This window comes from Streptomyces sp. MBT53 (assembly GCF_016654115.1).
Classification (GTDB): Bacteria; Actinomycetota; Actinomycetes; order Streptomycetales; family Streptomycetaceae; genus Streptomyces.
Genome location: NZ_JAEQAZ010000098.1, coordinates 1 through 45,613 on the forward strand (window position 1 = coordinate 1; position 45,613 = coordinate 45,613).

Annotated in this window: 43 protein-coding genes; 28 read left to right on the forward strand and 15 right to left on the reverse strand. The window is 70.9% G+C overall.

The window, feature by feature from the left end:
• From JHN45_RS30330 to JHN45_RS30350, 5 genes are all read right to left on the reverse strand, one after another.
• A partial coding sequence (locus JHN45_RS30330; RefSeq protein ID WP_201051749.1) for a hypothetical protein occupies positions 1–420 on the reverse strand: 420 nt, incomplete at its 3' end.
• A complete protein-coding gene (locus tag JHN45_RS53260; RefSeq protein ID WP_201051751.1) occupies positions 417–866 on the reverse strand; it encodes a GNAT family N-acetyltransferase in 450 nt (149 codons plus the stop codon). The genes JHN45_RS30330 and JHN45_RS53260, both read right to left, overlap by 4 nt.
• 219 nt (positions 867–1,085) lie before the next feature.
• Entirely contained in the window at positions 1,086–2,351 is a 1,266-nt protein-coding gene (locus JHN45_RS54455) for an acyl-CoA dehydrogenase family protein (protein ID WP_200715572.1), read from the reverse strand.
• Positions 2,348–2,614 (reverse strand): phosphopantetheine-binding protein, encoded by a 267-nt coding sequence (locus tag JHN45_RS30345; RefSeq protein WP_201051752.1) that lies wholly within the window; start codon positions 2,612–2,614, stop codon positions 2,348–2,350. The genes JHN45_RS54455 and JHN45_RS30345 overlap by 4 nt, the downstream gene beginning before the upstream one ends.
• A gap of 5 nt (positions 2,615–2,619) precedes the next feature.
• On the reverse strand, positions 2,620–4,677 hold the full coding sequence (locus JHN45_RS30350; RefSeq protein WP_201051754.1) for an alpha-ketoacid dehydrogenase subunit alpha/beta: 2,058 nt from the start codon (positions 4,675–4,677) through the stop codon (positions 2,620–2,622).
• A gap of 548 nt (positions 4,678–5,225) precedes the next feature.
• Here JHN45_RS30350 and JHN45_RS30355 point away from each other — a divergent pair.
• The 7 genes from JHN45_RS30355 to JHN45_RS30385 are packed head-to-tail and all read left to right on the forward strand — an operon-like array spanning position 5,226 to position 12,367.
• Positions 5,226–6,461: an FAD-binding oxidoreductase gene (locus JHN45_RS30355; RefSeq protein ID WP_201051756.1), complete on the forward strand. Its 1,236-nt coding sequence runs from the start codon at positions 5,226–5,228 to the stop codon at positions 6,459–6,461.
• Positions 6,462–6,480: 19 nt separating this feature from the next.
• Complete coding sequence (locus JHN45_RS30360; protein WP_201051758.1) at positions 6,481–7,446, forward strand: BtrH N-terminal domain-containing protein; 966 nt, start codon at positions 6,481–6,483, stop codon at positions 7,444–7,446.
• Positions 7,447–7,448: 2 nt separating this feature from the next.
• Complete coding sequence (locus tag JHN45_RS30365) at positions 7,449–8,972, forward strand: amino acid adenylation domain-containing protein (protein ID WP_200715567.1); 1,524 nt, start codon at positions 7,449–7,451, stop codon at positions 8,970–8,972.
• Positions 8,969–9,265 carry a phosphopantetheine-binding protein gene (locus tag JHN45_RS30370; protein WP_201051759.1) on the forward strand — a complete coding sequence of 99 codons (297 nt, stop codon included), beginning with the start codon at positions 8,969–8,971 and terminating at the stop codon, positions 9,263–9,265. The genes JHN45_RS30365 and JHN45_RS30370 overlap by 4 nt, the downstream gene beginning before the upstream one ends.
• Positions 9,262–9,633, forward strand: coding sequence for a cupin domain-containing protein (locus JHN45_RS30375; protein WP_200715565.1), 372 nt, complete (start codon positions 9,262–9,264; stop codon positions 9,631–9,633). The genes JHN45_RS30370 and JHN45_RS30375 overlap by 4 nt, the downstream gene beginning before the upstream one ends.
• The gene (locus JHN45_RS30380; protein WP_201051761.1) at positions 9,630–11,123 is read left to right on the forward strand and encodes a class I adenylate-forming enzyme family protein; all 1,494 of its coding nucleotides are present in this window, start codon (positions 9,630–9,632) and stop codon (positions 11,121–11,123) included. Before JHN45_RS30375 ends, JHN45_RS30380 begins: the two co-directional genes overlap by 4 nt.
• Positions 11,120–12,367, forward strand: coding sequence for a type III PLP-dependent enzyme (locus JHN45_RS30385; protein ID WP_201051763.1), 1,248 nt, complete (start codon positions 11,120–11,122; stop codon positions 12,365–12,367). The genes JHN45_RS30380 and JHN45_RS30385 overlap by 4 nt, the downstream gene beginning before the upstream one ends.
• Here the strand turns inward: JHN45_RS30385 and JHN45_RS30390 are convergent.
• The 3 genes from JHN45_RS30390 to JHN45_RS30400 are packed head-to-tail and all read right to left on the reverse strand — an operon-like array spanning position 12,334 to position 14,442.
• Entirely contained in the window at positions 12,334–13,365 is a 1,032-nt protein-coding gene (locus tag JHN45_RS30390) for a diiron oxygenase (protein ID WP_200715562.1), read from the reverse strand. The genes JHN45_RS30385 and JHN45_RS30390 overlap by 34 nt on opposite strands.
• Complete coding sequence (locus JHN45_RS30395; protein ID WP_200715561.1) at positions 13,362–13,655, reverse strand: PqqD family protein; 294 nt, start codon at positions 13,653–13,655, stop codon at positions 13,362–13,364. The genes JHN45_RS30390 and JHN45_RS30395 overlap by 4 nt, the downstream gene beginning before the upstream one ends.
• A 1-nt stretch (position 13,656) precedes the next feature.
• Positions 13,657–14,442, reverse strand: coding sequence for a hypothetical protein (locus tag JHN45_RS30400; protein ID WP_200715560.1), 786 nt, complete (start codon positions 14,440–14,442; stop codon positions 13,657–13,659).
• 199 nt (positions 14,443–14,641) lie between these two features.
• Between JHN45_RS30400 and JHN45_RS30405 the strand changes: the two genes are divergently transcribed.
• The 10 genes from JHN45_RS30405 (at position 14,642) to JHN45_RS30450 (ending at position 25,130) form a co-directional block, all read left to right on the forward strand.
• Positions 14,642–15,658, forward strand: coding sequence for an ABC transporter ATP-binding protein (locus JHN45_RS30405; RefSeq protein WP_201051765.1), 1,017 nt, complete (start codon positions 14,642–14,644; stop codon positions 15,656–15,658).
• Complete coding sequence (locus JHN45_RS30410) at positions 15,658–16,428, forward strand: ABC transporter permease (RefSeq protein ID WP_201051767.1); 771 nt, start codon at positions 15,658–15,660, stop codon at positions 16,426–16,428. Before JHN45_RS30405 ends, JHN45_RS30410 begins: the two co-directional genes overlap by 1 nt.
• 9 nt (positions 16,429–16,437) lie before the next feature.
• Entirely contained in the window at positions 16,438–17,229 is a 792-nt protein-coding gene (locus JHN45_RS30415; RefSeq protein WP_200715557.1) for an ABC transporter permease, read from the forward strand.
• Positions 17,230–17,458: 229 nt separating this feature from the next.
• A complete protein-coding gene (asnB, locus tag JHN45_RS30420) occupies positions 17,459–19,657 on the forward strand; it encodes an asparagine synthase (glutamine-hydrolyzing) (RefSeq protein ID WP_201051773.1) in 2,199 nt (732 codons plus the stop codon).
• Positions 19,654–20,343 (forward strand): AAA family ATPase, encoded by a 690-nt coding sequence (locus JHN45_RS30425; protein WP_200714367.1) that lies wholly within the window; start codon positions 19,654–19,656, stop codon positions 20,341–20,343. Before asnB ends, JHN45_RS30425 begins: the two co-directional genes overlap by 4 nt.
• On the forward strand, positions 20,340–21,443 hold the full coding sequence (thrC, locus tag JHN45_RS30430; protein WP_201051775.1) for a threonine synthase: 1,104 nt from the start codon (positions 20,340–20,342) through the stop codon (positions 21,441–21,443). The genes JHN45_RS30425 and thrC overlap by 4 nt, the downstream gene beginning before the upstream one ends.
• Positions 21,436–22,320 carry a pyrroline-5-carboxylate reductase gene (locus tag JHN45_RS30435; RefSeq protein ID WP_201051778.1) on the forward strand — a complete coding sequence of 295 codons (885 nt, stop codon included), beginning with the start codon at positions 21,436–21,438 and terminating at the stop codon, positions 22,318–22,320. Before thrC ends, JHN45_RS30435 begins: the two co-directional genes overlap by 8 nt.
• A 127-nt stretch (positions 22,321–22,447) precedes the next feature.
• Positions 22,448–23,542, forward strand: coding sequence for a helix-turn-helix transcriptional regulator (locus JHN45_RS30440; RefSeq protein WP_201051779.1), 1,095 nt, complete (start codon positions 22,448–22,450; stop codon positions 23,540–23,542).
• A gap of 302 nt (positions 23,543–23,844) precedes the next feature.
• Entirely contained in the window at positions 23,845–24,618 is a 774-nt protein-coding gene (locus tag JHN45_RS30445) for a class I SAM-dependent methyltransferase (RefSeq protein WP_200714363.1), read from the forward strand.
• Positions 24,619–24,632: 14 nt separating this feature from the next.
• Positions 24,633–25,130: a YbaK/EbsC family protein gene (locus JHN45_RS30450; RefSeq protein ID WP_200714362.1), complete on the forward strand. Its 498-nt coding sequence runs from the start codon at positions 24,633–24,635 to the stop codon at positions 25,128–25,130.
• Here the strand turns inward: JHN45_RS30450 and JHN45_RS30455 are convergent.
• Together JHN45_RS30455 and JHN45_RS30460 are read right to left on the reverse strand one after the other, a co-directional pair.
• The gene (locus JHN45_RS30455; protein ID WP_200714361.1) at positions 25,119–25,736 is read right to left on the reverse strand and encodes a LysE family translocator; all 618 of its coding nucleotides are present in this window, start codon (positions 25,734–25,736) and stop codon (positions 25,119–25,121) included. The genes JHN45_RS30450 and JHN45_RS30455 overlap by 12 nt on opposite strands.
• Positions 25,737–25,815: 79 nt before the next feature.
• The gene (locus tag JHN45_RS30460) at positions 25,816–26,556 is read right to left on the reverse strand and encodes a 2OG-Fe dioxygenase family protein (RefSeq protein ID WP_200714360.1); all 741 of its coding nucleotides are present in this window, start codon (positions 26,554–26,556) and stop codon (positions 25,816–25,818) included.
• Positions 26,557–26,994: 438 nt separating this feature from the next.
• Here JHN45_RS30460 and JHN45_RS30465 point away from each other — a divergent pair, with 438 nt between their 5' ends.
• On the forward strand, positions 26,995–28,254 hold the full coding sequence (locus JHN45_RS30465) for an MFS transporter (RefSeq protein WP_201051781.1): 1,260 nt from the start codon (positions 26,995–26,997) through the stop codon (positions 28,252–28,254).
• Positions 28,255–28,279: 25 nt separating this feature from the next.
• Here JHN45_RS30465 and JHN45_RS30470 read toward each other — a convergent pair whose 3' ends face one another.
• Positions 28,280–29,950: an IclR family transcriptional regulator C-terminal domain-containing protein gene (locus JHN45_RS30470; RefSeq protein ID WP_201051783.1), complete on the reverse strand. Its 1,671-nt coding sequence runs from the start codon at positions 29,948–29,950 to the stop codon at positions 28,280–28,282.
• A 121-nt stretch (positions 29,951–30,071) separates the two neighbouring features.
• The gene (locus tag JHN45_RS30475) at positions 30,072–31,355 is read right to left on the reverse strand and encodes a M6 family metalloprotease domain-containing protein (RefSeq protein ID WP_200714357.1); all 1,284 of its coding nucleotides are present in this window, start codon (positions 31,353–31,355) and stop codon (positions 30,072–30,074) included.
• A gap of 293 nt (positions 31,356–31,648) precedes the next feature.
• Here JHN45_RS30475 and JHN45_RS30480 point away from each other — a divergent pair, with 293 nt between their 5' ends.
• A complete protein-coding gene (locus JHN45_RS30480; RefSeq protein ID WP_200714356.1) occupies positions 31,649–32,293 on the forward strand; it encodes a TetR/AcrR family transcriptional regulator in 645 nt (214 codons plus the stop codon).
• Between the two features lie 133 nt (positions 32,294–32,426).
• The gene (locus JHN45_RS30485; protein WP_200714355.1) at positions 32,427–33,989 is read left to right on the forward strand and encodes an MFS transporter; all 1,563 of its coding nucleotides are present in this window, start codon (positions 32,427–32,429) and stop codon (positions 33,987–33,989) included.
• 112 nt (positions 33,990–34,101) lie between these two features.
• Here JHN45_RS30485 and JHN45_RS30490 read toward each other — a convergent pair whose 3' ends face one another.
• On the reverse strand, positions 34,102–34,629 hold the full coding sequence (locus JHN45_RS30490) for a MarR family winged helix-turn-helix transcriptional regulator (protein ID WP_200714354.1): 528 nt from the start codon (positions 34,627–34,629) through the stop codon (positions 34,102–34,104).
• A gap of 98 nt (positions 34,630–34,727) precedes the next feature.
• Here JHN45_RS30490 and JHN45_RS30495 point away from each other — a divergent pair, with 98 nt between their 5' ends.
• Complete coding sequence (locus tag JHN45_RS30495) at positions 34,728–35,519, forward strand: dioxygenase (protein WP_201051789.1); 792 nt, start codon at positions 34,728–34,730, stop codon at positions 35,517–35,519.
• Positions 35,520–35,532: 13 nt separating this feature from the next.
• On the opposite strand, the gene JHN45_RS30500 is transcribed toward JHN45_RS30495, so the two are convergent.
• The gene (locus JHN45_RS30500; RefSeq protein ID WP_201051800.1) at positions 35,533–36,063 is read right to left on the reverse strand and encodes a GNAT family N-acetyltransferase; all 531 of its coding nucleotides are present in this window, start codon (positions 36,061–36,063) and stop codon (positions 35,533–35,535) included.
• A 185-nt stretch (positions 36,064–36,248) separates the two neighbouring features.
• Between JHN45_RS30500 and JHN45_RS30505 the strand changes: the two genes are divergently transcribed.
• Entirely contained in the window at positions 36,249–37,247 is a 999-nt protein-coding gene (locus JHN45_RS30505; protein ID WP_200714352.1) for an RNA polymerase sigma factor RpoD/SigA, read from the forward strand.
• A 539-nt stretch (positions 37,248–37,786) separates the two neighbouring features.
• Positions 37,787–38,428: a TetR/AcrR family transcriptional regulator gene (locus tag JHN45_RS30510; RefSeq protein WP_236584290.1), complete on the forward strand. Its 642-nt coding sequence runs from the start codon at positions 37,787–37,789 to the stop codon at positions 38,426–38,428.
• A gap of 47 nt (positions 38,429–38,475) precedes the next feature.
• On the opposite strand, the gene JHN45_RS30515 is transcribed toward JHN45_RS30510, so the two are convergent.
• Complete coding sequence (locus tag JHN45_RS30515; RefSeq protein ID WP_201051792.1) at positions 38,476–39,468, reverse strand: YafY family protein; 993 nt, start codon at positions 39,466–39,468, stop codon at positions 38,476–38,478.
• A gap of 62 nt (positions 39,469–39,530) precedes the next feature.
• Here JHN45_RS30515 and JHN45_RS30520 point away from each other — a divergent pair, with 62 nt between their 5' ends.
• The 5 genes from JHN45_RS30520 (at position 39,531) to pfkB (ending at position 45,490) form a co-directional block, all read left to right on the forward strand.
• Positions 39,531–41,045 carry an MFS transporter gene (locus JHN45_RS30520; RefSeq protein WP_201051795.1) on the forward strand — a complete coding sequence of 505 codons (1,515 nt, stop codon included), beginning with the start codon at positions 39,531–39,533 and terminating at the stop codon, positions 41,043–41,045.
• Positions 41,046–42,385: 1,340 nt separating this feature from the next.
• On the forward strand, positions 42,386–43,126 hold the full coding sequence (locus JHN45_RS30525; RefSeq protein WP_307783228.1) for a Crp/Fnr family transcriptional regulator: 741 nt from the start codon (positions 42,386–42,388) through the stop codon (positions 43,124–43,126).
• A gap of 12 nt (positions 43,127–43,138) precedes the next feature.
• Entirely contained in the window at positions 43,139–43,627 is a 489-nt protein-coding gene (locus tag JHN45_RS30530; protein WP_201051798.1) for a hypothetical protein, read from the forward strand.
• A 157-nt stretch (positions 43,628–43,784) separates the two neighbouring features.
• A complete protein-coding gene (locus tag JHN45_RS30535) occupies positions 43,785–44,546 on the forward strand; it encodes a DeoR/GlpR family DNA-binding transcription regulator (protein WP_093628483.1) in 762 nt (253 codons plus the stop codon).
• Positions 44,543–45,490 (forward strand): 1-phosphofructokinase, encoded by a 948-nt coding sequence (pfkB, locus tag JHN45_RS30540; RefSeq protein WP_200717345.1) that lies wholly within the window; start codon positions 44,543–44,545, stop codon positions 45,488–45,490. The genes JHN45_RS30535 and pfkB overlap by 4 nt, the downstream gene beginning before the upstream one ends.
• The last annotated feature ends 123 nt before the right edge of the window (positions 45,491–45,613 follow it).

The window sequence follows — 45,613 nt, forward strand, 5'->3', positions numbered from 1 at the left end:
GGGCAGCGGGCGTACGAGATGGTGGCCGTTGAACTCCCCGAGGTGGGCGGCGGCTTCACGGTAGTCGTCCGCCGTCCACTCGCCCTCGGACTCGTCGATCCGTTCCAGGCGCAGCGCCACGCGGCCGTCGGGCCGGCGTTCGACGGCCAGGGGCCGTGGTGGGCGCAGCGGCAGTCCCACGGCAGGCGGCCACTCGCCCGAGGCGACGGCCTCGTAGAACCGCTGTTCGCGGGCCCAGTAGTGGCAGTCGCCCTCGTCCCGCCCGGTCCCCGGTCCCATGCCGTGCACATTGCCCGCGTCCGGGGAGAGCACCTTCAGCACGTGCGCGGGCAGGCCGTCGCCGGCCGGTATCCGCGTCACCCCCTCGGTGGAGGAGCCGAAGTGCCGCAGTGCCACGGAGGCGTCCGCGGGGCCGCTCAACGCGTCCGCACCAGGCTCGTGAGCCGCTCGCGCAGCTGCGGCCACTCCTGGGCGAGCACGCTGTAGACGGCGTTGTCCCGGACGGCTCCGTCGTACCCGGCCTGGGCCTGGCGCAGCACTCCGTCCAGGTGGGCGCCGAGCCTCTCCAGTGCCCTTCGGGAGCGTTCGTTGCGCGCGTCGGTGCGGAAGGTGACGCGATGCAGCCGCCAGCGGTCGAAGGCGACGTCGAGCAGTAGCAGTTTCGCCTCGCGGTTGACGCCGGTGCGCTGGGCGTCGTGGGCGAGCCAGGTGTATCCGATCCGTCCGTTCGTCCGGCTGCCAGGCGGGGCGGGTGCGGTGTTCCTGGCGCCAGCGCCAGTGCTCGAAGTAGCAGAAGCGGGTGGTGCCCACGACGCGGTCGTCCGCCCGGGAGAGGACGGCGAACGGCACCGCCTCCCGGGCGGCACGCGCCGCCCGGGCCCGCTCGACGTAGGCGTGCATGCCGACCGGGTCCGCGGGCACGTCCGTGAACCGGAACAGTCCCCGGTGCCCCTGCGCGGCCGAGACCAACGACGGGACGTGTCCGGCGGTCAGCGGCAGGAGCCGGACCAGCTTTCCCTCCAGCGCGGGGACGTCGAAGAAGTCCGCCTGCCCGCAGGGCACGTCCCGTTGCACAGGCGTGGATCTCACCGGGTGCCGCCCGTGTGCAGGAAAGGCGAACCGCCCGACGGAGCGGTACCGGTCCCGGCCAGCCGGACCTCGCGGTCCAGCAGGGCGAGCCGTCCGTTGGCGAGCAGCAGCCGGTCGTTGGAGTACATCATGGAGGCCGAACGCAGGTCCCGGAACGCCCGCTCCAGAGGGGTGTGCGGAGAGCGGGTGTACCCATGGTGCAGTCCCGCGATGGAGACCAGGTCGTTCACCGCCTCGAAGGCGGTCTCGGAGACCAGTACCTTGAGCCCGTTGATGTGGAGTTGGAAGGCGGGGTCGGAGAAGCGTCCGGGCCCGTCCTCCTCGCGGGCTCGCAGTTCCTCGTACTCCACCAGGCACGTCCGGAGGAAGGCCGCCGCCCCGTCCAGCCGCAGCCGTGCCCGGGCCAGGTCGTGCACGGTGAGGTCGGACAGCCCCCGTCGGGCCCGCACGCCGGGATCGCGCAGCAGCGCGACCACACGGGCCAGCGAGCCCTGGGCGATGCCCAGCCAGACGCTGGACCAGGCGAGGTGGCCCACGGGCACGAGCGTGGCCACGGCCACCGGAGGAAAGCCGCCCGGGCCACCGATCAGCTGGTGCTCGGCCAGCCTGGCCCGCAGCCGCAGGCCCACGCTGGCCGTGCCGCGCATCCCGAGGGTCTCCCAGCCGGAGCGAAACTCGACCTGGGCGTCCCGGCGGGGTACGAACGCCAGGGACACGTCGTTGTCCTGGCTGTCGGCGCCGGTGCGCATGGTGACGAGGTAGGCGTCGGCCTCCATCCCGGCCGTCACCACCGGGGCGTCCCGCTCCAGCAGCAGCCCGTCGTCGTCCGCGCCGAGCGGGGCGCGTGCGGACAGCAGGTGTCCGCCCTTGCCCGCCTCCGTGGTGATCGACGCCAGCAGGCAGTCGCCGGCGGCCACGGCGGGCAGCACCTGCTCGCGCAGGGTCTCCCCGCCGTGCGCCACGAGGGTCGCCACCTGCTGGCAGTGCATGGCCCAGATCATCGCCGTGGACGCGCAGCCGTGCCCCAGCAGTCGGCCGACGGCCGACATGTCGGCGAGGCCGAGGTCCGGCCCGCCGTAGCGGCGGGGCACCAGGAGACCCAGCAGGCCGGTCTCACGCAGGCGCTGCACATGGACCGCGGGGAAGGACGCGGACTCGTCGGTCTTGGGCGCCGTACGGCCGAACTCCTCGGCGAGGTCGCGGGCCAGGACGCGCGCCTCCTCCGCGGTGGCGACCGGTGGCGCGCCGGACGGCGAGCTCACCGCGTCTGCCTCAGTTCGAGCACTGTGGCCCACAGCGAACCCGTCGTGCTGAACCGCTCCGCGGTCAGCAACTCCTCCGGGAAGGTGAGCTCCAGGGCTTCCTCCAGGGCCAGCATCAGGGAGATGGAACCGAGCGAGTCCAGGCCGTAGGAGCTGAGGGGGACGTCCGGCTCGGGGTGCTGTCCCGGTTCCAGACCCGGCAGGTACTCCCGTACGACGGCGAGGAACTCGGCGGTGGGAGTCTGTGTGGTGGCGTTCGCCATGTCCGTCACTGTTCTTCTTCTCCCGTGGTCTCGGGGGTGGAGTCGTGGCCGATGAGCCGCAGTGCGGCGCGGACGACGTCCGCCGCGCCGAGTACCGCCTGGCTCTCCAGCTCGCGGGCGACGGGCTGCACATCGGCGCAGGCCAGCGTCGTCAGCCGGGCGCCGGGGGCGCGTTCATGGAGTTCTGCGGCCAGACGCGGTCCGAGGGCCTGGCTGCGGGCGGCGGGGTCCACGAAGACGGCGCGGCGGGTGCGCCGCACCGACTCCTCCAGCGTCGTCCAGTCCATGGCCGGCAGGTCCAGGGCGCGCAGATCCACCACGTCGGCCCGCACGCCCCCGGCCGAGAGCCGTTCGGCGGCCTCGGCGGCCCAGGAGACGCCCAGTCCGTAGGTGAACAGGCTCACGTCGTCGCCGGTGCGCAACACTCTCGCGCCCTCCAGGGGAAGACGTGCCTCGAAGTCCTCCTCGGACAGCTCGTGCACCTGGTCGTACAGGGGCGAGAACTCCACGATGAGGACCGGATCCTCGTCCTCCAGCGCGGAGTTGAGGACACCGACGTACTCCCGGGCGTCGGCCGGTGCGTGCACCCGCCAGCCCGGGAAGGAGGCGAACAGGCCGACGGGGTTCAGCCCGTGCTGCGGGCCGTAGCCGAGCCCGGTCGGCACCTTGGTCCGTACGACGACGGGTGCCTTGGCGGTGTTGCCGTACAACGCCCGCATGATGCCTATGTGGTTGAACAGCTGGTCGGCCGCGACCAGCGCGAAACTGCCGTACATCAGCTCGACCAACGGGCGGACCCCGGCCATCGCGGCACCGCCGGCCAGTCCGGTGAACGCGGCCTCCGAGATGGGCATGTCGAGAATCCGGGTGCCCACGAGCGCCGGGTCGAGCCGCCCGGTCCGGGCGAGTACGCCGCCCGGTTTGGCGACCTCCTCGCCCAGGAACACCATGTTCCCGGTGCGGCGCAGGGCGCGAGCGATGCCTTCGCCGACGGCCTCCTGGAAGGTCATGCTGCGCAGCGTCCCGGTGCCCCCGCCGCGTCGGGCGGCGGGACGGCCGACGGATCCCGGTGCGCGCAGGAGTCTTACGGGGTCCAGGGGTTCCGGGTGTTCGGTCCGGGTGCTGTCCACCACCGCGAAGACGGCGGTCACGGCGTCGTACGCCCGAGCCGCGACTGCCTGGTTCTCGGCGTCGCACAGCACGTCCCGCGCCAGCAGGACGCGCGGCAGCGAGGCCAGCGGGTCGCGCCGCAGCCAGGTCTCCTCCTCGGCGGCGTTGCGGTAGCCGGCCGTGCTGCCGGTCAGTCCGCCGGTGTGGTCCAGGTGGCGGTACGTCTCGACCTCCAGCAGGGCCGGTCCCTCGCCTGCGCGCACGGAATCCACCAGGGTGCGAGCGGCGGTCAGCAGAGCGGCGACCTCGTCGCCCGGAACGTGCGCCGAGCGCAGGCCGTGCGCGCTCCCCTGGGTGGCGAGCGGCAGGACGGCCGACACCTCGGCGGGTCGGGTGGCCTCCGCGTAGCCGTTGTTCTCCACGACGATCAGCAGCGGCAGGTTCAGGATCTTGGCCAGGTTGGCCGTCTCGTGGAACGTGCCTTGATTGACGGCCCCGTCACCGATGAAGCACACGGCGCAGCCGCCGGTGTTCTGCAGGGACTGCGCGAAGGCGAGCCCCGCGGCCAGCGGGACCCCGCCGCCGACGATGGCGGTGGAGCCCGTGAAGCCGACCTCCGCATCCCGCAGGTGCATGGACCCGCCGGCCCCGCGGCCCACGCCCGTGGTCAGCCCCATGATCTCCGCGAACGACCCGGCCAGGTGCTTGGCCACGGTCTCGGGCAGCGGATCGGTGAGCGGGTCCCAACTGGCGGGGAGCGTGCCCGTCAGCGTACGGACCAGAAAGTGGTGGTGGGAGCGATGGCTGCCCAGCACATGGTCGTCGGGTCCGAGACAGCGCGCCACGGTGGCGGCCACCGCCTCCTGCCCCACGGCCGTGTGCACCGGGCCGGAGACCTCGCCGCGCTCCGCCCGCTGCAGCAAAGCGGTCTCGAAGCATCGCACGAAATGCATGTCGAACAGCAGCCGAAGTAATTCTGGCCGGTCAATACCGGCATACATGCCCAGGTTCTCTCGAAAGTGGGTCACCGGGCCTAAAGACGCATAGGTGTTTCCTAGCAAGTCGCTTGTCCTGTCCCCTGTGGAAAGGCTGTGAATCCCAGCCCCGCCCCGTTCAATGCCGACCTTGCTGTGAGCGATGGCGGGCACTTTAACCATGTGCTCCGGCGAGCCGCCATAACGTGTCCACAATGTGAACAGCCAAGCAAAGCAATGGCGTTGATCGCCGAATGTGGACAGTGGGACCCTCGACCGTAATGCGGTCGTGATGGTAAGTTCCCCCTCGCTCGAACCAGTTCCATGCTTTGAGACCGCCCTGTCCTCCCCGATTTGCGGGGTAATCCTGAGCGCATCACGGACAGCTGTGCGGAAGCGGAATACGTAATTCCTGGTTCCAGTCTTTCCCGAGCCCATCCGCACGCCGGAGGCGCGGGAAGTGCTGCGCATAACTGAGCCGAACACCATGGGGGAATGATGAGCTGCGGCACGAGGCGTGCGGCCTCATGAGCGAGTGCGCGGACGCCGTCGTCGTCGGCGGCGGGGTCAACGGTGCCTGCGTCGCCTACCACCTGGCGGAGCTGGGTGCGCGCCGGGTCGTGGTGCTGGACGCCGGTAACCCGGACGCGGCCACCGCCCGCTCGGGGGCCATGCTGACGCTCCATCACCACGACCTGGCCGACTCGCTGTTGGCACACGCCGGGTTACGGAGTCTGCGGGAGTTCACCGAACGGACCGGCTTGCCCACCGGGTTCACCCGCTGCGGCATCGTCCAGCTGTTTCCGCTCCGGTTCACCGACGCGGTCCGCCGCAACGTGCGGCGGCAGCAGGAGGCCGGTATCCCGATCGGGGTGCTTTCGCCCGCCGAACTCGGCGAACTGCTGCCCGCGGGCACGTTCGACGACGTCGGCTGTGCCGTCGTGGAACCGGAGAGCGGGTACGCCGCACCGTCGACGACGACCCGCTCCTATCTCCGGGCCGCCCTCCGGGCGGGAGCCGTCCTGCACCGGACGGCCGCCCACGGGCTCGTCGTGAACCGCGGCCGCGTCACAGGCGTACGTACCGGCCGGGGAAGGATCCGGGCCCCGGTCGTGGTGGTCGCGGCGGGCGCCTGGTCGCCGGAACTGCTCGCCGGGGCAGGAGTGGAACTGGCCCTGAACACACGCCGGGTGCGGATAGCCCGGTTCCGGGTCGCACCCGGTGCGTGGCGGGGACGACCGGTCCTGCTGGACCAGGTCCGCAGCAGCTGGATCCGCCCGGACACCGAGGAGACCGTCCTCGCCGGACTGGAGCTGGGCCTGCCCGCTCCGTACCCCTCGCCCGGGGAGAAGGGCATCGAGCCCTGGTACAGCAACCTCTGCCGCGGCCGGCTCACCGAGCGCTTCCCCGTCCTCGGCGGGGCCCGCGAGGACGGTGGGTGGTCCGGTCTGATCAGCATGAGCCCGGACGGCAGACCGGTGGCCGATCGTCTCGCGGAGGTCGACGGCCTCTACTGCGTGGCCGGTGACAGCGGCACCTCGTTCAAGCTGGCGCCCGTCATGGGCAAACGCCTGGCCGAGTGGATCGTCGAGGGCGCGCCCCGCGGCCCGGACCTCGCCCCGCTGACCCGGTCCCGCCTGCCCACCGCCCGGCCGTCCGACGGCTACGGACGTTTCAGCAGCGCCGCGAAGCTCGCCCGTGAGATCCGCCGGTCGCGGCAGCCCATCACGAACAGCCAAGAGGTCGATCGACGTGACAGTTGACGAGACAAGAATCATCCCCGTGGCGGCGAACGTACCGGACGCCCCCTGGCTCAACTGCGACAACGCCCATCTGGCGGCCCTCCAGCAGTTCTACGGCGTCCCCGCACCGTCCGCCGCCGTGGGCATGCAGTGGTCCTTCGCCCTTCCCTCCACCGACGCGGTCCCGGTCACACTGCGCGTCCCCGTGCTGGAGGCCGTCGCCCTGGAGACCGGGCTCGTCCTGGAGCGGCAGCGACTGGACGACGGCCCCGGCTACTACGACGCCGTGCGCGCACTGCTCGCCGAGGGCACCCCGCTCATCATCTACGGCGACGCCTTCCACATGCCCTGGCTGCCGTACTTCGGCCACGACAGCTCCGCACATCCGACAGTCCTCGTCGGCGCCACCGACGAGGAGTTCCACCTCGTGGAGGCGTACACCAACAGCACACCGTGGGGGAAGGTCGTCCCCGGCCCGGCCCGGGTCTCGCGCGCGGAGTTCGAAAAGCTCGTGGAGGCCCTCCCACCCGGACAGCGCGGCGAGATCATCGCCCTGACGGGACGGTGTACGGCGCGCCCCGCGAACCCGGCCGGGACGCTGCGCGCCAACGCCCGCTCGATCCTGGACCGCGTGGGAGAACACGGTGACCTGACCGCGTACGCCGAGTGGGCCCGCGAACACGCCGCCGACGCCCGGGCCATGGCTCTGTACGACCTCGGCTGTTGGGAGGTGACCCGGGCCCGGAGCTGTCACGCCGTCTGGCTGGGGAGGCTCTCCGACACCTGCCCGGAACTGCTCCCGCCCGGCCTCGTGCGCCGCTTCCACGAGGAGATCGACCTGGTGTGGCGCAGGGCCTCGCAGTTCGCCTTCGTCAATGCGCAGCGGGTCGCCAAGGGTGCCAAGCCCTCCTTCGTCAGCCCCGATCTGCTCTCGGGCAGGTTGGCCGAGGCCGAGCTGTCCTTCGCCCGGGACCTGCTGGCCCGGCTCGACGCGTGTGGGGTGTGAGCATGGAACGCGTCGCCGACGCCTTCCTCGCCGTCGCCGATCGGCAGCCCGACGAGACGGCGCTCGTCCATCGCGGCCGGCGCATCGGCTACGGGCACCTGAAGCAGCGGGTCCTCGAACTGGCCGCCGCCCTCGACGCCTTGGAGCCCCGGGCGCCCGTCGCACTGCACGCGACCAAGACGCCCGGGACCGTCACCGCCATGCTCGCCGCACTCGTGGCCGGCATCCCCTACGTGCCGGTGGACCCGGCCATCCCGGCCGCCAGGCGGTCGCACCAACTGCGCGACAGTGGTGCCCGGGTGCTGCTGGTGGACGACGAGGACGGCCCCCCGGCCCGCCCGCCGGCCGTCGACCCGGACTGCCCGGTCACGGTGACCCCGCTGTCCGAACTGACCGTGCCCGCCGGCGGATCCACTGGCGGCGATTTCTCGAACATCGCCAACATCCTGTACACCTCCGGGTCCACGGGCCTGCCCAAGGGCGTGCTCACCACACACGAGAACGCGACCACGTTCCTGCGCTGGGCCCAGGAACTGATCGACGTGGGGCCGCGGGAAACCGTGGCCTGTTACGCGCCGCTGCACTTCGACATGCATGTCTTCGACGTCTTCGGCACGCTCTCCCAGGGCGCCACCGTGCTGCTGTTGGACGACCGGACCATCTTGTTCCCCGAGGCGGTGTGCCGCACCCTGCGCGAGGAGCGGGCCACGCTGATGTACGCCGTGCCGTCGGCCTGGATCGGCCTGCTGCGCAGTGCCGGACTCACCGACGGAGGACTGCCCGAGCTGCGCACACTCATGTACTCGGGCGAGGAGTTCCCGGTGCCCCGGCTGCGGGAACTGGCCGCACTCCTGCCCCGGCCGCGGATCGTCAACATCTACGGCCCGGTCGAGACGAACGCGGTCACGGCCCTGGAGGTCACCTCCGAGCATCTCGCCCTCGACCGCATCCCCATCGGCCTGCCCTTCGGAGCGTCGAAGGTGTTCCTGGTCGACGCCGAAGGCCGCCCGGTCGTCCGCCCCGGCGCCGAGGGGGAGATCGTGGTCCACACCGCCACTCTGTGCGAGGGCTACCTGGGCGATCCCGAGCGGACCGCGGCGACGCGACTCGCCGTGCAGACCGACGAGGGAACGTACGAGACCTACCGCACGGGCGACTTCGGCTGCTGGGGCGAGGACGGCCTGCTGCACTTCCGCGGCCGACGGGACGGCCGGATCAAGACCCGAGGCTTCCGGGTGGAGATCGGAGAGGTGGAAGCCCGGATCCGGGCGCATCCCGATGTCGAGGACGTCGTGGTCGCCACTCGGCCGCACCCCGAACGCACCCACGAGCTGGTCGCCTTCGTCACGCTCAGCCCCGGCTGCGGGCGCACGGGTGCCGAAGTGACTGCCTGGTGCCGGGAGTTCCTGGCGCCCTACATGGTCCCCCGAGAGCTGCGACTGCTCGCGGACATGCCACGCACGGGTACGGGCAAGGCCGACCGAGTGGCACTGGCGCGGGCCGCCCGCACGGAGGAGAACAGATGACCCCGCCGTCCCTGCTGGAGAGTGTTCTGGTCGCCCTGCAAGAGGTGATCCCGGGCACCCCCGACCTCACCGCCCGTACCGAACTGCTCGACTCGGGCCTGCTGGACTCACTGGGGATCGTCTCGGTCGTGGCCGTGCTGGAGGAGCGGCACGGAGCGCAGTTCCCCCCGGAGCTGCTGGTGCCGGAGTCGTTCGCCGACGCCGCCGCCCTGACCGCCGCTCTGGCCGCGGTGCTCGCCGACAGCTCCGCGACCCTCCCCGATCCGGCCACAGGAAGGACCACGACGCGATGACCCACCACCAGGAGCCCGCTCCGGTCACCCGGCAACCCCGTGGCCCGGTGCGCAAGTTCGGCCGCGCCCTTGCGCCAGGGGTGACACTGCACGACCTGGTGCTCCCCCCGGATGTCGAGGCGGACAAGCCCTTCGTGCTCAACACCGCCGTGCTGGAGGAGGGCGCCGAACTTCCGTTGCACGCACACCCCGAGCACGAGATCTGGGTGGTGTCCTCGGGGCACGGGCGACTCGACCGGGGCGCCGAGACCCTCGACCTCACCGAGGGCGACGTCGTGCTGTTCCACTCCGGCGTGGAACACCATCTGGCGAATACCGGAGACGGGGAGCTGCGTCTGGTCTCCGTGTACTGGGGAGGCGCCGCATGACGGGAAAGGGACGCGTCCACGACCTGCTCGACCTGGCCGCAGCCCGGGATCCGGACCGTACGGCGCTGGTGACCGCCGAGCACGTGCGGACCTACGCCGGGCTGCGCGACGATTCCCTGCGCCTGGCCGGGAAGCTCGACGAACGGGGGGTACGGCCGGGTGACCGGGTCGTCCTGCTCGGCCACAACGGCGCCGCAACCGTGGCCGCGGTGCATGCCCTGTCCCGGCTGGGCGCCGCGTTCGTCGTGGTCGCGCCGTCGGTCCGGCCCTTCCACCTGCGGCACATCCTGGCCGACTGCGAGCCCGTCCTGGTCCTCGCCGACGACGACCACCGGCATCTGATCACCGAGACCGGCGCCACCGTGCCGGTCCACCCGTTGGCCCTGCCCGGGCCGGGCCCCGTGCCGGTGGTGGCCGACCGGACCGAGGCGCACGACATGGCGGCGCTCATCTACACCTCCGGGAGCACCGCACTGCCCAAGGCGGTGATCAGCACCCACGCGCAGATCCGGTTCGCCGCCGGTGCCGTACAGGAGCGGCTGGGACTGCTGGCCGAGGACGTGATCGGCTGCTTCCTCCCGCTCGCCTTCGACTACGGGCTGTACCAGGCGTTCCTGGCCTGCGCCGGCGGGACGACCCTCGCACTCGGCCGCCCCTCGGACGTGGGCCCCGGGCTGCTGGCACGGTTGCGCAACTGGAACGTCACGGTGCTGCCCGCCGTACCGTCCCTGGTCGCGGCACTGCTGAGCCTGGGCGCCCGCCGCGCCGGCCCACTGCCGGCCCTGCGGATGCTCACCAACACCGGCGCCCATCTGCCGCAGACACATGTGACGCGACTGCGCGAGCTGTTCCCCGGCCTACGCGTTCACTTGATGTACGGCCTCACCGAGTGCAAGCGGGTCTCGGTGCTGCTGCCCGAGGAACTCGACGATCGGCCCGGCTCGGTGGGCCGTCCGCTGGAGGGCACCCGGTGCCTGGTGCTGGACGCCGCGAGTCGCCCGGTCCCCCCGGGCACGAAGGGCGAACTCGTGGTCCAGGGGCGCCATGTGATGTCGGGCTACTGGCGCGCGCCCGAGCTGACGGCACACCGCTTCCGGCGGTACGAGGGCGAACGGGCGCTCTTCACCGGTGACCTGTGCTCGATGGACGAGGACGGCTACCTCTACTTCCACGGGCGGGAGGACGACATCTACAAGAGCCGCGGTTTCCGGGTCAGCGCCCTGGAAGTGGAGGCCGCCGCACTGGACGTGCCCGGAGTGGAAGGCGCGGCCCTGGTGGTGCCCGGGGCCGACCGGCCGGTGCTGTACACCGTGGGCGCGCCGGACCCGTCCGAGGTCATGGCGGGCCTGCGGGAACGCCTCGACGACCACAAGCTCCCCGTCCGGGTGCAGACCGTTCCCCGGCTGCCGCTCACGAGCAACGGGAAGGTCGACAAGAAGACGCTGCGGGAGAGCCTCGTACCCGGTGAGCCCGTGGAGGCCGCCCGGTGAACGATGTCCTCCCGCCGCCCTGGGGACCCCTGGTCGAGACGTACGGCAGCCCTCTGTACGTCTACCGGCTGGACGAGGTGCGCAGTGCCCACGCAGATCTCGCGGCGGCGCTGCCCGCCGACGCCCGGGTGCTGTACTCGCTCAAGGCCAACCCGCATCCGGCCGTCGTGGCGGAACTGGCCCGGCGGGGCTGCGGGGCCGAGGTGTCCTCCCGTTCGGAGCTGCTGACCGCGCTCGACGCGGGCATGGATCCCGGCGCGGTGCTCTACACGGGGCCGGGCAGGTCGGCGGCGGAGGCCGAGACGGCGATGCGGGCCGGGGCCCGGCTGTTCTCGGTGGACTCCGCCGCTCAATACGGCGTGCTGCGCCGGGCGGCCGCGCGGACCGGTACCGAGGCCGAGGTGCTGTTGCGGGTCAACCCGATGCGGGCCACATGGGGTTCGGGGCTGACCATGACCGGTGTCCCCTCGCAGTTCGGCATCGACGAGGAGGAACTGCTGGCCCGGCCCGAGCCGTACGCGCAGGCGGAGGGCTGCCCGGTCGTGGGCCTGCACTTCTACCTCGGCAGCAACATCACCTCCGCCGACGCGCTCGCCCGCCAGTTCGGCGACTCGCTGGAGGCGGCCACCCGGGTCTGCGGGCGACTCGGTATCCAGCCCCGGCTGCTCGATCTCGGGGGCGGCTTCCCGCGGGCCTATGCGCGTTCGGACGAAGTCCTCGACCTCGGTTCCATCGGCCCGGCCGTGCAGAAACGGCTCGCCGAGTGCTTCCCGGACCCGGCGCACCGGCCGCGCCTGCTCTTCGAGTCGGGCCGCCACCTCGTCGGCGCGGCCGGCTCGCTGATCGCCCGGGTACTGGACGTCAAGGAGTCCAAGGGCCGCACGTTCGCCGTCCTCGACTCCGGGATCAACCACCTCGGGGGCATGTCCGGGCTCGGCCGACTGCCGCGCATCGAGACCGAGTTCGTCTGCGACCCGCCACGGCAGGAGGGCGAGGAGGAGGTCCCCGTCGATGTGGTCGGCCCGCTGTGCACCCCGCTGGACTTCTGGGCGCGCGGACGGTCCGCGCGGCTGCGCGCCGGGGACCTCGTGGTGGTGCCGAACGTGGGCGCCTACGGGCTGACCGCCAGCCTGCTCGCGTTCCTGGGCCGGGACTGCCCCGTGGAGGTCGTCCTGGACGGGGACACGGTCGCCGGTGCTTCCCGCCTCGTCTACGAACGGCGCCCGCTGTCGTCGGCGCCGTGAGGCCCCAGCAGGCCGGAGGCGAGGAAAGCGTCCGCGGTGGCGGGGTCGTCCAGGGCACCGACCTCGGTCAGATACCGCACGGCCGCGCCGGCCGCAGCGGCGGCGTCGGCGATCACGCGGTCCTGGGGCAGCGACTCGGCCAGCACGCGCGTGATCTCCTCGGCCGACAGGCCGACGTCCCGCAGGGCCAGCCCGAGCGCGTCGTAGTCCGGCTCCAGGAACGCGAGGACGACATCGGGCAGCAGCAGGCCCAGCGCCCGGCGCTCCGGCCCGCTCAGGGCCGGCCAGAACACCTGCAGGACATGGCGGAAGTAGGCGTGGTGGCGTCCCTCGTCCTCCGCGTGGTCGCGCACCAGGTCGCGCACCGCGGACGCCAGCCGTACATCGTGCGGGAGTCCGCTCAGGATGGCGGAGATGAGCGTCTCGCTCACCACGCTGAACATCAGCGCCTCGACCCCCCGCAGCTCCGGGGCGAGGCGGGCGCGCACCGAGTCCAGGCGGGCCACGAAGCCCGGCAGCTCCGGCAGCCGCGGAGCGATCCCGGAAGCCACCGTCAGCTGCTCGACCAGGTCGTGGGAGAACTGGGCGTGCCAGGCCTCATCGGTGAGGATCTTGAAGGCATCGGCTCGCATCCGAGGGGGCAGGAACAGCCCGGAGCGGTCGCGGCTGATGCCCGCCACCACCGGGATGACCGCGAGTTCCTCGAGTTCGGTGGTGAAGTGCAGGTACTGATACAGGCACTGGGTGAGCACCCGCCGGACGGCCGCCGGCCCGCGCCCGGCGACGAGCGGATGGGTCGCGACCGGGGCCAGCTCCGGCGGGAACGGCAGCAGCGCGCCCGCCTCGTCCCCGTCGAGCACCCGGCGGGGCTTTCGGCGCACGCTTGCCCGGGCCTCCCAGTTCCCGAACCGGCTGTCGTATGCGGCGACGGCCCCCTGCGCGGCCCTCACGCGGACGATCTCGGCCCGCGCGAGATCCCGGTAGTGCCCCGGGCTCATGAATCCAGCTCCACCATGCCGTAGGGGTGCAACGCCTCCACGACGGCGGTCACGTCCTCCAGGGCCTCGTCGGAGGAGATTCCGTACTCCTCGGCGAGCAGCGCGGAGACCTGCGCCAGCGAGCGGTGTCCGGCGATGGCGCGCAGGATGAAGCCGGCCGACTCGGACAGTTCGACCAGCCGCTCCCCGTGCATCACCAACAGGCCCTCCTGGAGGCGGCGGATGCGCAGGTCCAGCGGCAGTCGGGGGACCGTGTCCCCGCTGAGGGAAGGGCCGTTGAGGGCATCCATGTCAGAGCACCACCTCGAAGGAGATCTTCCGGCACAGCCGTACGACGTGCTCCACCCACCGCGCCGGGTTGTCCGGGTCGTAGTCGCGCATGGTTTCCACGGACCAGTACTCGTCGAAGCCGAGGACGCTCTGCCCGACCTCGCGGAACTTGCGTGCCCGCCACTTCCAGCTGCGGTCCACCTCGCCGTGGGAGGCGAGCAGTGCGTCGACCGCGTGCCCGAAGGCCATCTTGGCGGAAAGCACCGAACTCTCCAGATCGCTCGCCCGCAGCTGGCCCACGGCGTCCTCGATGTAGGCGTCGGCCAGGTTGAGCTGCGCGGACGCCGCGACGGAACGCAGTGCCGACGACTTCACCTGCGATCGGCGTTCTTCCAGCCATGCGGCAGGCGTGAGCGGGATCGCGTACGGCAGCCGCTCCAGGAACTTCAGCTCGTGCTGGAGCGGCGAGGTCATCAGCGCCGTGGCGTTGGGATCGCCGTCGAACGTTGCCCAGGACGCCTTGTCCATCAACTGGTCGACCTGGCTGTCGAGCCAGTACTCGATGTCCCAGCGCACCTTGTCGACGTGGGTGACCTCGACGGCCACCATGTTGGGCACGAGCGCCACGGGGGCACCGATGTCGCTGCCTTCCCAGGGCCGCTCCGTGATGACGTAGATGTCGAGGTCGCTCGTGTCGTTGCCCCAGCCGCGGACGACGGACCCCGAGACGTAGACCGCCAGATGAGGCTCGGGAAGCAGACCGCGTCGGCGCAGTTCGGGCAGGCAGTCGTCGAAATGGGCAACCACAGATCAACACCTCAGCTCGGGAACCCGGTCGGGGCCGGAAGTCCGCGAGAGACTAGTCAGGCCCGCGACGCGTTTGCCATGAATTCGGCGAGAGCCGAATGGCCCCGGGATCGGAGCCCGGACACACCGAATCCGGGGTGTTTCGGAAGCCGCCGAAACGCTTGTCGGGGCCCTGCCACCGCCGTCTAGGGTCGCCGACATGACCGATCTGGCGATCAAGGCCGACGGGTTGTGCCGCACCTACCGCTCGCGTCGCGGTTGGCTCAGGCCCTCCTGGAACACGGTGGAGGCGGTGCGTGGCATCACCCTGGAGGTGAGGCGGGGCGAACTGTTCGGTCTCCTCGGCCCCAACGGCGCGGGCAAGACGACGACCATCAAGATGCTGAGCACTCTACTGCTGCCCACCGAGGGCAGCGCGAGCATCGCCGGGTTCGACGTGGTGCGCGACACCCGTGAGGTGCGTCGCCGGATCGGGTACGTCTTCGGCGGCGACCGGGGACTGTACGACCGGCTCAGCGGGTTGGACAACCTGCGCTACTTCGCCGAGCTGTACGGCGTTCCGGCGCGTGAACAGCGGTCCCGCATCGCGGAGTTGCTGGAGGTCGTCGGGCTCGCCGGCCGGGAGCGGGAGAAGGTCGAGGGGTACTCGCGCGGTATGCGCCAGCGGCTGCACCTGGCCCGTGGGCTGCTGCACCGCCCCGAGGTGCTGTTCCTGGACGAGCCCTCCATCGGAGTCGACCCGGTCGGTGCGCGCGAACTGCGGCAGACCGTCGCGGAGCTGGCGCGCAACGGCACCACCGTCCTGCTCACCACCCACTACATGGCCGAGGCGGAGGAGCTGTGCGGGCGCATCGCCGTGATCGTCGGCGGGACCATCCGCGAGCTCGGCACCGCGCAGGAGCTGAAGCGGCGGGCGGACGGACGGCGGGTGCTCAGCGCCGAGGTGTTCGGGGCCACCGACGACCACCTGGACCGCATCCGCGCGCTGCCCCCGGTCCGCGGCGTCAGTGTGGACGCTCAGGGCCTCGGCCAGCTCGTCACCGTCCAGTCGGACGCCGGGGCGGACGTCGAGCCGCAGGTGCGCGAGATCCTGCACGGCATCCGCGTCGGCCGGCTCGACACCCGCGAACCTTCCCTGGAGGACGCGTACGTCGCCATCGTCACGGCCGCCGACGAGCACCGGGCGCATCACGAGTCCGCCGCGGTGAGCGGCTGATGGGCCGGCTCCGCTGGGTGTGGGTGGCGGTCCTCCTGCACGCCAAGCAGCTGAGCCGGTCTCCACTGGAGATCGTGATCTCCCTGGTGGACCCCCTGGTGTACGCGACGCTCGCGGTGTACCTGTTCCGTGTCGGCGGCGAGCGCCACAGTGTCATCGAGGCCGCCGTGGGCGCGGGCATGATGGCGGTCTGGGCCTCGGTGCTGTTCGGCTCCGGCGGGGCCGTACAGCGGCAGCGCTGGCAGGGCACGCTGGAGCTGTTGATGCTCGCCCCGCGGCGTCCCGCCCTGTGCTTCCTCCCGATCACGCTCGCCACGGCCGTGATCGGTGTCTACGGACTGCTGGCGACGCTGCTGTGGGGCGTGGTGGTCTTCGGCATGCCGCTGCAGATCGCGAACCTGTCGGCATTCGTGGTCGCGGTGCTCGGCGTGGTGGCGAGCCTGGGCATGATGGGGCTGCTGCTCGCCTCGCTGTTCGTGCTGCTGCCCAACGCCAACGCCCTGGCCAACACGCTGAGTTACCCGGTGTGGATGCTCTCCGGGATGCTCGTGTCCCTGTCCGTGCTGCCCGGCTGGACGACACCGCTGTCCGATGTCCTGCCCACTACCTGGGGGGCGCGGGCCGTTCGGCAGGCCGCCGAGGGCGGCCCCGTGTGGCCGTCCCTCGGTGTCGGGGTGGGGCTCGGCCTGGTGTGCCTGGTCGCCGGGACGGTGTCCATGACCCGGATGGAACGACGGGCACGCGCCGCCGCGACCCTCGGCCTCGCCTAGGAGGCAGGAATGGAAACTGACATGCGGGCGCATCTGAGGCTGGTGGGCACGGGCGGGATTCTCGCCTACCGGGCCCTGTTCAACTGGGCGACCCCGCCCCTGTTCATCGGCACGCTCCTGGCCGAGCCCGTCACCCAACTGGTCTTCTTCGTCTACCTCGGTCGCCAGCTCGGTGTCGCCGACGACCGGTTCTTCATCATCGGCAACGCCGTGCTCGCCGCGTCCAAGGCAGGCGTGTACGGCGGGACGATGGCGGTGGGCAACGAGCGTCGCTTCGGCACCCTCGGCAACATCCTGCTGTCACCGCGCAGCCGGACCGTGCTCTTCCTCGGACGAGCACTGCCGTACGCGGCCAACGGGGTGTTCGTCGCCCTGTTCACGCTGGCGGCCGGCACGGCCCTGTTCGGCCTGGACGTGTCCCTGTCGGCCCTGCCCGGAATCCTCGCGGCCGTGCTGCTCGCGGCCCTGTCCTGCGCCTTCCTCGGACTGACGCTGGGCGCCCTCGGACTGCGGTTGGTGGACATCTGGATGGTGTCCAACATCGCGTACGCCCTGCTGTTGATCCTCACCGGGGTCAACGTGCCGAGCACGGCGCTGCCCTTCTGGCTGCGCACGCTCGGCCGGTTCGTCCCGGTGACCCACGCGGCCGAAGCCGCGCGAGCGGCGACCTCCGGCGGCGCCGTCGTCGGCCCGCTCGCCGCGGAGGCCGCCCTCTGTCTCGGGTTCGCCGCGCTGGCCGCCCTCCTGCTCCGTGTGTTCGAGCGGGCGGGCCGCGCCAGCGGCGCGCTGGAGACGATCTGAGACCGACCGGCCCCTGGTCCGGTCAAAGCAACGGCTCCCACCGGGAGCCGCACGGAAGGAGGTGATCGATATGCGTAAGTACAACAAGCCGGCCGTGAAGCCGGTCGACGCCAGCAACATCCTGCGTACCAACGCCTGATCCGGGCGAAGGGAATCAAGGGGGGTGCCCGGTACCGGAGCTTCCGGGCACCCCCGCCCGCCACCCTATGGAAGCGAAGAGAGGTAGTCCATGTGCGGCCTGGCCGGACTGGCACGCATCGACGGTTCGCAGTTGACGCCCGACGCGGACGCCCTGCTGGCGCGCATGGCCGACGTCATCTCGCATCGCGGTCCGGACGACCGTGACATCCTGCGCCAGGGCCCGGTGGGCCTCGCCTTCACCCGGCTGTCCCTGGTCGGACCGGACAATGGGAACCAGCCGCTGACCAGCGCGGACGGCTCGCTCGTACTCATCGCGAACGGCGAGGTGTACAACCACCGCGAACTGACCGCCCGGCTGCCCGCGGGCAGCGTGCGCACCGCTTCCGACTGCGAGGTGCTGCTGCCCCTGTACCAGCGGCACGGCAAGGACTTCCTGGACTCCGTGCGCGGCATGTACGCCGTGGTGCTCTGGGACCGCAGGGCCGATCAACTGGTGCTGGCCCGCGACCGGTTCGGCGTGAAGCCGCTCTACTACCACCGCACGGCCGAACGCATCGTCTTCGGTTCCGAGATCAAGACCCTGTTCGCCGACGCGGACACGCCCCGCAGCCTCGACTGGGCGACGGCGCTCGCCCATCCGGCGATGACCGCGGCACCGCACCTGGCCGCGCCGCAGCCGGTGAGCTGGTTCCAGGACATCCATCTGGTGCCCGCCGGCTGCGTCGTCCGTATCGACCTGTCCAACGGCACCACCACCACGCACCGCTACTGGGACTTCCCCGGCGAGACACCCGAGCTGTCCGCCTCCGACGACGAACTGGTCGAGGAGTACGGCCGGCTGCTCGCCGAGTCGGTCGCCGAGTGCGCCACCGCCGACACCGAGCTGGGCCTGTTCCTGTCCGGCGGCGTCGACTCCGCCTCCGTGGCCGCCCTGGCCGCCCGGCACACCGGACAGCTGCACACCTTCACCGTGCTCAGCGGTGCCACCTACAGCAACGGTGACGCCGAACACGCCGCCCAGGTCGCCCGGTTCCTCGGCCTGCCCAACCATCAGGTGCTGTTCGACGCCGACCGGATCCCGGACCCGGCCGAATGGCGGCGACTGGTCTGGCTCACCGAGACCCCCGAGTGCGGGCCCGAGCAGTTCTACAAGCACGAGCTGCACCGCTACGCCAAGCTGGCCCGCCCGGACCTGCGGGGCATGCTGCTGGGCTCCGCCAGCGACGAGTTCAACGGCGGGTACTCCCCGGACCTGGCCGGCGGGGGCACCTGGCAGGACTTCCAGGCACACCTCGGCGACATGGCGCTGCGCGGAGCCCTCCTGGACCGGCCCGACCTCGCCCCCTGGTGGGAGCGCGCCGGACGGCCCCTGCTGCGGGCGGGCGCGGTGGGGGAGGCCCTTCCCGACGGCTGGGGGACGGGCGAGCACGACCACTACGCCGACTACCTGGTGCGGGAGTACCGCAAGATCCAGCAGTACAACTGCTGGCACGAGGACCGTACGGCCGCGGGCAGCGGCATCGAGGCCCGGGTGCCGTTCCTGGACCATCGGCTCGTGGAGCTGTCGGGCTCCATCCCCGCCGGGCGCCGCGAGCGGCTGCTGTGGAACAAGCAGATCCTGCGGGAGAGCGTCGGAGACCTGCTGCCGTCGAACATCGTCCAGCGGGAGAAGGTCCCCTTCTTCTACGGCTCCGGCGACATGCACACCTTCCGCGTCTTCAGCCTGATGCTCGCCCAGGACAAGGGGGCGCTCCTCGACGAGGCCCTCGCCACCGAGGAGGCACGTCGCCACCTCGACGCGGACGGGCTGCGGGCCGCCGTGGCCGACCTGTCCGAACGGCCGACCATCGACGTGCAGTTCGTGCTGCGTCTGGTCAACCTCGGGCTGATGGCGAGCCTGGCCGCCGATGTGCCGCCCCCGCTGGTGTCCGTGCCCGCGGGCCCGGCCCCGACGGCCCTGCCAGTGGACGACTGGGAGGGCGGCCGGACCCGGCTGGAGGAACGCCTGGGCATCGCACCGGAGTTCACGGACGGCTTCGTGCCCGTACTCGCGCCGGGCGTGCTGCTGCTGTCCGGCGCCGAGCCCGAGGGACCGTGGTACGTCGCCGTCGACGGTGCCGTCGAGTACGTCGTGGACGAGGAGCCGTGGCTGACGTTCCTTCGGGCCGTGAACGGCGAGAGGCCGCTGGGCGAGCTGCTGCGCCTGGCCGGGGTTGAGCTGAACGAGGTGCGCGGGGAACTCGTCGGCTGTCTGGAGACGGGCCTGCTGCGCGAGGTGCCGGCGTGACGCGGGCGACGGAGGCGGCCGTGCCGCTGATCGACAAGCGGGCCACGGTGATCGTGGTCGAGGGCGTCGACGGCTCGGGCAAGAGCACCCTTGGCCGGCGCATCGCCGACACCCTGCGGCTCGGGGGCCGTTCGGCGGCCTGGTACCCCAACAAGAACCTGGCGCCGGTGCGCGACACCCTGGACGCCATCGCCCGTGAGCAGGGCCTGGCCGACCGGTTCGAACTCCTCGGCCGGGACGAGGCCCAGTTCCTCGCGTCCGTCCTGAAGTGGCGGGACATGCTCGACCTCGGCGAGGACATGGAACGCCCGGACCACATCCTCGTCCTGGACCGCTACTTCTACACCCACCTGGCGCTGGCCGCCGTCTCCGGCACCCGCAACCTCGACCGGCTGCGTCGGCTGTACGGCCTGCTGCCGCGCCCCGACCTGGTGCTGCTGCTGCACCTGCCGCCCGAGGAGGCGCTGCGCCGGGTACGGGAGCGCGGCACCGACGACAACTCCCTGGGATTCCTGCGGCGATTCGCCGCCGCCTACCGGGATCTGGAGGAGTACCGCAACGGCGAGTTCACCGTGCTGGACGCCGCGGAGGACGCGGACAGCGTCTTCGCCGCGGCCTGGCACCACGTGGTACAGGGCCCGTTCGCGGCCACACGTGCCCCCGGCATCGAGGAGAGCGTGGGATGACGAATCAGGTACCGGGTGCGACCGGGGCGGCCGTGCCGGGCACGCAGGGACTCATCGACCGCTACCGCGCCTGGCTTCCGGTGACCCCGGACACCCCGGTGGTCACCCTGCACGAGGGTGGCACACCGCTGCTGCGGGCCGATCACCTGTCCGGTCTCACCGGGTGCGAGATCTGGCTGAAGGTGGAGGGCGCCAACCCCACCGGATCGTTCAAGGACCGCGGCATGACCGTAGCGGTCAGCAAGGCGGCCGAGTCGGGGGCGCGGGTCGTGGTGTGCGCCTCGACGGGCAACACCAGCGCTTCGGCCGCGGCGTACGCGGCGCGGGCCGGGCTGAGCGCCGCGGTGCTGATCCCCAGGGGCCGTGTCGCCCTGGGCAAGCTGGCCCAAGCCGTACGGTACGGCGCCGAGATCGTGGAGGTCGACGGCTCCTTCGACGACTGCCTGCGCATCGCCAGGGACCTCGCCGACCATCACCCGGTCACCCTGGTCAACTCGGTCAACGACCACCGTCTGGCCGGGCAGCAGACCGTGGCGTTCGAGATCGTGGACGCCCTCGGCGATGCCCCCGACATCCACTGCCTGCCCGTCGGCAATGCCGGCAACATCACGGCGACCTGGCGCGGTTACGGGACATACGCCCAGGCCGGTCTCGCCACCCGGCGGCCCAGGCTCTGGGGCTTCCAGGCCAAGGGGGCGGCCCCGCTGGTCACCGGCGCCGTGGTGGCGAACCCCGAGACGGTCGCCAGCGCGATCCGGATCGGCAACCCGGCCTCCTGGCGGGGCGCCCTCGCGGCCCGCGACGAGTCCGCGGGGCTGATCGCCGCCGTCGACGACCAGCAGATCCTCGACGCCTACCGGCTGCTGGCCCGCCGGGAGGGCGTGTTCGTGGAGCCCGCCTCGGCGGCCGGCGTGGCGGGCCTGTTGGCCGAGAGCACGGCGGGCCGCCTGGAGCGAGGGACCCGAGTGGTGGTGACCGTCACGGGGCACGGTCTCAAGGACCCGGACGCGTCCATGGCCGACGGCTACACCGCGCGGGCGTGCCCCGCCGAGACCGTCGACGTCGTGCGGGCGCTGCGGCTGACGGGCGGTCGTGACTGAGCCGGAGCGGGCCGACGGGCGGGCGGAGCCGGGCGGCCCCGCACCACTGGTCGTCGTGGTCGGAGCCGGTCATTTGGGGCGGGCTGTGCTCATGAGGCTGCTCACCGCGGGACACCCCGCCGGCCGGCTGTGTGCCGTCACGCGCACAGCCGAACAGGCGCGGCTGCTCGCGGACCGTTGTTCCTGCCAGGTGACGGCCGACAGCGGGACGGCGGCGGACGGGGCCGATGTCCTTGTGCTCACCGTGCGCCCCGAGCAGGCCCGCGCAGTGCTCGCCCGGACGGCTCCCCGGCTGGCTGAGGGCGCGGCCGTCGTGTCCTTCGTGGCGGGCCTGTCCCTGGCGGGCCTGCGCGAGGTCGTCGGCACACGGGTGCACTGCCTCCGCGCGGCGACGAACGCGGTGTCGGTCGGGCGCGGCGGGACAGTGGCCCTGACGCCCGACGCGGAGCTGTCCGCAACGGACGGCGAAAGGCTCGCCTCGCTGCTGTCGGCCCTGGGCACGGTGGTGCGCGTCCCGGAGGCCCAGCAGGACATGGCCGCGTCGACCCTGGGCAGTGGCGCCGCGTTTCTCGCGGCAGCGGCAGCCGGGGTGGTCGCCGCAGCCGATGCGGTCGGCGTCGAGGGGCATACGGCGAGGCTGTTCGCGGCGGACGCGCTGGAGAGCGCGGCCGTGCTGATCCGCCGTGCCGAGCACACCGGGCAGCCCGTCTGGCACGAGCTGGCCACTCCGGGCGGCATCACCCGCGCCGGCTTGGACGTGCTCCGCGCGCACGGCATCGACAGTGCGCTGGCCGAGGCGGTGGCGGCGGCAGTGGCCCGAGCGGCGGAACTCTCCGCCGCCGCCGAACGGAACTACAGACTCCGCACAGGAAATTGATACGTCTTTTGTGAAGCGGCTTTTTCCGTCTCAATACTCGAACAGCCTCTTGTGAAACGGGTGTTGGAACGGTCAATCTGTATCTGATGCGGGTTCGCCGTCGGTGGACCAAGCCACGGGGGTATACGTGATTGAGATTCCGTTGCGGAAATCTGAGCACGGGGCTGTACGGATCGCCAGCAGTTCGCTGTGGGAGAGCTTAGGCAGTATCGGACTGCTTGCCTCTCATCGAGGTCTCGGCCCCTGGCCCTATGTCAACTGGGCCAAAAATGCCCGACGTTCACTGAACCGGTCGAATATGGTCGTCCCGGGCTGGCTCCTTTATTTGTGCTCCGCATGCGGTGGGACACTTCCCTCGTTCCTTTCTGCGGTCCCCTTTTCGACGAAGGGTGACCTGGAAGAGGAAATCGAGTTGTTGCGCGCAGTGTCACCGACCCGGGTCAGGGCAGAACTGGAGCAGTGGTTTCCGCAAGGCATACCGGTCGAAGTCGCCCCGCTCCATTCCGATCCCGGGGCAGCCGTCGCCGAGCTCTGTGCATTCCTTCCACAATATTGGCGGGCGGCGCTGGCCCCGTTCGCCGCGCCCCTGCGGGCGGCCACCGAGGAGGAGATCCTCCTGCGCGCCCGTGTCCTGGCCACCCAGGGCCAGGAGAAGCTGTTCGACAGCCTGCACGGCCGTCTGACGTGGCGCGACGATCTGCTGAGGTTGGACGTCGGCACCCTTCGTGTCACGGTGCCCGACGTTTCCCGACTGGTCATCGTTCCGCTGCTGTTCGGCCGCGGAGCCTCCTTCTTCACCGCGGCACCCGACGGTACGGCGGCCCTGTCCTACCAGGCGAAGGGGGCCGCGGTGCTCGTCGGAGAGGCTCCGCCCGACCGGCGGTCCGACGTGCCTTCCCGCGGGGACCGGCTGGAGATCCTGCTCGGCCGCAGCCGGGCCGGCGTGGTCCGCGGCCTCGTCGCGCCCACCACGACCTCGGCGCTGGCCGCGACCCTGGGCCTCGCCCCGAGTACGGTCTCCGAGCACCTCACCTCGCTGGTGGCGGCCGGACTGGTGCAACGTCGCCGGGCGGGAATGCGAGTTCTGTACGAACTGGACGGCTCCGGGGCCGCGTTGCTCGAGTACCTCGACAACCGCCACAGTGTGCTGGCGGACCGCCGGCAGGGCCTGTCCGGCGGATCGGGTCGCAGCACGGTGACGGTTCCTGATCGGCACCGGTGAGCGGGGTCCGGTGGGTGCGGCCGCAAGGCGGAGAAGACGTTGACATCAGCGGCTTCGCCGCGGGCGACGCGGAGCGATGGGACCCTCGTGATCGGGCGAAGCCGAGACCGGGGGAGAGTGACGATAACGCCGCTGGGGGTCCCCACGCCTCTGAGGCAGTGGGGGAGGGCGTGCCGGACCCCGCGTCTGCGGCATGATCCGCCGGACAGGCCCTGGTGGGCACGATGACCGAGGCTCCGGCCGGCCCACGGGCCTGGACGGTAGTGGGACCGGACGCAACCTTTGAACGAGACGGACATTCGGTGATCGACTACGACGGTGAGGCGCGCGACTACGACGCCTCGCGCGGCGGTGAGCCCCGCGCGCGGGCGGCGGCCGACGCACTCGAACGACTGCTGCCACAAGGACGATGCTCGGTCCTCGACATCGCCTGCGGCACGGGCATCGTGACCAGGAGACTGCTACGCCCCGGGCGTACGGTCCTGGGAGCGGACCGTTCACCGGCCATGTTGGCGTTGGCGGACAGGCGGGTACCGGGCGGTGTCGTACGCGCGGACGCGACCCGGCTCCCCTTCGCATCCGCCAGTGTGGACGTCGTCGTCATCGTCTGGCTGCTGCATCTGCTGGAGGAATCGGTCCCCGTGCTGACCGAGGCGGCCAGGGTGCTGCGCCCCGGCGGCACGCTGATCACCACTGTCGACAAGGACGAGGCGTACTTCGTCCCGGACAGCGATGTCGCCCGCGCGACGGCCGAACCGCGCCTGCGGTACGCGCCCCAGGTGCCCGATCACTCCTCCCGGGTGACCGGCTGGGCGGCCGGCGAAGGACTGACCGTCGCGGGCGAGACGGTGTTCCGGGGCACCGGCCAGGGGCGCAGCCCGCGCACCTGGCAAGAAGTGATCCGGGCGGGACGCATCCCATGGGCACCCGCGGGCGAGGCCGCCGGCGTGTGCGAACGGCTGGCCGCCCTGCCGGACCAGGACACCGCGCGCCCCGATCCGCTCTACCGGTTGATCGCGTTCCGGCGCCACGGCCCCGGCACTAAGGTCGACTCGGCCCACACGCACACGATGTGAAACAGGAGAGTCTGATGGCTGCGGACGACGCCGACGGCACCTACGGCAAACTGCTCGCTCTGCTCGACGAGCACGGGGCCGCGTACCGAGTGATCGAGCACGCCCCGGAGGGTGGAACCGAAGCGGTCAGCCGCCTCCGGGGCCACGCCCTCGACCAGGCCGCCAAGTGCATCATCGTGATGGTGAAGATCGGCAAGAAGGAGAAGCGCCACGCCCTGGTGGTCGTACCGGGCGACAAGCGGATCGACCTGCCGGCGGTGAAGGCCCTCTACGGCGGCAGCTACGCGTCCTTCGCCTCGCCCGACGTCGCCGAGGAACTCGCCAAGTCGCCGAGCGGCACCATCCTTCCCTTCTCCTTCGACGACCGGTTGGAACTGATCGTCGACCCCGGGCTGTTGAACCACCCCGAGTTCTACTTCAACGCCGCCCGGCTCGACCGGTCGCTCGCGCTGTCCACGGACGCCTACCGGTCCATCGCCGAGCCCCGGGTGGAGCCGGTCTCACTGGACTGACGGGGTGAGCGCCAGGGCCATGCCCAGACAGACGAGCACGCTGCCGATCACCTTGTTCAGCACGGCCTGCCGCAGCAGCAGCCGGGCGCGCAGACTCTGGTTGGAGAAGAGGGTCGCGGCCAGGGCGAACCAGACCAGATGGGCGAAGGACATGAACAGGCCGTATCCGATCTGCTGGGCGATCGGGGTGTCGGCGCTGACCACCTGGGTGTAGGTGCTGAGCACGAAGAGCATGGTCTTGGGGTTCAGCGCGTTGGTCAGGAACCCGGTCCGCAGGGCCCCGGCCTTCGACAGACCGCCCCTGTCGGAGAGGTCGATGTCCACCTTGGCCTTTGTGACGAACGTCTTGTACCCGATGAACACCAGGTACGCGGCACCGATCAGTTTCATGGCGGTGAAAAGGGCGGGAGTGCGTGTCACCAGCAGCCCCACCCCGAGCATGGTGTAGCTGACGTGGACGAGCACCCCGAGAGAGATACCCACCGCCGCCAGAACTCCCGCGGTCCGTCCATACAGATAGCTGTTTCGGACGGTCATCGCGAAGTCCGCTCCCGGACTGATGACAGCCAGGATGGTGATGACCGCTACGGCGATGATCTGACCCATTTCCCCGTTTCCTGTTTTCTCGCTCGATTGGCGCGAATTGTGCGGGGGCGCCGTTTGGCGCCCCCGCACACCCTCGACGTCAGGGCTTATGACGATAGGTGATCACCAATACGTCACGTGAGGCGGGGGTCTCGGGATCCAACTGCTCGACGGGCGAGACGCCGTGGAAAACCCGTTCGTCGTTGACGAGTGCGATATCAAGGGTTTCGGCCAGGGTGAATTTCTCCACCGGGGACTTCTCCAGATTGAAAATGGTACTTTCGCCGCCGATGGCGTTGTTGCGGCCGATCATGGCCATCAGGACGAAAGTGACACCGTCCCGGTGCACCCCCTCGGGGGTCGGTCTGCCGACCTCCTGGCCGTTCACCTCGATGCGGAACTGGTGCGCCTCGATGTGCCAGCCCGAGTAGGGGGCGAGGCCGCCGAAGACGCCGGCACCCAGCCTGACCAGGCTGTCCATGGTGTTGCCACGCAGGATCTCGGCCTCGAACGGCTTGTAGTGCCTGGCTATTCCGCCGTTGAGGTTGTTGTAGTCCAGCGTCTGGTAGTGCGGCTGATGGTCCTCGACCCGGTAGTCGTCGCCCGCCCTGGGTGCGCTCAGCGTGGCGTGGCGACGGCGCCGGTAGCGGCCACCGTCGGCCATGTAGCCGTCGAGCGGCATTCGGCTCCAGCTCTCGCGGAACGCGCCCAGGTCGGCCAGCGCGTTTTCGGACCGCTCCAGGAGAAGTTCCTTCACCCGGTCACCGGGAATCAGTTCGTAACTCTTCCCGGAGAGAGCCGTGCGGATTTCTTCGATTCCGGAATCGTAACGCGAAGACATTCATCCCCCTGGCTTCGTGATTACCACTACCTCCGATCATGAGGTTTGGGGTGCCGCGTGTCAACCGGAATCCGGGCCGGGTCGTGAATTCTCTGAATTGGAGTATCCTCTGCCGGGTGTATTTCGGCAATAAATCCAATCGATGGGGTGTTTCGGTTCTGGCCGAATTATTGGTGGAGGCTTTTCTGCTTCCTCTATGCTGAGGAATTATTGGAGCTGCCATTGAGCCGTGGCGGCCGGCGGGGGCAACCGGTGGTGCTTCAGGGCGCCGGGCCGCCCGTCCCTGCTAAAATCCCCCAGCTCATTCCTTCGGGTCGACACCTCCGGTCATCGAACAACCGGACCGGGTGTCGACCCTTTTTGATGTCACCCCAGCAGCACTCCGCACCGACGGGCCACTCACCGCGCCCGCCGGTCCTTCGTCATGGAGTTCGACAGATGACAGACACCGCTCTGCCCGTCCCTCATGTCCCGCCCCTCCGGCGGAGCCCAGGCTTCCGGAACTTCTGGCTCTCCCGTGCCGTGTCCGGTCTCGGGTCCGCCGTCACCACCGTCGCGCTGCCCGTCCTGGTGTTCCAGCAGAGCGGGTCGCCGCTGCTGGTGTCCCTGGTCGCGGCGGCCGGGACGCTGCCCTACCTCGTGTTCGGGCTGATCGCGGGCGCGGTCGCCGACCGCGTGGACCGGCGCACCCTGATGATCGTCACCGACTGCCTCAGCGCCCTGTGCCTGGGCTCCGTCCCACTCGCCCAGGCCCTGGGCGCGCTCACGGTCGGACACGTCGTCGCGGTCGCGTTCCTCTCCTCCACCCTCTCCCTCTTCTTCGACGCGGGCGGCTACGGCTTCGTCCCCGCCCTCGTCGGCAAGGACAGGCTCCCCGACGCCAACAGCGCGCTCTACGGCGCCGAGACCGTCGTCCGCATCATCGGCAACGGCGTCGCGGGCGTCCTCATCGCCCTCGTCCACCCCGTGGGCACGCTCACGCTCGACGCCCTGAGCTTCGCCGGCTCCGCGCTGTTCCTCCGGGCGGTCGCCAACTCACCTGCCCGCACTGCCAGTTCCTCGGGTCCGCGGCCGGGGTGCCGGGAGTCCGTCGGAGAGGGGCTGCGCTTCCTGGCCGGGCATCCGACGCTGCGGGTCATGACCGTGGTCGGCACCCTCCAGTCGTTCTCCGGCGGAGCCATCGTCGGCCAGCTCGTCGTCTTCGCCGACCGCGTCCTCGGCATCCACGGCACCGACGGCCGTATCGGCCTCCTCTACATGGCGTGGAGCGCCGGCGGCATCGGCGGCTCCCTGCTGCTGCCCCGACTGCGGCGCCGCTACGACGCCTTCCCGCTGCTCCTCCTGGTGCTGCCGGCCGGCGCGCTGCTCGGACTGGTGGTCGTGTGCTCCACCGACCGGCGGATCGCGCTGGTCGCGCTGGCGGCCTGGGGAACCGCCTATCTGGTCGTGCTGGTGAACACGATGACCTACTCCCAGGAGGTGACTCCGGCCGAGCTCCAGGGCCGGGTCAACACCACCCGCCGCATGCTCTCCTCCGGCCTGGGCGTCCCGCTCGGCGCCCTGGTCGCGAGCGCCGTCACGGTGTCCGCCGGCATCCGCGCCGGGATGGCCACGGCGGTCGTCTCGATCACCCTGGCCGCGATCGTGGTGTGGGTGGTGCGGCTGCGCGGTCTGCGGGAACCGGCCGCCGGGGCGTAGCCGTCACGCGAGTCCCCCGGAGGGGTCACGACCCCGCCACCCGAGTGAACCGCCCCGCCACCCGCAGATCCGCCTCGATCCGCCCCGCCGTCTCCAGCAGTTCGGGCAGCACCGCCCCGACGTACTCCTCGGCCGGCCGGCGTGCCACATGGGTCGCCGTGTTCAGCGCGGCGACCACCCGGCCGGTGCGGTCGCGGACCGGGACGGCGAGTGAGCGCAGGCCCACCTCCAACTCCTCGTCGACCAGGGCGTACCCCAGGGTCCGGACCCGTTCCAGGGCGGCCGACAGCGCCTCGGGATCGGTCAGCGTGTGCGGGGTCAGGGGACGTGGGGCCACCAGGGCATCCCGTACGGTCGCCGGCGGCGCGTCGGACAGCAGCACGCGGCCCAGTGCCGTCGCGTACGCCGGGAAACGGGTGCCGACCGCGATGTTCACGCTCATCACGCTGCTGGTGGCGACCCGGGCCGTGTACTGGATGTCGCCGCCCACGAGGATCGCCAGGGACGCCGACTCGTGGATGCGGGCGGCCAGGGCGGTCAGGTGCGGGGTCGCGAGGGACGGCAGGGTGGTGCGGGAGAGCGGGGGGAAGCCCAGCGACAGCACCCGGGGTGTCAGGGTGAAGCGGCGGTCGCCGGACGCGGCGACCAGGCCCAGGTGTTCGTAGGTGATGAGCGCGCGGCGGGCGGTGGCCCGGGCCAGGCCCGTCGCCTGGGCGACCTCCGTGAGGGTCAGTTCGGCGCGGCCCTCGCCGAAGGCCGTCAGGACCGTCAGTCCGCGGGCCAGGGACTCGACGAACTCCCGGCCCAGTTCCTGCTTGGACGCGCCCGTCCAGGTCGCCAGGCCCGAGGGCGCGGCCACCGGGTCCGGCCGGGGCGCGGTGCGCAGGTCCTCCTCCATCGCCTCGACCGCCGCCCGCAGCCGCGGCAGCAACGTGTTCCGCAACTCCGCCGCCGTATGCCGGCTGGTGTGGCTCACGATGCTGGCCACGCACGCGATCGTGCCGGTACGGGGATCGCGGACCGGTACGGACACCGCGACCAGGCCCGGTTCGATGAGCTGGTCGTCCAGTGCCCAGCCGTTCTCGCGGGCCAGGGCCACCGCGCGTTCGAAGTCGGGGCCGGGTGACGACGGCGAACGCGGGGGTACGGCCGGGAAGCCCCGGTCCTCCGGGTCCGCCGTCCGGCGCTCGCGCCAGCGCGCCCAGTCGCGGTCGGTCCACTCGGTCGCGAACAGCGGTCCCGGCGCGGTGCGTTCGGCCGGCAGCAGGTCGCCGATGCGGAAGCTCAGGGACATCGCGCGGCGGCGGGTCGCCTGGTGGATGAAGCGGATGCCGTCCCGGTCGGCGACGGCGAGGGACACCGACTCGTCGAGCTCGTCGGCGACGGCGTCCGCGCGGGCGTCGAGGACGGCCGGCAGCCGCAGGGCGGCCAGGTAGGCGTTGCCCAGTTCCATGATCCGAGGGGTGAGAACCGTGTCCCGGCCGTCGAGACGGACGTATCCCATGCGGGCGAGCGTCGCGGTGATCCGGTCGACCGTGGAACGGGCCAGGCCGGTGGCCCGTTCCAGCGCGCTGAGGCTCAACGTGCCGCCCGCGTCGGTGAGTTGACGCACCACGGCGATCCCGCGGATCAGCGGGGCGACCGCCTCGACGGGCACGGCTCCGGCACGGTCGTCCAACGTGGTCTCAGCGGGCATCGGCTCTCCGGTACGGCGATCTCGGCAGCCCTACGGTAAGCCCGCGCCCGGTGCGGTCACCGTCGAGCCTGCGACACCCGCTTCAGGAGAGCGGTGCTCCATCCCCTGAGCACCGTCACCCCTACCGCGTCCGCGTGACCGTCACCCGATAGTTCCCCGCCGCGTCGGCCCCCGTCACCGCGACCCGAACCCCCCTGCGAGGATCGTTGAACGATTCCCCCGCAGTGAACGGCGCATCCGACAACTCCGCATGCACATTGGGACTCCGAGTGCAGCCCCCGCTGTCCCGGTGCGCGTCGTACACCTTCACCGGGCCCATCCCCGTGTCGACGTCCGCCTCCACCTTGTAGATGAGGACACCGGGGCGGCACACCGCCTCGTCGTTGCCCTCGTGGGTGCGCAGTTCCAGGGCGTAGCCCGTCCGGCGGGAGAGCGGGACGAAGACCAGGCGGGTGCCGTCGCCGCCGGGGCGTTCCAGCGGAGTCAGCGTGTACTCCGAAGTGCCGCCGGTCATCGCGCAGTTGACCTGGGACGGGTCGAGCCAGCCGAGTTTCCACTTGTGCCAGCCCAGGAGGTCGTTGTCGGCGCCCCAGTCCTCGCTCATGATGTCCCAGTGGCCGACCGCGCCCCCGCCCTCCTGGGTGTAGAGGTCGGGCAGGCCGAAGACATGGCCGTTCTCGTGGGGGAGGACGCGGTAGCCGGTGCGGGCGTAGGAGCCGGAGCCGTCGTCCTGGCGGGAGTAGACGAAGGAGGCGTTGGAGACGGGAACGCCGTCCGCGACCGGGGCCTCGGTGTTCCCGGCGAACGTCACCGAGAGGACCGTGTCCAGCGCGGAGGGGCCCGCGTTCGGGGTGACCAGGACGTTCAGGAGGTCGTACGACCGGAAGTCCACGGTCGGGTCGGCCGCGGCCACGATGTCCTGGACGAGCTGCCGGTACCCGGGGTCGAAGGGCGCGCCGCGTTCTATGCCGTAGGACTTGAAGGGCTTGGGCATGCGGAGCCAGTGGGTGACCGGGGTCTCGGGGCGGTAGTCGAGGCGGCCGTAGGAGCTGGTGCGGAACCACTCCTGGGTCTGGGGGAAGAACTCGTGGTAGCGGTCCATGGCGGTGCCCTGGCCGGGGGCGTCGGAGAAGTCGACCATCAGGGTCAGGGCGTGGACCGTGCCGGTGGAGCGGGAGTAGCCGCCCGGGGTGGGGATGCCCTCGGACATCTCGGTGTCGAGGGGGCCGTTGATCATGCAGGCGCCGAGTGTGGAGGTGCGGGCGAGCGCGATCGGGCCCGCCGCCGTCGTGGCGCCCGGGGTGAGGCGTCCGGTGCCGGCCGAGGTGCTGACCGCGAGGGTCAGGACGGTCACGGACGCGAGGGCTGCCACGCGGCGCGGGCGTATCCGACGGCTGGGCTGCATGCAGGGAGACCCTTCGCGCCACGGCAGCCGCCGGTCTCCGGCTGCACCCTTTCGATCACCCTGTGTCGTGCGGTGCGAGGGCGCGCGCTGGAGGAGACCGACCGTGTGGTCGTGCGGGAAAAGGGGTCCGAACAGGGGCCCAATGGAGTGTGACCCAGGTCACATGAAATGTCCCACTGAGTGGGAAATAACCGGGGAGCGTTTCCCCGTTTAGCCATGTGTCCGAGCGAAACGGGGAGTGGGTCCCCGGATCGCGTCAGCAGTCCAAGACCCTCAGAGCCTCAGGAGCAGCCGTGACGACCGCGACCCCCGTACAGCGAAAGGTGCCCCGGCCGCGTGCCGACGCTTTGCGCAACCGGGAGCGGATCGTCACCGCCGCCCGCGAGATGTTCACCGAGTTCGGCCCCGATGTGCCGCTCGACGAGATCGCCCGCCGGGCCGGCGTCGGCAACGCCACGCTCTACCGCAACTTCCCCGACCGTGACGCTCTCGTTCGCGAGGTGGTCGTCTCGGTCATGGACCGTACGTCGGAGGCCGCCGAACAGGCGCTCACCGAGACCGGCGACGCCTTCGCCGCTCTGGAGCGCTTCGTGCACGTGTCCGCCGACGAACGGATCAGCGCGCTGTGCCCGATGATCTCCAGCACGTTCGACCAGTTCCACCCGGATCTGGAAGCCGCGCGGGAGCGGGTCGAGCAGCTCATCGACGAGGTCATGGACCGCGCCCGGCGGTCCGGACAGCTCCGCCCGGACGTGGGTGTCGGCGATGTGATGGTCGCCGTGGCCCAGCTCAGCAGGCCCCCGGCCGGCACCGGTTGCCTCAGCGCCGACCGCTTCGTACACCGACACCTGCAGCTGTTCCTGGACGGACTGCGGGCCCCGGCCCGCTCGGTCCTGCCCGGTACCGCCGCGACCATGGAGGATCTCCGGCAGCCCTGACCGATCAGTTCGGCGCCGATTAGTTCCGAGCGTCACGCCTGTCTCAACAACAAGCGTCCCCGATCACGTTCTTCGACGTTTCACGTCCTTCTTCCGTATTTTTCCGTCACGAAGTCCCGAAGTGGGTACCACCATGTCTGAAACAGCTCGAAGCGCCTCCGGCGCTCTCGACAAGGCCTCCGAGGCCGCCGAGCACGAAGCCCATTCCAACCGCTGGAAGGCGCTCGCGTTCATCGCGCTCGCCCAGCTGATGGTCGTGCTCGACGCCACCATCGTGAACATCGCCCTCCCGTCCGCCCAGACCGACCTGGGCATCTCCGACGGCAACCGGCAGTGGGTCGTCACGGCCTACGCCCTCGCCTTCGGCGGTCTGCTGCTCTTCGGCGGCCGTATAGCCGACCTGTGGGGCCGCAAGCGCGCCTTCGTCGTCGGTCTGACCGGCTTCGCCGCCGCGTCCGCCCTCGGTGGCGTGGCCACCACCGGCGCCATGATGTTCGGCGCCCGTGCCCTCCAGGGCGCCTTCGGCGCACTGCTCGCGCCCGCCGCGCTCTCCCTGCTCGCCGTGATGTTCACGGACGCCAAGGAGCGTGCCAAGGCGTTCGGCATCTACGGTGCGATCGCCGGTGGCGGCGGCGCCGTCGGCTTCATCCTCGGCGGTGTGCTGACCGAGTACCTCGACTGGCGCTGGACGTTCTTCGTGAACATCCCGTTCGCGATCGTCGCCGCGCTCGGCGCGTACTTCGTCATCCGTGAGCCGGAGGGCGGCCGCAACCGCAACCCGCTCGACATCCCGGGTGTCCTGCTCTCCACCCTCGGCCTGGTCTCGCTCGTCTACGGCTTCACCCGCGCCGAGTCCGACGGCTGGGGCGACTCCTCGACCATCGCGCTGTTCATCGCTTCCGCGGTCCTGCTGGTCTCGTTCGTGATCGTCGAGTCCAGGGTCAAGGCCCCGCTGCTGCCCCTGCGTGTGATCACCGACCGCAACCGCGGCGGTATCTACCTCTCGCTCGGCATCGCCATCATCGCGATGTTCGGCACGTTCCTCTTCCTCACCTACTACCTGCAGGTCGTGAAGGGCTTCTCGCCGATCAAGACCGGCTTCGCCTTCATGCCGATGATCGTCGGCATGATGGTCGGCTCGACCCAGATCGGCACCCGCCTGATGACCCGCCTGCCGGCCCGCCTGCTCATGGGCCCCGGCTTCCTGGTCGCCGCGGTCGGCATGCTCCTGATGACGCAGCTGGAGATCGGCTCGTCCTACGCCTCGATCATCCTGCCCGCGATGCTGCTGCTCGGCCTCGGCATGGGTACGGCGTTCATGCCCGCCATGTCGCTGGCCACCCTGGGCGTCGAGCCCCGGGACGCGGGCGTCGCCTCCGCGATGGTCAACACCTCGCAGCAGGTGGGCGGCGCCATCGGTACGGCCCTGCTGAACACGATCGCCGCCTCCGCGACGACCGCGTACATCAAGGACCACATCGCCGGCGCGGGTACCTCCAAAACCCAGCAGCAGCTCGTCGCGCTGCAGGGCCAGGTGCACGGCTACACCAACGCCATCTGGTTCGCCGTCGGCATGCTGGTGACGGCCGCGGTCATCGTCTCGGTCCTCGTCAACGCGGGCAAGCAGGGTTCCGACCCGGTCGCCTCCGGTGACGGAGTCGAGGACGAGTTCAAGGTCCCGGTCGTCGCCCACTGACGACGCCCGACCCGGTCGTACCCCCTTCGCACCATCCGTACGTACGGGGAAGGGGACGCCCCGTACGTACGACTCCCAGGAACTGCCCTGGCCCTCCGCCGAGTTGAGCGGCTCAGCGGAGCCAGGGCAGATCCGCGCCCGCCTCGTCGGGCTGAAGTCCCTCGGCGACGATCTCCATGATCTCGCCGAGGGACTTCTGCTGTTCCGGGCTCAGCCGCTCGAACAACGCCTGCCGTACGGCGGTCACATGACCCGGCGCGGTACGGCTGAGCACCTCGTACCCCGCGTCGGTCAGCACCGCGAACTGGCCGCGCTTGTCGGAGGGGCAGTCCTCGCGGCGCACCCACCCGTTCTTCTCCAGCCGCGCGATCGCGTGCGAGAGCCGGGAGCGGGTGATCTTCGCGTTCATGGCCAGCTCGGTCATCCGCAGCCGGCGGCCCGGCGCCTCGGCGAGCTGCACGAGGAGGCCGTAGTAGATGTGCGGCATGCCCGCGTCCCGCTGGAGCTGGCGGTCCAGATGGTCCTCCAGGAGGGTGCTGGCGTGCATGTAGAAGCGCCAGACACGCTGCTCCTCGGCGGTGAGCCAGCGGGGTTCGTCAGCGGAGACCGCTTCTTCAGCGGGTGCGGGTGCCGTGTTCATGCCCCCCACTGTACGAGAGCCCTCCTTGAAAGTTAAACAAACGGGGCGTAAGCTGCGCTACAGGGAATTTGAGAGTTCAAGCATGGGGAGTGACCGTCATGTCCACCGCCGCACCGGAGCGCATGCCCGCCCTCTATCTCAGCCACGGCGCGCCGCCCCTCGCGGACGACCCGATCTGGCCCGGCGAACTCGCCGCCTGGTCCGCAGACCTCCCCCGCCCCAAGGCGATCCTCATGGTCTCCGCCCACTGGGAGGAGGCCCCCCTCGCCCTCGGCGCCACCGACCCGGTCCCCCTGGTCTACGACTTCTGGGGCTTCCCCGAGCACTACTACCAGGTCCGCTACGACGCCCCGGGTGCACCCGAACTCGCCGAGTCCGTACGGAAGTTGCTGCGCGCCCCGGGCATCCCCGTGCAGGACGTCCCCGACCGCGGCCTCGACCACGGGGCGTACGTCCCGCTCGTCGAGATGTTCCCGGCCGCCGACATCCCCGTCCTCCAGGTGTCGATGCCGACCCTCGACCCGGTGAAGCTGATGGAGATCGGCCGCAAGCTGGCACCCCTGCGCGACGAGGGCGTCCTGATCGTCGGCTCCGGCTTCTTCACCCACAACCTGGCCGCCCTGCGCCACACCGGCGGCGGAGTGCCCACCTGGTCCTCCGAGTTCGACGACTGGGGCAGGCGCGCGCTGGAGGCCCGGGACTGGGACGGCCTGCTCGACTTCCTCCACAAGGCACCGGCCGGGCGCTACGCCCACCCGCGCACCGAGCACTTCGCCCCGCTGTTCGTCACCATGGGCGCGGCGGAGGCCGCCGGCGAACTGGACGCGCAGCACTCGGTGATCGACGGGTTCTGGATGGGGATGGCGAAGCGGTCGGTGCAGTTCGGCTGAGCGCCCCGCGGGGCTACAACTCCTTCTCGTACCAGGCGACATCCCAGTAGCGGCCGAACTTGCGGCCCACCTCCCGGTAGGTGCCCACCGGCCGGAAACCGAAGCGTTCATGCAGCCGCGTGGACGCTTCGTTGGGCTGTGCGATGCCCGCGTACGCCCGGTGCACGTCCTCGGTCGCCAGATCCGCGAACAGGGCCTTGTAGAGCAGCGTTCCGATACCGCGCCCGCCGGCGCCCGGGGCGAGGTAGACCGTGACCTCGACCGAGGTCGAGTAGGCGGGCTTCGCCCGGTAAGGGCTGGATGTGGCGTAGCCGAGGATTCGCTGTGAGTTTCCTGGGAAGGTCCCGTCCACGGCAACCTTCAACCGGTATGGGCCGTCTTCAGGGTGGGAGAGCAGCCAAGGACGGCGCTCCTCCGGCGTGAAGGCGGCGGTGTCGAAGGTGATCGGGGTCTCGCGTACGTAGTGGTTGTAGATGTCGGTGAGGGCATCGAGGTCGTCCTCGACTCCCGGCCTGACCTGCACCTCTGTACGTTCCGACGGCATCATGCCTCCCTTGTGGCCGGACAGGGTACTGCAAGATCAGAAAAATAGGGGAGTGGGTCGGGAATTCTGTCCGGATTCCAGTCGTTGTTTCCATCAGATGCAGGGCACACGAGAAGAGTCACGAAGAAGACAGTGCCCGAGCATCCGACGAACACCTGCTGACCCACCATCGCAAGGGAGCACGCATGGCAACCCGTGCCGTCGCCCGTCGTAAGTCCGCCTCCGGCGAGACCTCCGGCGTGGCACGCAGTGTTCGCGCCCATGGCGGCGAGATCGCCGACCGCGACCTGGTCGGCATGTATCTCGACGAAATCGCGCGCACACCGCTGCTCGACGCCGCCAAGGAAGTCGAGCTTTCACAGACCATCGAAGCGGGCGTGTTCGCGCGCCAGGTCCTCGACGGCGAGGAGGAGTCCCAGGCGGACGCCACCCGCGAAGAGCTGGAGGCCCTGGTCGCCGAGAGCGAGCGTGCCAAGGACGTCTTCATCCGGTCCAACCTCCGCCTGGTCGTGGCCGTGGCCCGCCGTTACCCCCGTAGCGGCCTGCCCCTGCTCGACCTGATCCAGGAGGGCAACGCGGGCCTGGTCCGCGCGGTCGAGAAGTTCGACTACCGCAAGGGCTTCAAGTTCTCGACGTACGCGACCTGGTGGATCCGTCAGGCCATCACCCGCTCGATCGCCGACCAGTCCCGGACCATCCGGCTCCCCGTCCACCTGGTGGAGGAGCTGGGCCGGATCCGGCGCGTGCAGCGCGAGTTCAACCGGAAGAACGGCCGCGAGCCCGAGCACGCGGAGATCGCCGCCGAGCTGGACACCACCCCGGAGCGGGTGACGAACGTCCTGGACTGGGCGCGCGACCCGGTCTCCCTGAACATGTCGGTGGACGACGACGGCGACACCCAGTTCGGTGACCTCCTGGAGGACACCTCCGCGGTCTCGCCCGAGCAGTCCGTGATGACCCTGCTGCGCAGCGAGGAACTGGACGACCTGATCGGCCGCCTCGACCAGCGCACCGCCTCCATCATCAAGATGCGGTACGGCATGGAGGACGGCCGGGAGCGCACGCTCACCGAGGTCGGCAAGGAGCACGGCCTCACGCGCGAGCGCATCCGGCAGATCGAGAAGCACGCCCTGCTGGAACTGAAGAAGCTGGCCAGCCAGACCGGTTTCGACGCGGCGGCGTAAGCGTCGGACCCTCCGGCGGGGGCGCCGGAGGGTCCGACGGCTCGACAACCCCGGCGGCCTCCGCGGCCCCGGGGGCGCGTACGACTCAGGGTGCGCGCCCGGCCGCGTACGCCGGGTGGCGGGAGACCGCGCAAACATGGCCGCGCAACGCCGCTTCAATCCGCGAGGCCCGGGGAACAAGACTTCAGGGCCCAGGAGTTGGGGATACGGGCGTTGCCCCGCGACCCACTGAGCCAAGTCCCGACGCAAATCCCCCCCCCCCGGCGCCGGGACTCTCCCGAGCCGGGCTTCGGCGCCTGTCCCCCCAGGCGTCGGGGCCCGGCTCTTTTTTCACGCGCGGGCGAGGCGGAGAAGCCGCGGACATGGTGGGATGGCGGGGCACCCCGTACCTGAACCCCGGGGTGGCCCGCCGAATGGCAGATTGTGCCACAGCGGCATAGCCTGCCGGTGTGAGCAGCCCCACCCCAGCCCCGGATTCCCGTCCCGTCTCCCCCTCCGCACCGCTCTCGCTGACCGAGCGGCGCAAGGCCGAGACCCGGATGGAGATCGCCAGGGCGGCGGCCGGACTCTTCGCCAGACACGGGCTACGAGCCACCCGCGCCGAGGACATCGCCCAGCGTGCCGGTATCGCCCCGCGCACCTTCTACCGCTACTTCGCCACCAAGGAAGAGGCCGTCGCCCCGCTCTACGCGGCCGGCGCCCAACGCTGGGCGGACGCGGTACGCGCGGCCCCGCCCGCACTCTCGGTGCCGGAGGCCCTGGAACACGGCGTGCGCCACACGCTCACCCCCGGGGTGGGCGTCTCCACACACTCGTGGACCTGGGCGCGCACCCTGATCGGCATGGCCGAGTCCAGCCCCGGCCTGCGCAAGGTGTGGGCGGAGGTCTGCCAGGCGTCGGAACGGACCCTGGGCGAGGTCCTGTTGGAACGTGTCACCCACGGCGACCCCGCCTTCGCCGACCCCGCCCTCGCCGCCGGCGCCCCGAGCGCGACCTCCCCGGAACTGCGCTTCGCCGCCGCCGTCGCGAGCGCCGCCGTACGCACGGCGGTCGAGGGCTGGGCCACCGGAAAGGAACACCCGGGCACGCTCGCCGGCCCGGCGGAGTCGGCACTGCGGAACCTGCGGGCGCTGCGGGACTTTCCCTGGGGGGACATCGGGGCGGCTCGGGGGGTGGGGTGAGCCCCAGTGGAGTGGGGTGAGGCGCGACGGGGTGGCGTGCGACCGCCCTACTCACGCCGTTCCCCCAACACCGGTCCGCCCCCCGCCGCCCTGCTCAGCCGTTCCCCCAACTCCCGTACGCAGCGCACCAGTTCCGCCGGTTCCTGGACCGTGAACTCGAACTCCAGCAGGGCCAGCCGGGCGGCCAGCCAGCGCACCTCGTCGCCGGTCGTGGCCCGCAGACGGCAACTGTGCGCGTCGAGCGGCTCGGGTGTGCCCATCCAGGCCGGGACGCGCGCGGCGACCACGTCGGCCGGCGCGGCGAAGGTCACGGTGTACTCGTAGGCCCGCTGCTGCCGGTACATCGACTGCCGCAGATACTCCGCCGCACTCCCCGTCGGCAGCTCGCGCGGCGCGAACCGCGCCCCCGTCGCGAACGGCTCGCTCACCCGGTCGACCCGGAACGTCCGCCAGTCCTCGCGGTCGAGGTCGTAGGCCACCAGGTACCAGCGCCGCCCGGTCGAGACGAGGCGGTACGGCTCCGTCACGCGGCGCGACTCGGTGCCGTCCTTCGCGCGGTAGGCGAACCGCAGCCGCTCGTGGCCGGCCACCGTCGAGGCCATCACGGTCAGCGTCTCGGGCGCGATGCTCGCCCCGTCGCCACTGGTCAGCGCGGTCGTGGCGGCCTGGAGGGTGGCGACGCGATGCCGTAGCCGAGAGGGGAGCACCTGCTCCAGCTTCGCCAGCGCCCGTACGGACGCCTCGTCGACGCCCTCGACCGCGTGCCCGGCGCCCGCCCGCAGGCCGACCGCGATGGCCACCGCCTCCTCGTCGTCGAGGACCAGCGGCGGCATCGCCTTGCCCGCGACCAGCCGGTAGCCGCCGTCGGCGCCCAGGGTCGCCTGTACCGGGTAGCCCAGTTCGCGGAGCCGGTCGATGTCCCGCCGGACCGTGCGGCGGGAGACCCCGAGCCGGTCGGCCAGCTCGCCGCCGGGCCACTCGCGGGGCGTCTGGAGGAGGGAGAGGAGCTGGAGGAGCCGGGCCGGGGTGTCCGTCGTCATGAGTTCGAGGATGCCGTAGAACTAGGACACGATCTGACCTAATGGGGTCATAGCTTCAAGCCATGACCTCCACCGAACTCCTTGTGGACAGCCCGGCCGTCTCGACGGAACCGGCACGTACGGCCGACCGGCGGCGCTGGTTCGCCCTCGCGATCGTGATGACCGCGGCCTTCATGGACCTCGTCGACGTCACGATCGTCAATGTCGCGATCCCCTCGATCCAGCGGGACGCGGGCGCCTCCTTCAGCCAGATCCAGTGGATCACGGCCGGTTACGCGCTCGCCTTCGCCGCCGGACTCATCACCGGCGGACGGCTCGGCGACATCTACGGCCGCAAGCGGCTGTTCCTGCTCGGGATCGGTGGCTTCACGCTCGCCTCCGCGCTGTGCGGCTTCGCCGCGAACCCGGAGATGCTGGTCGCCTCGCGCATCCTCCAGGGCGGGATGGCCGCGATGATGGTGCCGCAGGTGCTGTCGATCGTGCACGCCACCTTCCCGGCGCACGAACGCGGCAAGGTCTTCGGGCTGTTCGGCGCGATCGTCGGGCTCGGGGCCGTCTCCGGACCGCTGCTCGGCGCACTGCTCACCGAGTGGAACCTCTTCGGTCTCGAATGGCGCCCGATCTTCCTGATCAACCTGCCCGTCGGCATCGCGGGCCTGATCCTCGGCAGCCGTTTCATCACCGAGTCGAAGGCCCCGCGCGCCCTGAAGCTGGACCTCGTCGGCGTCGCCCTGGTCACCCTCGGGCTGCTGATGCTGCTCTATCCCCTCACCCGGGGCGACGAACTGGGCTGGCCCGCCTGGGGGTTCGTGTCGATGTCCGGTTCGGTGGGCGTCTTCTGCGGACTGGTGGCGTACGAGAAGCGGAAGGCCGAGCGGGACGGGTCCCCGCTCGTCGAGCTCTCCCTGTTCAAGGTGAAGAGCTTCGCGGCCGGCATCGCCGTGCAGACCGTCTTCGGCGTCGGACTCGGCATCTTCTTCCTGGTCTGGACGCTGTACATGCAGACCGGTCTCGGCTGGAGCCCGCTGCGGGCGGGGCTGACCGGCGTACCGTTCTCGATCGCCTGCTCGGTGGCGGCGGGGATGTCCGTGCAGAAACTGGTGCCGCGTGTCGGCGGACGCAATGTGCTGCAGGCCGGTGCGCTGGTGATGGTCGTGGGTGTGCTGCTCTACCTCTGGGAGGCCGACCGGTACCAACTGGCCATCGCCTCCTGGCAGATGGCGCTCCCGCTGGTCGTGATGGGCGCAGGCATGGGCCTGATCTTCGCCCCGCTGACCGACACGATCCTCTCCGAGGTGCCGCGCGAGTACGCGGGTTCGGCGTCCGGACTCATCAACACCGTGCAGCAGATGGGCAACGCGCTGGGGCTCGGGCTGGTGTCGGTCGTCTTCTTCGGGTCGATCGGCGACCGGCTGACCCAGGCCGAGGTGGGCCCGGCGTTCGTCGACGCCTTCCAGAACGCGCTGGGTTGGGTCGCCGCGGTGATGGGCGTGATCTTCCTGCTGATGTTCGCGCTGCCGGGGCGGGCGGCCACGGCGGAGGCGGCGGCCAAGGGGGCTGCCTCCGACGGGAGTTGATGTCATCCGCTGCTGCCGTCCGCTGACGCACCGCAGTCGAGCGCCCCGCCCCGAGGCCGTACCGGGGGCGGGGCGCTCGACGCGAGCCGCCGGAGTTGGCGTACGCCGGTGCGTGAGGGGAGGCGCACGCCGGGCGGATCCGACGGCGGACTCGGTACCGAACGCCACGCTGTGTGCCGAAATCACCGCTTCTGGACCGGACACTCCGGCTTCGGAGCTGCTCGGGCGCTCAACTCGCCTGCCCCGCAAGAAAACTGACAGGGTGAAAGATGGGGCGGGAGGGGCGGTGGGAGGGAGAGCGGGAGGGGTGAGGTGATGCGGCCGAACGGTCGTGCCCTTATCCATTAGTCGATATTTGGTGATGTGCTGTGGTGAACCGTTGATTCATGGACGGGAATCCGTTCCTGGCGCCGATTCGCCGTATTTCCTCTCGGCTCGGATTGCCTCTCGGAAAGTAATTGCCGAGGCGTCGGCCGGTTAATTGGGCGGGTGTGCCGTCGGCCGATAGGGGTGTCGTCGGGGCGGGGGCGCTTTGGCCGAATCTGTTTGGTCTTGATCGATTGCTGTCACGTGGGGAAGTCGTCCCGCGCCGGTGCGGATAGGGGCGGTCTTGCTCGCGCATGCATAAAAGGGGTAAAGCGTGCGGCCGGGCGGGATGTCTCGACGGCGTGTGCGGAAAGGTGAGCGGTCGGTGACACCCCCACGGTTGGGGATTTGGGCCGGTCGTCCGGCGGCGCGGGCCGCTTCCTGCCTGACGGGGAGTGACCCAAAGCAGGTCCGTGGTGTTTACTGGGCAGCGGTCTGATCCTGACGGGTCCGGACCTTTCCGGGAGGTCCTGGGGGTGGTGCCCCGGGGCCTCTCGTCTTCGCCGCCCGTTTGTGTGGACGTCATATGTCGCCCGGCGGAGAAGGTCCCCGCCGCGCCCCGGAGGGCATGCCGATAACGGGGATAAGCGGATTGGTAATTACGCAATGGGTGGCTACTTTTCCATTCGAAGCGCGCGTGATCTCCCGTCGTAAAACCCCATGGCGAGGGGGTTTCGACCATGATCGCTAACCGTCCCGGTGCCTTCGGAATGCCGACTGGCTTATCTCTCGCGACCAGCGGTACGGTCTGTCCCGCTGCTGTTTCCGCCCGCCCGGCCTCACCAACCGGGCGGTTGCCGTACCTCCCGGAGAGGGAGGCCGGACCCGTCACTCCGGAACCTCGCCGACCAGCGGGGTTCCAGAGCCTCAACAGAACAGAGAAACAGGGAAAGGAATTCAGACCCCATGCATACCGTGATACCTCGCCGACAGCGCGTACCGCAGGGCGCGTACGCCGGAGCGGGGGAGTGAGCGTGCCCTCGACCGTCGACACCGCCCGCCCGCCCGATCTCCTCCTGGCCCCCGAGAACCAGCCCGAGGGGAGCTTCCTGCGGTGGCTGGCGGCCGAGGACTGGTGTTCGCTGCTGCGGACCGGTCTGCACGGCCGTGCCTTCGCGCGCGACGAGCAGCTGCCGATCGGGCCGGCCGACCAGGACGTGTACATCATCTGGGACGGCGTCGTACGCCAGGACCGCTTCCCGCTGGGCGCGGGGGAGAACGTCCCCACCGTCACCCGGTTCCGGGGCCGCGGCCAGCTCGTCGGCGAGGCCAAGCTCGTCACCGACGACTCCGCCGTCCGCACCAAGTGCCTGACCGGGACCGTCGTCATCCCCTGCCGCGCCCACGACTTCAACCTCCACCTGCGCAAGCGGCCCGCGGTGCAGCGCGCCCTGCTGCGCAGCCTGGAGGACCGCAACCGCAGCGACGAACTCGTCTACACCATGGCCACCAGGCCGCCCCTGGAGCGGGTCGGCAGGCTGCTGGCGCACCTCGCCGACACCGCCGGCCGCCCCGACCCCCGGGCGGACCGCGTCCGGATCACCGGCCCGAGCCAGAAGGACCTCGCCGCCGCACTCCAGCTCGCCGTCTCCACCACGGAGAACGCGATCAGGACCCTGCGCTACCACGGGATCGTCGAGGCCGGGTACCGCCGGTTCGTCGTCCACGACGTGGACGCGCTGCGCCACCGCGCCGCCGGGAACGCCCACCCCTGAACGGACCACAGCATGATGACCAGCACCCTCCTGGTGCCCCTCGCGTCCGCCCTCGGCGGGGGTGTCATCGGCGTTCTGATGTACCGGCACCAGCGACGGGTCTTCGCCTGGACCCGGATGATCCGTCGCAAGGACGAGACGAACGCCGAGTACGACAAGCCCGCCGAATGGCTCGCCGATCTCTACAAGGCCCAGTGCCGCCTCACCCGGAAGCCCTGCGCGGCCGACGACTTCGCCGAGATCTCCCAGACCGGCAACATGATCGAGGGAATAGCCGACACCACGGAGGCCGTCCGCTCCGAACTGCGGAAGGTCGTCGAGTGCGTGAAGGACTACGTCGCCACCGCCCTGCCCGAGTCCGCCCCGGCGGCCGGACGCATCGGCGTCCAGCAGCACCGTGCCCAGCTCGTCCAGGCCATGCGGCAGGAGACCGCCCGGGGTGACCTGGTGCGCGCCGTCCTCGCCGCCGAGAAGAGGATCAAGGACCTGCGCCGCAGCTGATCCCCGTTGAGCCCCGGTGACCCCCGATACCCCGTCGATGTTTGCCTCTCTGCCCGTTCATGTCCGCCTGATGCCCGAACCTGTTTACTTTCCGGAAATGTGGGCGTAGCCTCCGAGCGAAACCACAAGTTCGGGCACTGGTCGGAGGCGAACGGACATGTACGCACCGGAGCGGCAGCAGGAGATCCTCCGGCTGGCCCGTGACGGCGGCCGGGTCGATGTCGTGTCGCTGGCCGAGGAGTTCCAGGTCACCGCGGAGACGATCCGCCGCGACCTGAAGGCCCTCGACCGCGCGGGCCTGCTCCGCCGGGTGCACGGCGGGGCCATACCGGCCGGACGGCTCGACTTCGAGCCCGACCTCGCCGAACGCGAGTCGACGGCGGCCGACGAGAAGGACCGCATCGCCAAGGCGGCCCTCGCCGAACTGCCCATGCAGGGCACGGTGATCCTCGACGCCGGTACGACGGTGGCCCGCCTCGCGGGCATCGTCCCGCTCGAGGCCGAACTCACCGTCGTCACCCACTCGTTGCCCATCGCGGCCCGCCTCGCGGACCACCCGGGCATGCAGCTCCACCTCGTCGGGGGGCGCGTGCGGCACCGTACGCGCGCCGCCGTCGACGCCTGGGCGCTGCGAGCCTACGGCGAGATCCGCGCGGACGTCGTGTTCGTGGCGGCCAACGGCTTCTCCGCCGAGCACGGGCTGACCACGCCCGACCTCGCCGAGGCCGCGGTCAAGCACGCCGCGATGGGCGCCGCCCGCCGCGTCGTGCTGCTCGCCGACTCCGCGAAGCACGGCCAGGAGCACTTCGCCCGCTTCGGCGCCCTGAGCGACGTGGACCTCCTGATCACCGACAGCGGGCTGAGCCCAGAAGACGCCACCGCCATGGAGCGCGGCGGCATGGAAGTAGTGCGCGCATGATCCTCACGGTCACCCCGAACCCGTCCCTCGACCGCACCTACGAGGTCCCCTCCCTCGACCGCGGCGAGGTCATACGGGCCACCGGCGAGCGCATGGACCCGGGCGGCAAGGGCGTCAACGTCTCCCGCGCGGTCGCCGCCGCGGGCCGTCGTACGGTGGCCGTCCTGCCCCTGGGCGGTGCGCCGGGCGCGCTGGTCGCCAGCCTGCTCGACGCGCAGGGCATCGAGGTCGCGCCCGTTCCGGTCGCCGGGGCCACCCGCTCGAACATCGCGCTGGCCGAGGCGGACGGCGTCCTCACGAAGATCAACGCCCCCGGCCCCGAACTGACCGCCGCCGAACAGGAGTTGCTCCTGGAGACGGTCAGGCAGCAGTCCCGTGACGCCGACTGGATCGCCTGCTGCGGCAGCCTCCCGCGCGGCCTCGCGCCGTCCTGGTACGCCGAGTTGGTCGCCCGCGCGCACGCCGCCGGCGTCCGGATCGCCCTGGACACCTCGGGCCCCGCACTCATCGAGGCCCTGCGCGAACGCCCCGACGTCGTCAAGCCCAACGCCGAGGAACTCGCGGAGGCCGTCTCCCGCCCCCTCGCCACCGTCGGCGACGCGGTCAAGGCCGCCGAAGAACTACGGGAGTTGGGCGCGGGCGCGGTCCTCGCCAGCCTGGGTGCGGACGGCCAGCTCCTGGTCGACGCCTCGGGCGCCTGGTACGGCAGCGCGCGCGTCGACGTCGTACGCAGCAATGTCGGCGCGGGGGACTCCTCACTGGCCGGCTTCCTGATCGCCGGCGGCCACGGCCCGGAGGCCCTCGCCTCGGCCGTCGCCCACGGCGCGGCAGCCGTCCAGCTCCCCGGCAGCGTGATGCCCACCCCGGCCGACCTCGACCCGGCCGCGGTGACGGTCACAGCCGACGTCCCGGTGGACCTCGTACTGACGGAGCCGGTCGCATGAACGTTTCTACGGCCTTCAGATCTACGGCCTTCAGGGCGCCCCTCGAACCGGCCACAAGGTTGCGGCACTCCCCGCTCTTAACCGCCGCCGCCACCCCCACCGCGACACCCCGCAGTACCCCCG

What these genes read in the sequence shown, in the direction of transcription:
- JHN45_RS30345 (WP_201051752.1), bottom strand. Translation starts at nt 2,614, where the DNA reads ATGGCGAACGCCACCACACAGACTCCCACCGCCGAGTTCCTCGCCGTC.
- JHN45_RS30350 (WP_201051754.1), bottom strand. Translation starts at nt 4,677, where the DNA reads ATGCATTTCGTGCGATGCTTCGAGACCGCTTTGCTGCAGCGGGCGGAG.
- JHN45_RS30355 (WP_201051756.1), top strand. Translation starts at nt 5,226, where the DNA reads ATGAGCGAGTGCGCGGACGCCGTCGTCGTCGGCGGCGGGGTCAACGGT.
- JHN45_RS30365 (WP_200715567.1), top strand. Translation starts at nt 7,449, where the DNA reads ATGGAACGCGTCGCCGACGCCTTCCTCGCCGTCGCCGATCGGCAGCCC.
- JHN45_RS30370 (WP_201051759.1), top strand. Translation starts at nt 8,969, where the DNA reads ATGACCCCGCCGTCCCTGCTGGAGAGTGTTCTGGTCGCCCTGCAAGAG.
- JHN45_RS30375 (WP_200715565.1), top strand. Translation starts at nt 9,262, where the DNA reads ATGACCCACCACCAGGAGCCCGCTCCGGTCACCCGGCAACCCCGTGGC.
- JHN45_RS30380 (WP_201051761.1), top strand. Translation starts at nt 9,630, where the DNA reads ATGACGGGAAAGGGACGCGTCCACGACCTGCTCGACCTGGCCGCAGCC.
- JHN45_RS30390 (WP_200715562.1), bottom strand. Translation starts at nt 13,365, where the DNA reads ATGAGCCCGGGGCACTACCGGGATCTCGCGCGGGCCGAGATCGTCCGC.
- JHN45_RS30395 (WP_200715561.1), bottom strand. Translation starts at nt 13,655, where the DNA reads ATGGATGCCCTCAACGGCCCTTCCCTCAGCGGGGACACGGTCCCCCGA.
- JHN45_RS30405 (WP_201051765.1), top strand. Translation starts at nt 14,642, where the DNA reads ATGACCGATCTGGCGATCAAGGCCGACGGGTTGTGCCGCACCTACCGC.
- JHN45_RS30410 (WP_201051767.1), top strand. Translation starts at nt 15,658, where the DNA reads ATGGGCCGGCTCCGCTGGGTGTGGGTGGCGGTCCTCCTGCACGCCAAG.
- JHN45_RS30415 (WP_200715557.1), top strand. Translation starts at nt 16,438, where the DNA reads ATGGAAACTGACATGCGGGCGCATCTGAGGCTGGTGGGCACGGGCGGG.
- asnB (WP_201051773.1), top strand. Translation starts at nt 17,459, where the DNA reads ATGTGCGGCCTGGCCGGACTGGCACGCATCGACGGTTCGCAGTTGACG.
- thrC (WP_201051775.1), top strand. Translation starts at nt 20,340, where the DNA reads ATGACGAATCAGGTACCGGGTGCGACCGGGGCGGCCGTGCCGGGCACG.
- JHN45_RS30450 (WP_200714362.1), top strand. Translation starts at nt 24,633, where the DNA reads ATGGCTGCGGACGACGCCGACGGCACCTACGGCAAACTGCTCGCTCTG.
- JHN45_RS30455 (WP_200714361.1), bottom strand. Translation starts at nt 25,736, where the DNA reads ATGGGTCAGATCATCGCCGTAGCGGTCATCACCATCCTGGCTGTCATC.
- JHN45_RS30460 (WP_200714360.1), bottom strand. Translation starts at nt 26,556, where the DNA reads ATGTCTTCGCGTTACGATTCCGGAATCGAAGAAATCCGCACGGCTCTC.
- JHN45_RS30465 (WP_201051781.1), top strand. Translation starts at nt 26,995, where the DNA reads ATGACAGACACCGCTCTGCCCGTCCCTCATGTCCCGCCCCTCCGGCGG.
- JHN45_RS30470 (WP_201051783.1), bottom strand. Translation starts at nt 29,950, where the DNA reads ATGCCCGCTGAGACCACGTTGGACGACCGTGCCGGAGCCGTGCCCGTC.
- JHN45_RS30475 (WP_200714357.1), bottom strand. Translation starts at nt 31,355, where the DNA reads ATGCAGCCCAGCCGTCGGATACGCCCGCGCCGCGTGGCAGCCCTCGCG.
- JHN45_RS30485 (WP_200714355.1), top strand. Translation starts at nt 32,427, where the DNA reads ATGTCTGAAACAGCTCGAAGCGCCTCCGGCGCTCTCGACAAGGCCTCC.
- JHN45_RS30490 (WP_200714354.1), bottom strand. Translation starts at nt 34,629, where the DNA reads ATGAACACGGCACCCGCACCCGCTGAAGAAGCGGTCTCCGCTGACGAA.
- JHN45_RS30495 (WP_201051789.1), top strand. Translation starts at nt 34,728, where the DNA reads ATGTCCACCGCCGCACCGGAGCGCATGCCCGCCCTCTATCTCAGCCAC.
- JHN45_RS30500 (WP_201051800.1), bottom strand. Translation starts at nt 36,063, where the DNA reads ATGCCGTCGGAACGTACAGAGGTGCAGGTCAGGCCGGGAGTCGAGGAC.
- JHN45_RS30505 (WP_200714352.1), top strand. Translation starts at nt 36,249, where the DNA reads ATGGCAACCCGTGCCGTCGCCCGTCGTAAGTCCGCCTCCGGCGAGACC.
- JHN45_RS30510 (WP_236584290.1), top strand. Translation starts at nt 37,787, where the DNA reads ATGGAGATCGCCAGGGCGGCGGCCGGACTCTTCGCCAGACACGGGCTA.
- JHN45_RS30515 (WP_201051792.1), bottom strand. Translation starts at nt 39,468, where the DNA reads ATGACGACGGACACCCCGGCCCGGCTCCTCCAGCTCCTCTCCCTCCTC.
- JHN45_RS30520 (WP_201051795.1), top strand. Translation starts at nt 39,531, where the DNA reads ATGACCTCCACCGAACTCCTTGTGGACAGCCCGGCCGTCTCGACGGAA.
- JHN45_RS30530 (WP_201051798.1), top strand. Translation starts at nt 43,139, where the DNA reads ATGATGACCAGCACCCTCCTGGTGCCCCTCGCGTCCGCCCTCGGCGGG.
- JHN45_RS30535 (WP_093628483.1), top strand. Translation starts at nt 43,785, where the DNA reads ATGTACGCACCGGAGCGGCAGCAGGAGATCCTCCGGCTGGCCCGTGAC.
- pfkB (WP_200717345.1), top strand. Translation starts at nt 44,543, where the DNA reads ATGATCCTCACGGTCACCCCGAACCCGTCCCTCGACCGCACCTACGAG.